A 56460-nucleotide genomic window follows, 5' to 3' on the forward strand; every position below is an offset into this window, starting at 1 on the left:
GCGCCGATGGACGGTGCGGCGTCGGGGCGGCCGGACATGAGGTCCAGCGCGTGCTGGGGGTCGGCCAGGACGCCGACGGCGCGGGCGCGGCGTACGTCCAGCGGGTCGGTGTCACCCAGGCCCTTGAGGTCGGCCGCGATCCGGGTCACGCTCTGGTCGAGGAGCTCCGCGTCGGGGGTGTCCAGGGTCATCACGACCTCGGTGGTGGCGGGGGCGGCGCCGTCGCGGTGCAGCCAGACCCCGCGCCGGGCGAGGGCCTCGTCCTCCTCGGCGACAGCGCGGTCGGGGTCGGCGTGCAGGCGGGCCTCGTGGGCCAGCCTGCGGGCGTCGACCAGCCCGATCTTGTCGGGGACGGCGCAGATGAGCCGGTCGGCGTGCAGGGCGGCGTCGAGGGACAGGTCGTGGGTCTCCCGCGAGATCTGCCGCGCCTGCCACACCCGCGGACCCACCGTCAGGGGTGCGTCGTCCAACAGGGTCCAGAGCCGCGGCAGCCGGAACGCCAGCTCGAGGGCGTCGGCCATCAGCTGCTGGGCGTGCAGGAACGGCACCCCCAGCGCCGCGGCCAGCTCGACCGGCGCCTCGGGCGCCACCAGCGGCGCGCCTTCACCGGCCAGCGGTGTGATGGGTGCGGGGTCACCGACCAGCCGGACCTCGCCCCACCCGGCGTGCTCGACCATCCCGTCGGCATCCACCGGCGCGGGGTGGAGCAGCGCCCACTGCAGCGCGACCCGGAGCTGCCGCAGCTGCGCCTCGTGCTCGTCGGCCCGCGCCTCCCAGGCAGCGTCGATCAGACGCACCTTCTGGGAACGGGGTGCCGAGGTCATGGGTTCATCGTAGCCAGTTGCGCCGACACTATCGAACACGTGTTCGACATGTGGAACTGAGGTGAGAGCCCTCTCATCGCAGGCTCACGACCACCTCACCGCCGGCGGCCAGAGTCGTCCTCGTCAACGAGACCCCACGACGAGAGGAACCACCATGAAGCTCATCCCCACCACCGTCCTGGCCCTCAGCGGCTTCACCGCGCTGGGCGTGCTCGGGCTGCAGACCGTGGACGCGACCGCCGGCGAGCGCACCGAGGCGGCGGCGTACGGCAAGCGCGACAGTGAGGTGGTCGAGCTCGCCCTCGTGGACGACGACACCGACGACGACCGCGACCCGCAGACCCGCGACACCACGCGCGACACCGTGACCCGCGACCCGCAGACGCGCGACGTCACCCGGGACACGGTCACCCGCGACCCGCAGACACGCGACACGACGCGCGACACGGTCACCCGCGACCCGCAGACCCTCGACACGACGCGCGACGCCGTGACCCGGGACCCGCAGACGCGCGACGTCACCCAGGACACGGTCACCCGCGACCCGCAGACCCGCGACACCACGCGCGACGCCGTGACCCGGGATCCGCAGACGCGCGACGTCACCCGGGACGACCAGACCCGCGACGACGACACCCGCGACTGAGCGGGCGCAGGACGAGGACCAGGACGGTGTGCGGCGATGACGCGCGACGACAGCTGGGGCTTCGAGGCGGGGGACCAGGTCACCTCCGAGCTGGGCGTGGTCCAGCGGCTGGGGGGAGGTGCCTCCTGCGAGGCCTACCTCTGCTTCGACGAGGTCACCCACGGCCCGGTGGTCGTCAAGCTGCTGCGGCCGGACCGCGTGGGCGACGCCCGCGCGGCCCGGTCGCTCGAGCGGGAGGCCGACGCGCTGCGGACGGTGAACCACCCGGTGGTGGTGCGGCTGCTCCGCGACGGCCGTCAGGACGCCCGACCGCACCTCGTGCTCGAGGCGGCCGACGGGCCGCGGCTGTCCTCGCTGCTGCGGCGGCACGGGCCGCTGCAGCCGGAGCAGTCTCTCCCGCTGGGCATCGACCTGGCGTCGGCGGCGGCGTACCTGCGCCACGTCGGGCACGTCCACCTCGACGTCAAGCCGGGCAACGTGGTGATGGGCGCGCCCGCGCGCCTGATCGACCTCTCGGCCGCCCGACCGGTGGCCGAGGCGGCGGCGCTGCGCGACGTGGTCGGCACCGACGCCTACCTGGCTCCCGAGCAGTGCCTGCCGGGACAGGTCGGCGTGCCGGGGCCGGCGAGCGACGTGTGGGGGATCGGGGTGACGCTGTTCGAGGCGGCGGCGGGCTACCGGCCCTTCGACGAGGGCGACATCGAGGCCGCGGCACCGGAGGCGGTGTGGCCGCAGCTGGTGCAGGCGCCGTACGACGTGCCGCGCGGCGTGCCGACGACGGTGGCGGACGTGCTCCTCGCCTGCCTGGAGAAGCGACCCGCCGACCGGCCGACGCCGGCGGAGCTGTCGGACGCCCTGGCCCCGGCGTACGCCGCCCTGCCGAAGGGGCGGCTCGCCGGTTTCCGGGTCAGGTGATCAACCGTCGAAGCGGTAGCCCATGCCGCGCACGGTGCTGATCGCGGTGGCGCCGAACTTGCGTCGCAGGTAGCCGACGTAGACGTCGACGACGTTGGACCCGGGGTCGAAGTCGTAGCCCCAGACGAAAGACAGCAGCTGCTCGCGCGAGAGGACCTGGCCGGGGTTGAGCAGGAAGATCTCGGCCATCTTGAACTCCCGGGCCGAGAGGTCGACGACGCGGCCGCCCACGGTGGCCTGCCGGGTGCGCAGGTCGAGGGCGACGCTGCCGACGGCGAGCCGGTCCTCGCGACCGCCGGACTGGTCGTTGGCCTGGCGCAGCCGGAGCCGTACCCGGGCCAGGAGCTCGGCGAAGCGGAAGGGCTTGGCCATGTAGTCGTCCGCCCCGCCCTCCAGCGCCGACACGGTGTCGGTGACGCTGTCGCGGGCGGTCAGCACGATGACCGGCAGCGCGCTGCCCTGCGCTCGCATCTGGCGCAGCACCTCGAAGCCGTCGATCCCCGGCAGCCCGATGTCGAGCACGACCAGGTCGAAGTCGCCGGTCAGCACGTAGTCGAGGCCGGTGTGACCGTCCGCAGCCACGGTGGTGGAGAAGCCGTCGGCGGTGAGGCCCTTGGCCAGGAACGAGGAGATGCGGTGCTCGTCCTCGACGATCAGGACACGGGCCACGAGGGGGTTCCTTCCAGGGGGAGGTCGAGGACGAAGCGGGCGCCACCGCCCGGGGCGTCCTCGACGCGGGCGGTGCCGTGGTGGGCCTCGGCGATGGCGCGCACGATGGACAGGCCGAGGCCGAACCCCTCGTCGCCCTCGGGAACCACGGCCCGGCCGAAGCGGTCGAAGACGCGGGTGCGGTCGGCGAGGTCGACACCGGGCCCGGTGTCGGACACGGCCAGCAGCAGGCGGTCGCCGACCACCTCGCCGGAGAGCGTGACGGCGTCGCCCGGACCGGTGTGCTTGACCGCGTTGTCGCACAGCTGGAGCAGCGCCTGGGTGAGCCGCTGCTCGTCGAGGGGCGCCTCGGTGGTGGCGGGCGGCAGCGGGCCGAGGCGCCAGTCGCGCCCGGCCAGGCCGGTGGCCTTGCGGTGCACCTGCTCGAGCAGCGCCGCCACGGGCGTGGGGCGCAGCCGGGCGAAGTCGGGGCGGTCGGACTTGGCCAGCAGGATCAGCTCGTCGACCAGCCGCGACATCCGGTCGAGCTCGTCGAGCAGCAGCTCCGAGGTCTGGGAGATGTCGTGCGGGTCGCGGGGGTCGAGCACCTCGAGGTGGCCGCGCAGCACCGTCAGCGGGGTGCGCAGCTCGTGGCCGGCGTCGTCGAGGAACTGCCGCTGCGAGCCGAACCCGTGCTCGAGCCGCGCCAGCATGTCGTTGAAGGTGCTGGTCAGCCGGGCGATGTCGTCGTCGCCGACCACGGGCAGCCGTCGCGAGAGGTCGGTGGCGCCGATCTCCTCGGCCGAGGCGTGCAGCGAGCGCAGCGGCCGCAGCAGCCGGCCCGCCTGCAGCCACGCGGCGACGGCGATGAGGAGCAGCAGCAGCACCGACACGGCGGCGTAGGTGCGCATCGTGCTGCGCAGCTCGTCCTCCTCGTCGCTGAGGAAGTTCACGATCACCAGCGCGTCGGGGTCCTCGCCCGCGTCGCGACCCGAGGCGGTGCTGACCGGCTGCACCGTCACGGAATAGTCGCCGATGCCGTCCTGCTCGAGGTCGGCGGTGCCGCCGCGGGGGAGCAGCCGGTCCACGGCGGGGGCAAGCGCCGGGTCGGCGACCAGCCGGGCGCCGTACGCGTGACGGGTGCGCTCCTGGGGGCGGCCCTGCCACCAGCCGACGAGCAGCTCGTCGTCGTCGGGCACGTTGCGCACCAGGTAGGTGCTCAGCAATGCCTCGGAGGAGGTGAACCCCCGCCCGGTGCCGGGGTCGACGCCCTCCTGCTGCAGGCGGACCAGCTCGGCGATCTCCTGGGCGGTGTTCTCGGCCACGATGCGCTTGACCCGCTGCGACTCCAGGGTGTGCACGAGCAGGCCCGCCGCGCCCAGCGCGAAGGCGCTCACGACGGCCACCGACAGCGCGATCCGGGTGCGGACCGACGTACGCCGCAGCAGGGTGCGCAGGCTGTGGCGCGCAGCGGGCTCAGTCGTCGTCCCCGTCGTCGTCACCGTCGTCCCCGTCGTCGTCCGCGTCGTCGTCCCCGCCTGCTCCGTCGTCGTCATCATCCACGGGGGCCGGAGCCGGGGTGACGACCCGGACGTCGTCGCGCCGCTCGGCCCGCTCGGCCCGCTCGCGTCGACGCTCCTGGGCGACCCGCTCGCGGCGGGCCTGGCGCGCCTCGGCCCGCTCGCGCTCCTGCTCCCGCGTCGTCTCCCCGCTCGTCGCCCCGGTCGTGGACCCGGTCGGGTCCGAGTCGTCGACGACGATGTCCTGGCGCGGCGCGGGCGGGTCCACCGAGGAGCCGATCCCGCCGACGGCGTACGCCCCGAGGGGCAGCAGCACCACCAGCACGGCGGCGAGGAGGAGCAGGACGGGGCGGCTCATGCCGGGGAAGCGTGCCGGAGGGAGATGGCGCTCGCGTGAGAGGCGGATGAGAGAGCTCTCATCGAACCCGCAGCCCGCCCGTCAGGACGGACGGGGCGCGCTGTCACCCCCTCTGACTAGGGTGGCGGCAACCGTCTCTCGTGAGGGGGGTCACACCCGTGATCGTGCCGTTCTCCGTCTCCGACTTCCTCGACCGCGCCCTGGCCGTCTACGCCGACCGCGTCGGCGTGGTCGACGAGCCCGACCAGCCCGCCGAGAGCCTCGGCGAGATCAGCTACGCCCGGATGGGCGAGCTGGCCCGCGCCCAGGCCGCCCGCCTCGACCAGCTCGGCATCGGCGTCGGCGAGCGGGTCGCCTACGTCTCCCACAACAGCGCTCGGCTGCTCACCTCGTTCTTCGGCGTCGCCGGCTACGGCCGGGTGCTGGTGCCGATCAACTTCCGGCTCTCGCCCGACGAGGTCTCCTACATCGTGGAGCACTCCGGCGCCCGCGTGCTCTACGTCGACCCCGAGCTCGTCGACTCCCTGGCGGGCGTGCAGTGCGAGCACACCTTCGTCATCGGCGACGACGAGGCGATGTACGCCGAGGGCGTGGAGCCCCAGCCGTGGGAGCACGACGAGGACGCCACGGCCACCATCAACTACACCTCGGGCACGACCGCCCGGCCCAAGGGCGTGCAGATCACGCACCGCAACATCTGGACCAACGCCGTCACGTTCGGCCTGCACACCGGGGTCAGCGACCGCGACGTCTACCTCCACACGCTGCCGATGTTCCACGCCAACGGCTGGGGCTGGCCGTTCGTGGCCACCGGCGCCGGTGCCCGCCACGTCGTGATCCGCAAGATCGACGGCGCCGAGATCCTGCGCCGCGTCGAGCACCACGGCGTCACCGTGATGTGCGCCGCGCCCGCCGTGGTCGCCGCCGTGCTGGAGGCCGCGGAGTCGTGGGAGGGCGAGATCCCCGGGCGCGACCGCGTCCGCATCATCGTGGCCGGCGCGCCGCCGCCGACCCGCACGGTGGCGCGGGTGGAGTCCGAGCTGGGCTGGGAGTTCATCCAGATCTACGGTCTCACCGAGACCTCGCCGCTGCTGACGGTCAACCGCACCCGCGAGGAGTGGGACGACCTGGCTCCCGAGGAGCGGGCGGCCAAGCTGGTGCGCCAGGGCCAGCCGGCGCTCGGCTGCACGCTCACCACCTCGGAGTCGGGCGAGGTCCTGGCCCGCTCCAACGTGGTGCTCGAGGGCTACTGGGAGCAGCCCGAGGAGAGCGCTGCCGCGCTCGCCGACGGCTGGTTCCACACCGGCGACGGGGGCGTCATCGGCGACGACGGCTACCTCACCATCTCGGACCGCAAGAAGGACGTCATCATCACCGGCGGCGAGAACGTCTCCTCGATCGAGGTCGAGGACGCGCTGTTCTCCCACCCCGACGTCGCCGAGGTCGCGGTGATCGGGGTGCCCGACGAGAAGTGGGGCGAGACGATCAAGGCCCTGGTGGTGCGCACGGAGGGCTCCGCGGTGACCGAGCAGGAGCTGATCGACCACGTCAAGAAGCGGGTCGCGCGCTACAAGGCGCCGTCCTCGATCGAGTTCCGCGACGTCCTCGCCCGCACCGCGACCGGCAAGCTCCAGAAGTTCAAGCTGCGCCAGCCCTACTGGGAGGGCCGGGAGCGACAGGTGAACTAGACGCCCGTGGCCACCTACCCACGCATCGAGGTCTCCGTCGACGTCGTGGCCCTCACCGCGGTCGAGCAGGTCCCGCACGTGCTGCTCGTGCGCCGCGGCCGGCCGCCCTTCGAGGGTCGCTGGGCGCTCCCCGGAGGCTTTCTCGAGGTCGACGAGGACCTCGCGCCCGCGGCCGCCCGTGAGCTGCACGTCGAGACCGGCATCGCGCTGCACCCCGACGAGCTCCGCCAGGTCGGCACCTATGGCGACCCGCACCGCGACCCCCGTCGCCGCATCGTCAGCATCGCCCACCTCGCCGAGGTCGCGAGCTTCGTCCACCCCGAGGCCGGCGACGGCGCGGTCCACGCCGCGTGGGTGCCGGTCGCCGAGATGCTGCGCGACGACGCCGAGCCGATGGCCTTCGACCACGCCGAGATCGTGCGCGACGGCGTGCTCTCCAGCCGCTGGTCCCACCTCGCCCGGGAGGTCGCGGCCCCGGGGCCCGCCGAGGACGAGTGGCGGGCCCCCGAGTCCTGGGGCGAGCGCGGGTAGCCTCCGGCGCATGCCGACCCTGGGTGAGCTCACCGCGCTGCTGGACCGCTGGTACCCGCCGCACCACGCCGACTCCTGGGACGCCGTCGGCCTGGTCTGCGGCGACCCGGTCGACGACGTACGACGGGTGCTGCTGGCCGTCGACCCGGTGCTCGCCGTCGCCGACGAGGCGGTCGCGCTGGGCGCACAGCTGGTCGTGACGCACCACCCGCTGCTGCTGAAGGGCGTCCACGGCGTCGCGGCCACCGACCCCAAGGGAGCCGTCGTCCACCGGCTGGTGCGGGCGGGGTGCGGGCTGCTCGCCGCCCACACCAACGCCGACAGCCCGGCCCTCGGGGTCTCGGAGTCCCTGGCCCTGGCGCTCGGGCTGGTCGACGTACGCCCACTCGAGGCCGACGCCGCGCCGCCGCTGGACAAGCTCGTCGTCTTCGCGCCGGTCGCCGACGCCGAGCGGCTGCGGGCGGCGCTGGCGGACGCGGGCGCGGGGCGGATCGGCGACTACGAGGCGGCCAGCTTCACCTCGGTCGGCGAGGGAAGGTTCCGCCCGACCGAGGGCGCGGCGCCGGCCATCGGCGCGGTGGGGCGCGACGAGGTGGTCGCGGAGGTGCGGGTCGAGGTGGTGCTGCCCCGGCACGCGCGGGACGCGGTGGTCGCCGCGATGGTGGCGGCCCACCCCTACGAGGAGCCCGCGTGGGACCTGGTCGAGCTGGCCCCGCGCGACGAGCCCGACCGCGGCTCGGGCCGGGTCGGTCGGCTGCCGGAGCCGGTGTCGCTGCGCGAGTTCGCCGCGCTGGTCGCCCGGGTGCTCCCCGAGACCGCCCACGGGGTCCGGGTGGCCGGTGACCCCGACCAGCAGGTCGAGCACGTCGGGCTGTGCGGCGGCGCGGGGGACTTCCTGCTCGACCGGGCCCGGGCCGAGGGCGTCGACGTCTACCTGACCTCCGACCTGCGTCACCACCCCGCCTCGGAGCTGCGCGAGCACGCGGCCCACGGCACCGGCGCGCCCGCCCTGGTCGACGTCGCGCACTGGGCGGCCGAGAGCACGTGGCTGCCGGTGCTCCGGCAGCGGCTGGTCGACGCGCTGGGCGATACGGTGGAGGTCCACCTCAGCTCGGTCCGCACCGACCCGTGGACGTTCCGGGCCTGAGGCCCACGACCCCGTAGGAGACCCACCGGTGAAGGCCGACCCGTCCGTCCAGCTCCACCTCCTCGACGTGCAGGAGCTCGACTCCCGGGCCGACACGTTGCGGCACCGCCTCGGCTCCATCCCCGAGGCCCGCCAGCTCCAGGAGCTGGGCGTGCGCCGCAAGGAGGTCGACGACGCGGCCCGCGACCTGCGCATCGAGGTCGCCGACCTGACCGCGGAGCAGAAGCGCGCCGACGCCGACGTCGAGCAGGTCAAGGCGCGTCGCACCCGGGACCAGGGCATGGTCGACGGCGGCGGCATCAGCGACCCCAAGGCGCTGGAGCGGATGCTCGGCGAGCTGCAGTCGCTGGAGCGCCGGATCACCTCGCTCGAGGACACCGAGATCGAGGTCATGGAGCGGCTCGAGACGGCCGAGAACGCCCTCGCCGAGCGCGAGGCCGAGCTGGCCGAGATCGACGCCCGCGCCGCCGAGCTGAAGTCGGCGCTCGAGTCGTCCGCCGGCTCGCTGCAGCACGACCTCGAGCAGGTCGAGGCCGAGCGGTACGCCGTCGCGCTCGACGTCCCCGACGACCTGCGCGCCCTCTACGAGAAGCTGCGCGCCAACAAGGGCGGCACCGGCGCGGCGGCGCTGCGTCGCCGCGAGTGCGGCGGCTGCCGGCTGACCCTCAACGCCTCCGACCTCGCGATCATCGCGCGCAAGCCGGCCGACGAGGTCGTGCGGTGCGAGGAGTGCGACCGGATCCTGGTGCGGACCGAGGAGTCCGGCCTGTGAGCAGCGGCGCGCCCTCCCGTGGGTGGGGTCCGCCGTCCGAGCCGACCACCCTGGTGCTGGTCCGTCACGGCGTCACCGACCACACCCTCGGCAAGCGCTTCTCCGGCGGCCTGGCCAGCGCGAACCCGCCGCTCAACGAGGAGGGCCGCGCCCAGGCGCTGGCCACCGGCGAGTGGCTGGCCCCGCTGGCGGACGACTTCGACGTGGTCGTCAGCTCCCCGGTCCGGCGTACGCGTGAGACGGCCGAGATCGTCGCCGAGCAGCTGCGGCTGGAGATCGAGGTCGAGCACGGCATCGCCGAGATGGAGTTCGGCTCGTGGGACGGGCTGTCCTTCGCCGAGGTCCAGGAACGCTTCCCCGACGACCTGAGCGCCTGGCTCGGCGACCTCGACGCCGCGCCCCACGGCGGCGAGTCGATGCGCACGGTGCAGCAGCGGGTGCTCGAGGGCCGCGACCGCATCCTGGAGAAGTACGCCGGCCGCACCGTCGTCGCCGTCAGCCACGTCACCCCGATCAAGGTGATCGTCGCCGAGGCCATGGGCGCCTCGCTGGAGGGCGTCTACCGCATGGAGCTCGGCCCCGCCTCGGTCACGGTCGTCTCCTACGCCACCACCCCCGACGGCGAGGTCCGTCCCTACCTGCGGCTCTTCAACGGCCGGCCCACGCACGTCTTCGGCTGAGGGCCGGGCTCCCCTCAGACCTCCCGGACCACCACGTCGAGGCGGGTGCCGGTGGCCGAGGGCTGGTCGGTCTCGACGTGCCAGCCGAGGTCGCGGAGCGCGTCGGCGAGGCGGGCGGGGGTGGTGGGGTTGGCGCCGGCGGTGAGCAGGGCGGCGACGAGGCGGCCCTTGGTGGCCTTGTTGAAGTGGCTGACGACGCTGCGGCGGCCGTCCTGCTCGTGCAGCACCCGGACGGTGGCGACGCGGGGTGCGAGGTCGGGGGTGGGACGCCAGAACGCGGCGTACGTGCTGGAGCGCAGGTCGACGACCAGGCCGCGGCCGGCGGCCTCGAGGACCGCCTCGCCCAGCACCGGACGCCACAGCGACGCGACGGGACCGAGCGGGGGCAGGCGTACGCCGCCGGCGAGCCGGTAGGACGGCAGCCGGTCGCCGGGCCGGACGAGCCCGAACAGCGAGGAGGTGACCGCCACCTGGCGGGTGGCGCGGCGGCGGGCGGCGGCGTCGAGACCGGCGAGGTCGAGGTGGTCGTAGAGGACGCCGGTGTAGAGCGCGTCGGCGCGGGTCGTCGGGGCCGCGCGGAGGTCGGCGTCGCGGCGTACGTCGTCGAGCTGGGTCGGCCCGAGGCCGAGGACGTCGGCGGCGTGGAGGGGGTCGCCCGCGCACAGGTCGACGAGGGCGTCCAGGACGCGCTCGCGGGTCGGGGTCAGGCCGGGGAAGGAGAGCGTGCTTAGGTCGAGGGGCTTGCCGCGCCGCGGCACCGACTTGCCCTCCGAGGGCGGCAGCAGGATCAGCACCGCGCCAGGGTAGGGGGAGCCCCGAGGCAGCGCGTACGGTGCCCGAGCAGGGTCGTGGACGTCGAGGAGGGGAGCGCCGGTGGGCACTCGGGTGCTGCGGGTCGAGCGGGTCGACGGGGTCGAGGACGAGGAGCTGCGGCGCGGGCTGGAGGCGATCCGGGTCGAGCAGGAGCTTCCGGCGGAGTTCCCCGAGGAGGTGCGGCGCGCGGCCGAGGCGGCCGCCCGGGCCCCGCGGCTGCCCGACCTCGACCGCACCGACCTCGAGCTGATCACGATCGACCCGCCGGGGGCGCGCGACCTCGACCAGGCGATGCACCTCGAGCGCGACGGCGACGGCTACGTCGTGCACTACGCCATCGCCGACGTGATGGCGTTCCTGTCGCCCGGTGACCCCGTCGACCTCGAGGCGCGCCGCCGCGGCGAGTCGCTCTACGGCGCCGACACCAAGGTGCCGCTGCACCCGCCCGTGCTCAGCGAGGGGGCGGCCTCGCTGCTGCCCGACCAGGTGACGCCGGCGTTCGTCTGGACCCTCGCGCTCGACGCCGCCGGCGCGGTGACCTCCGCCGAGGTCGTCCGGGCCCGCGTGCGCTCGCGCGCCCAGCTCGACTACGCCGCCGTGCAGCGGCAGCTGGACGGGGCCGACCCCGGGGGCACGCCCGGCCTGCTCCGGACGGTGGGCGAGCTGCGGCTGGCGCAGGAGGCGGCGCGCGGCGGCATCTCGCTGCCGAGGCCCTCGCAGGAGCTCGAGCGGCGCCGGGACGGCTGGCACCTGGAGTTCCGGCAGATGCTGCCGGTGGAGAGCTGGAACGCGCAGGTCTCGCTGATGACCGGCTTCGCGGCCGCCGAGATGATGATCGCCGCCCGGGTGGGGGTGCTGCGCACGCTGCCCCCGGCACCCGACGAGGCGGTCCAGCGGCTGCGGCGTACGGCGAGGGCGCTGGGCGTCGACTGGCCGGCCGACCTGCCCCACCCCGACCTGATCCGCACCCTCGACCCCGCCCGGCCCGAGCACGCGGCGCTGGTGGTGGCGGCCACCTCGCTGCTCCGCGGCGCGGGGTACGCCGTGATGGACGGCTCGCTGCCGGAGCAGACCGAGCACGCGGCGCTGGCCTCGCCGTACGCCCACGTGACCGCCCCGCTGCGGCGGCTCGTCGACCGCTTCGGCCTCGAGGTGTGCGCCGCGCTGACCGCCGGGACGCCCGTGCCCGACTGGGTGCGCGAGGCGCTGCCGCAGCTGCCCGATGCGATGGCCGACTCGGGGCGTCGCGCCGGTGCCTACGAGCGGTCGGTGCTCGACCTGGTCGAGGCCTTGGCCCTGGAGGGTCGGGTCGGGGCGGAGTTCGCCGGCGTGGTGCTGGAGGCCGAGAAGGACGGACGCAAGGGCACCGTGATGCTGCGCGACCCGGCCGTCGAGGCCCCGCTGCGGGCGGCCGAGGGCAGCACGCTGCCGGTGGGCGAGGAGGTCACCGCGACGCTGACCGAGGCCGACCCCGTGACGAGGCGGGTGCGCTTCAGCTGCTGAGCGCGCTCCGGTGCGCCGGGAGCGTGATCGTGAAGCTGCTGCCCTGCCCGAGCGCCGACCGCACGGCGACGTCGCCGCCGTGACGCTGCACGATGCGCTGCACGATGGCCAAGCCCAGGCCGGTGCCGGGCTGGGCGACGGCCTCGGGGTTGGTGGAGCGGAAGAACTCCGAGAACAGCTGCTCCTGGTCGGCCTCGGAGATGCCGATGCCCTCGTCGTGGACGGCGAGCACGACCTGGTCCTCCCGCTCCCCGGGCGCGACGACGACGCGGACGCCGCGGCCCTCGGGGGTGTACTTCACGGCGTTGCTGACCACGTTGATCACCACCTTGTCGAGCTCGTCGGCCTCGCCCCAGGCGTGGACCGGCTCCGCGGGGAGGTCGAGGTCGACGCGCAGCTGCTTGGCCTGGGCCGACAGCGCGGTCATCGCCAGCGCGTCGTGCACCAGCTCGACCAGGTCGACGGGCGTGGGGGCCAGCGGCTTGGCCGTCTCGCCGACCTTGCGCAGCAGCAGCAGGTCCTCGATGACGCGGCTCATCCGGCGCGAGGCGCGGGCGATGGCGTCGAGGGAGAGGCGCGCCTCGGGCGCGATCGGCAGCGTCTCGGACTCGAGCATCTCCAGGTGGCCCCACACCGTGGTCAGCGGGCTCTTCAGCTCGTGGGAGACGGTGGCGATGAGCTGGCTCTTGTAGGTGTCGAGCGCCTGCAGCTCGGTGACCAGCTCGTGCTCGTGCTCGAAGGTGCGGGCGTTGAGCGCGGCCCGCCCCAGGTCGTGGCCGATGTCGAGCAGGGCGGCGGTCTCGACGTCGCTCCAGGGACGCGACGGGTCGCTGCGCATCAGCACGATGCTGCCCAGGCACTCGGGTCCGGCGCCGAGCGGCACGAACACCAGGGAGGCCATGCCGATGCCGCGGAGCAGCTCCACCACGTGGTCGAAGTGCTGGGTCGACATCGGGCCGGGGACGGCGTAGGTCTCACCGACCGTCATCACCTCCTGCTGGTGCCAGCAGAAGTGCGCCGCCTGCTCGGCGAACTCCACGATCGCCTCGGGCAGCGAGTCGCGCAGCTCCTCGGGCAGGAACTCCGCGCCCGAGCGGCCCTCGGCGGTGACGGTCTTGATCCAGACCTGCTGGGCCGAGAAGCCGTCGAGCAGGGTGCGGCGGCTCTCGTCGAGCAGGCCGTCGAGGCTGAGCTGGGCGCTCGTGGTGCGCACGATCTCCTTGACCGTGTCGGCCATGGCGACCTGCTCGAGGAACGACTCGCGCTCCACGGCCGAGAGGACCGCGCGGCTGGCCAGCCCGGCGAAGCGCTCCAGGACGCGGCGGCGCTCGGCGTCAGGGCGGCGGCCGTCGATCGGCTCGTCGATGGCGAGGGTGCCGCGGAGCTCGCCCTGCGCGTCGTACAGGGGGGCGACCAGCATGTCGAGCGGGTGCCACGCGTCGGGGTCGTCGCTGACCTCGACGTCGGGCACGACCCAGCCCCCGCCCGCGTGGTCGCCGCGCTCGTGGGGCACGAACTGCAGGCGACCCCAGTCGTCGGCCAGCTCCAGCTCGTCGAGCATCGCCTTGGCCGGGATGCGGGTGCCGATCTCCTCGGGCATGCCGGTGTCGATGACCAGCTCGAGGTCGTCGCCGCGGCGGATCCGGATGGCGGCCACCGAGAAGCCGGCGACCGCGACGACCCCGTCGGCGATCAGCTGCAGGTTCTCCAGCAGCGTGTCGGGCACGCGGAGGTCGAGCGACCGCGCACCCACGTGCGTCTGTGACTCGTCCATGGGACCCCCCTCCCTCGGACCAGGGTAGGCCGCTGTCGACAGGTTGTTGAACATTTGCGGATAATCGTGATGAAAGCGGTGGAACTGCCCGCTCCGTCGTACGACGCGCCGGGGTGGCCTATCCTGTCCCGGCGGACGGGCTGGCCGGGCGACCGCGTCGTGCCGGGAGACCGGTCACGTCGAGGAAGGTCCGGGCTCCACAGGACGAGGTGGTGGGCAACACCCACCCGGGGCGACCCGCGGGACAGTGCCACAGAGAACAGACCGCCACCGCCGGCTCGCCGGCGGCGGCAAGGGTGAAACGGTGGTGCAAGAGACCACCAGCGCGGCGGGTGACCGTCGTGGCTCGGCAAACCCCACCTGGAGCAAGACCGAACAGCGAGTGCCCGAGGGCGGTCCGCCCGAGCTCGCGGGTAGGTCGCTGGAGGCGGTCGGCAACGGCCGCCCGAGATGGATGGTCGCCAACCGTGGGCGTCGCGAGGCCCCACGGCGAACAGAACCCGGCCTATGAGCCAGCCCGTCCGCACCCCGGTGGCGCTAGCCGATCTGGATCTCCAGCGGGTCCCCGCGGCGCAACGTCTCCACGGCCTCCTGGGCCCACGCGCGGTCGAACTCCAGCCCGGGGATGGTGTTCAGGGCGAGGTGCAGCGTGGTGACGGCCGTCTCGAGGTCCTCGCCCGCGGTGTGCGCGACCACGTCGTCGACGGTGGTCTTCACTCGGGTGCCGATGTGGTCGAGGAACGACTTCATGCCGTCCTCGCTGGGGTCGAACTGGGTCACGTCGCCTCCTGGTGCGCCTGGTGCTCTCGGGGCGGTGAGGCTAGCCAACCCCGGTGCAGCCCCTCCTGGGTGGTCCGCGCTCAGTCCTCGCTGGCGGACCAGCCGGTGGTCCGGGTGATCCGGCAGACCAGGACCCGGTGGAACGGGCGGTCGGCGTACTGCGGGACGGTCTCGGCGAGCCGGGCGCCGAGCTCCTCGAGCAGCTCCTCGGACGGCTCCACGACGTGCTCGAGGTCGGCGCGCACCCACCACAGCCGCGACCAGTCCTCGGCTTCCCAGTGCTCGACGAGCAGCGCGCCGCGCGGGTCGGCGTCGAGGTTCTTCTCGCGCTGCAGCCGCGAGGACGCCTTGGGCTTCACCTTGTCGATCGGCACCCCGACGTGGCCGTCGTCGCTGACGGCGTACACCACGGGCTGCGGGTCGGGGCCGCGCTCGGGGTGCAGGGTGCTCAGCACCCCGTGGACGTGGGCGGCCAGACGTGAGCGGGACTCGTCGGCGTCGAGCTTCATGGCAGTGCTCCCGGATCGGCGGGACGGGTCGTCCCGGATCACGGGACGGTCTCACGTGTGGCCCTCGTCACACCAGGCCCTGTCCGTCTAGCCTGCTCGCGGCCCCCGTCGGAGCGGGGCCGGGAGAGGCGGTTCGTGGCGATGAACCTGGCGTCGTGGGTGGAGCGCAACGGACGCCGGCTGCGCGAGCGTCCGGCGGTCGCCGAGGGGGAGCGGCTGGTCCACACCTGGGGCGACCTGGCCGGCCGGGTCGCCGCCCTGGCCGGCGGGCTGCGCGGCGAGCTGGGGCTGGCGGAGGGCACCCGGGTCGCGATCGTGATGCGCAACCGGCCGGAGTACCTCGTGGCCCAGTACGCCGCGTGGCACGCCGGGCTGGTCGCGGTGCCCGTCAACGCCCGGCTGCACCGTGACGAGATCGCCTTCGTGCTCGCCGACAGCGGCACCGAGGTGGTCGTCACCGACGAGGAGCACCTCGACGACGTCGGCTCCCTTATGGGGGAGGTGGGGTCGCTGCGCACCGTGCTGCTCGCCCTCGGGGAGGACTGGGACCGGCTGCTGGCCTCCGAGCCGCTGGACCTGGTCGACCGGGCGCCCGACGACCCGGCCTGGCTCTTCTACACCAGCGGCACCACGGGGCGGCCCAAGGGCGCGACGCTCACCCACCGCAACCTGCTGATGGCCTCGCTGAGCTACTTCGCCGACATCGACCCGGTGCAGCCGAGCGACAGCATCGTCCACGCCGCGCCGCTCTCGCACGGCGCCGGTCTCTACGGCCTGCCGCACGTCGCGCGCGGGGCGGTGAGCGTGATGCCCGAGCCGGGCGGCTTCGGCGGGGCCGAGCTCCTCGCGCTGTCCGAGCGGTGGCCGGGGATGTCGTTCTTCGCCGCGCCGATCATGGTCAAGCGGCTGGCGGCCGACCCGGTGCTGGCCGGCGCCGAGCTCCCGGGCCTGAAGACGATCGTCTACGGCGGGGCGCCGATGTACCTCGCCGACCTCGAGCGGGCCCTCGAGGCGTTCGGGCCGCGGCTGGCCCAGATCTACGGCCAGGGCGAGACCCCGATGACGATCACCGCGCTGTCCAAGGCCGACCACGCCGACCGCGACCACCCGCGCTGGCGCGAGCGGGTCTCGGGGGTGGGCTCGCCGCGGACCGACGTCGAGGTGCGGGTGGTCGACGTGGACGGCCGGGCGCTGCCCGCGGGCGAGGTCGGCGAGGTCGTGGTGCGCGGCGACGTGGTGATGACCGGCTACTGGGAGCGGCCCGAGGCCACCGCGGACACGCTGCGCGGCGGCTGGCTGTCCACCGGCGACGTCGGCAGCTTCGACGACGACGGCTACCTCACGCTGCGCGACCGCTCCAAGGACCTGATCATCAGCGGCGGGATGAACATCTACCCCCGCGAGGTCGAGGAGGTGCTGCTGACCCACGCCGACGTGACGGCGGCCGCGGTCGTGGGCCGCCACGACGACGAGTGGGGCGAGGCGGTGGTGGCGTTCGTGGTGCTCGCCGAGGGAGCAGGGCTCGACCGCGAGGCGCTCGACCGCACCTGCACCGAGCGGATCGCGCGCTACAAGCGGCCCAAGGAGTACGTCGTCCTCGACGCGCTGCCCACCAACAACTACGGCAAGGTGCTCAAGCGCGAGCTGCGGGAGCGGTTCGCCGACGACGAGAGGTAGCGCCACGGGTCGGTCGGACTATTGAAATCGGTCGCACCACGTTGTTAGGTACGTCACACCCGCAGGGGTGGCTCCGACGGCTCGCCCCGACACCTGGAGGCGTCCGATGAAGCTCGCGCTCTACCTGCCCACGTTCCGCGAACACGTCACGATCCAGGAGCTCGCGGACCTGACCGACCTGGCCGAGGAGCTCGAGTTCGACTCCGTGTGGACGTTGGACCGGATCATCGTCCCGGAGGCCTCGGACCGCGGCGAGCTGCAGTACCCGTTCGGGATGATGGACCAGTTCCCGCTGCAGATGCCGGTGTCGTCGAAGGGCAGGTGGTTCCAGGGCTGGCCGCTGCTGCCGTGGCTGGCGGCCCGCACCGAGAAGGTCCGGATCGGGATGAGCATCACCGACACGCCGTACCGCTCGCCGGGCGTGTTCGCCGCCGAGTGCGCCACCATCGACCACCTCTCCGAGGGCCGGCTCAACGTGGGCCTCGGCGCCGGCTGGATGCCCGAGGAGTTCGCCGCCTCCAGCGCCACCCACCTGTTCCCGCGCCGCCACGGCCACGTGCGCGAGACCATCGAGATCTGCCAGGGCATCTGGGAGAACGAGACCTTCGAGTACCACGGCGAGTTCGCCGACTTCGGCCCCTCCGGCTTCGGCCACAACCCGGTCCAAAAGCCGGGCCCGCCGATCTACTTCAGCGGCCTCAAGGACCCGCGCCGCTCCGCGCGCCGGATCTCCAAGTACGGCCTCAAGGGCTGGATCGGCATCCAGGACACCCCGACCGAGCTGGCCAACTGGCGCAAGGCGATCGGCGACGAGCTCGAGCCGCTCGGCGGCGACATCGCCGACGTCGAGATGTGCTCGATGATCTGGTTCACGATCACCGACACCGAGGTCGACCAGACCGACAACCACAAGCTGACCAACCTGCTGGTCGGCACCGAGCAGCAGATCACCGACCGGCTCAAGAGCTACGCCGAGGCCGGCATGCACATGCCGCTGATCTGGCCGCCCTTCGCCGACGTGCCGGTCTCCAAGACGCTCGACGACCTGAAGCGGCTCAAGAACGACATCATGCCGAAGGTCGACGCGATCTAGTCGCCGGCGGCCGGGGCCAGCGCGTCCAGCACGCGCTCGGCCCCGGCCGCAGTCGTGCCCCGGGCGAAGTTGAGGTCGACGAAGGCCTCCGTCACGCCGTACGCCGCGAGACCCTGCAGGTCGTCCCGCACCTGCGCGAGGTCGTCGTCGGGCTGCACGACCACGCGCAGCAGCACCTCCACGGCGTCGGGGTCGCGCCCCGCCTCGGCGGCGCCCTCGCGCACGATCCTGGCGCCCTCGGCGACCTCGTCGAGGGACTGCCGGGTGCTCGGGATCCAGCCGTCGGCCAGCCGTCCCGCCCGACGCAGCGCGGCCGGCGCCGTGCCGCCGACCAGCACCGGCGGCCGCGGCGACTGGACCGGTCGCGGCCCGGTCTGCGAGGGCGGCACGGTGTAGAACTCCCCGGCGAACTCGACCGGGTCCTGGGTCAGCAGCGCGTCGAGGCAGCGGAGGTACTCCTCCATCCGGGGCCCGCGGCGCTCGCGGGGCACGCCCGCGGCGGCGTACTCGTGGGGCATCCAGCCGATGCCGACCCCGAGTGTGAAACGGCCCCCGCTGAGGTGGTCCATCGTCACCACCGACTTGGCCAGCAGCGCCGGGGGAGTGAAGGGCGCGCAGATCGTCGCGGTGCCGAGCCGGATGCGCTCGGTGTGCGAGGCGACGTGCGCCAGCGACAGCAGCGGGTCGTGCACCTGCTGGTAGGACGCGTCGCGCGCGCTCCGCTTGGCCGGGTTGTGGGCGTCGTCCCACGCCGGGTCGAGGCTGCCCTCGGCGGGGTAGAGCACCCGTTGGAAGCTCCACAGCGAGCTGTAGCCGAGCTCCTCGGCCCGCCGGGCGACGTGGACCATCGACCCCGGGGTGGCCCAGGCACCCGAGACGGGGAGCCCGAAGCCGAGCGGCAGCGCGGACCCCATCTCAGTCCCCGTGCCGCGCGGTCCAACGACGGAACGGCTCGGTCGGGTCGTCGACCTCGACCTGGACGGACGGCAGCCGCTGCTGGTCCGCCGGCGCCGCCACCTCGTCGTAGAAGGTCGCCAGCGTCATGCAGCGCCCGCCGTCCTCGTAGTGCTCGCCCTCCTGCTCGCGCGTCGCGGCGTACAGCACCTGCTCGGGCGCGGCGTAGTAGAGCGCGCCCAGGCACATCGGGCAGGGGTACGCCGTGACATCGCCGGTCTGCGCGACCTGGTTGGTGGCCTCGTGGAGCACCTCGCCGGTGGCGTGGTCGACGACCAGGCAGCCGAACGGCTTGCCCCCGTCCTCGACGTTGGCCAGGGCGAGCTCGACCGCGCGGCGGACGTGGTCGGCCGCGGTGGGGGCGTCGCTCACCCGCGCGTCAGGCGATGCGTCGGACGCGGTTGACGGTCAGGCCGTCGGCGTCGAGGAGCTCACCGATCCGGCCGGCGAACTCGACCAGGTGGGGGGCCGCGAGGTGGGCGTCGAGGTGCTCCCCGGACTGCCAGTTCTCGTAGAAGGTGAAGAAGCTCGGGTCCTCGACGCCCTGGTGGAGGTCGTAGTTGACGTAGCCGTCCTCCTGGCTGGTGGGCTCGATCAGCGACTCCAGCGCGGCCTTGAGCTCCTCGGTCTTCCCCTCGGCGGCGCGCATGTAGGCGATCACGGTCAGCAGGTCGCGGTTGTCGTCGGTGGGTGTGCTCACGGGGTCCTCCTGTGGACGTCTATGGGGTCGTCGGCGAGGCTAGCCCGCATGGATGCGCGTCACCAGATCGCTCTCGACATGGCCGAGGCGGCGACCGCCTGGCTCGGCTCCCTCACCGACGACCAGCGGGCCGTCGCGCACGGCTCCGGCCCGGCGTACGACGAGGGGGCGTACGCCGAGCGACGCCGCTGGTTCTACACCCCGACCGACCACGGCGGCCTCACCGTGCACGAGCAGCGGCCCGCCCAGCAGCGCGCCGCGATGCGGCTGGTCGCGACCGGGCTGTCGATGGCGGGCTACGTCACGATCGCCACCACGATGGGGCTGGAGAACGTGCTCGACCGCGTCGAGGGGTTCGTGACCCGCTTCGACCGCGAGCGCGGCCGCGACCCGGGGATGTACTACCTCCGCGTCTTCGGCGAGCCCGGCGGCGAGGCGCCGTGGGGCTGGCGCTTCGGCGGCCACCACGTCTCGCTCAACAATCTCGTGGTCGGCGGCGAGCTGGTCTCCACGACGCCGTGCTTCATGGGGGCCGACCCGGCGTCCTCGCCGCTGCTCGGCGGTGCGCTGAACCGTCCGCTGGCGCGCGTGGAGGACCTCGCGCGCGAGCTGGTCCGGTCGCTGCCGCCCGAGCTCGCGGCGCGGGCGGTGCTGCTCGACAAGGCGCCCTCGGACTTCGTCACCGCCAACCGGTCGAGCGTCTCCGAGGGCGACCAGGTGATCCCGCTGGCCGGCATCTGGCGCGACGAGCGGTTCCCCGACGACACCGAGCAGGCCAAGCTGCAGAAGCTGAGCGACGACATCGACGCGGCGGCGGCGTACACCCCCGAGGACCACCGGACGGTGGAGTACACCCACGCCCCCAAGGGGGTGGCCGGCCACCTGCTCGACAGGTCGCAGCGCGAGCTGCTGCACGCGTTGCTCGGCACCTACTTCGACCGGGTGCCCGAGGGCGTCTCGCCGCTCCCGTCGTACGACGCGGCGGCGCTCGACGACGTGCACTTCGCCTGGGCCGGACCGACCGAGCCGGGGGAGCCGCACTACTACCGGTTGCAGGGTCCGCGGCTGCTCGTGGAGTGGGACAACACCCAGCGCGGCGCCAACCACGCCCACTCGGTGTGGCGCGACCCGGAGGCCGACTTCGGGCTCGACGTGCTGGCGCGCCACCGGGCGCAGCACCACTGAGGACGGCCGCCGGTCGTGTGTGGGCTGCCTCACGTCGGCGTGAGGGTCGGGGCGCCCGACCCGTCTGACGGGGGAAGCGCCACGGGACACGACCCGGGCGCCCGGACGACAGGAGCCCGTCGTGACCCGACGCCACCCCACCCGACCCCTCGCCACGCCCCGCCTCTCCCGACGCCTCGCGGCCGAGGCGTTCGGCACCTTCGTCCTGGTCCTCGGCGGCTGCGGTGCGGCCGTGCTCGCCGGCGACGCGATCGGCAACGCGGGCATCGCGGCGGCGTTCGGGCTCAGCGTGCTCACGGCCGCCTTCGCGGTCGGCCACGTCTCCGGCGGCCACTTCAACCCGGCCGTGTCGCTCGGTGCCGCGGTCGCGGGCCGGCTGCCGTGGCGCAGCGTCCCGGCGTACGTCGTGACGCAGGTGGTCGCGGCGATCGCCGCCGCCGGTATCCTGCTCGGCGTCGCCACGGGGCGTCCCGGCTTCGACCTGGCCGAGGGGTTCGCCACCAACGGCTACGGCGACGCCTCCCCGGCGGGCTACGCCTGGTGGGCCGCCGTGCTGGCCGAGGTGGTCCTGACCGCGCTGTTCGTCTGGACGATCCTCGGCGTCACCGACGCCCGGGCGCCGCAGGCCTTCGCGCCCCTGGCGATCGGGCTCAGCCTGACCCTGATCCACCTCGTGTCGATCCCCGTCGACAACACCTCGGTCAACCCGGCGCGCTCGATCGGGCCGGCCCTGGTGGCCGGGGGCACGGCCGTGGAGCAGCTGTGGTTGTTCGTGCTGGCGCCGCTCGTCGGCGCCGTGCTGGCCGGGCTGACCTACGCCCCGGTCTTCGGGCGGCAGCCGCGTGAGGAGCCGACGGCCGCGGCCGCCACCGCCTGATGCGCGAGACCCCGGCCCACCCGTGTCGCGCACGGGTCGGGCCGAGGTCCGTAACGGGTGCTACTTCTTCTTGCCCTTGGTCTTCTTCGACGTCTTGGACTTCTTGCCGCTCTTCGCGCCCTTGGCGTCCTTGGTGTCCTTCGCGTTCTTGGTCGAGGCGGCGTCCGCCTTCTTCTTCGACGAGCGCGCGATCCGACGCGGGTCGATCGCGGAGGCGACCGAACCCGCGGTGTCGGCGGCCTTGGCGGCGGCCTTGCGGGCGCGGGTGGTCTCCTTCTCCAGCAGCGAGAGGGTCTTGGTGATCTGACCGGTCAGCTCCCTGGTCACCCGCTCGGCGGTCTCGCGGGCGATGTGCTCGATGGCCGCGGGGGTGAGCTCGAAACGGCCCGAGGGGTCCGAGGAGTCCGAGGCGGCAGGCGCCTGACCGACCGCGGACTTCTTGGCCAGCGCCTTCTGGGCGTCGACCTGGCGGCCCCCGGCGGTCGCCGAGCCGGCGGCCGAGGAGGTGGCGGAGGAGGTGGTGGGGGACTTCGTGGCCGGGGCCTTCTTCGTCGTGGTCTTCTTCGCGGTCGACTTCGTGGCGGGCGAGGAGGTGGATGCCTTCTTCGCGGGGGACTTCGTGGCCGGGGACTTCTTCGCCGTGGACTTCTTCGCCGCGGACGTGGACGACTTCGTGGCCGGCGTCTTCTTGGCGGCGCTCTTGGTGGTCGCGCTCTTCTTCGCGGGGGTCTTCCTCGCTGGGGTCTTCTTCGCGGGGGTGGCCGTGGCGGGCGTCGCGGAGGTGCTCGAGGAGGATCCGCCGGACGTCGTACGACCGCTGGCGTGCCCGGACTCCGACTCGCCGGACGTGGCCGGAGCGCTCGCTGCCTTCGCCGCGTCGGCGGTGCTGGGCGCAGCGGTGCCGGAGGTGGCGGTGCCGCTGGAGGTGGACGAGCTCTCGGGGGTGGTGCTGCTGTCGCTGGCGTCGGTCACGGTGAGGGTCCTCCCCTAAGGCGCGGCTCGGACGCCACGCGCAGTCACTGCAGCATGCCCCATGCACGACGGCAGCGCAGGGGTCCCGACGACGGTCACTCGAGGAGGGACTCGGGAGAGGGTGGCAGCTGCCACGGTCTCCCGAGCCCTCCGAGGTCCTGGTGCGGAGGCGTTCGGTGCAGTCGGCCAGGGGCCGGTCTCGCACCGGCCACGTGGTGGCCGTCCCCGCCCGGGGCGCACCCGGACGACGACGAGACCGAGCCCCGGGGGATCAGACCAGGCGGGTGACCTGGACGTCGACGAACATCCGCGAGGTGCCGGAGCCGGAGAAGATGCCGGACAGCGGCTTGACGTCGCCGTAGTCGCGCCCGGCTGCGGTCACCACGTGGCGGTCGCCGGGCTCGGCGGCGTTGGTCGGGTCGAAGCCGCGCCAGCCGTCGTCCCACCACTCCACCCAGGCGTGCGACTCGCCCTTGGCGGGCACGCCGACCTCGGGCTGCACCTTGGGGTGGAGGTAGCCCGAGACGTAGCGGGCGGGGATCCCGACCGCGCGCAGCGCGCCGATGGCGATGTGGGCCATGTCCTGGCACACCCCCGTGCGGCGTTCCCAGGAGTGAGCGGCGGCGGCGTCGACGGTGGTCGAGCCGGAGACGTACTTGACCTCGTCGTGGACCAGCATGCAGAGGGCGCGGGCGGCCTCCGACGGGCTGGCCGTGCGGCGTACGACGTCCTGGGCGGTCGCCACCAGGTCGGCCGAGGGCGCGACCCGGTCGGGCAGGGTGAGGTAGTCGGTGTGGGCGTCGACCAGCCGCGGCTCGCGCAGCTGCTCCCACGACAGCACCGGGTCGCCCGCGGGCGTCCGGTCGGTCTGCACCGTCGCGGCCGCGGTGACGGTGAGCGACGTGTGGGGGTCGAGGACCTCGAACGCGGTCACCTGGGAGCCCCAGTAGTCGCGGTAGGTGTAGGTCCAGGGCGTCGGCGAGACCTCGACCCGCGAGTGCACGACGATCTGGCCGGGCAGGGTCACCGGGGTCAGCCGGGCCTCGTTGAACGAGGTGTTGGCCTTGCCGTCGTACTCGAAGCCGGTGGTGTGGACGATGCGCAGCTGCAGGCTCATCGGTCTCCCTCTTCGCAGGTGGGGGCGTACGTCGGGACGCAGCGGGTGCTCATGCCCGCACCCCGTGCCACTCGGTCGCCTCCGCGCCGGCGAAGTAGCGCCGGGTGATCGCGTCGGTCGCCAGCGCGCAGGTGCGCTGGAGGCGCTCCATCTCGCTGGGCAGCTCGGTGACGAAGTCGGACAGCGAGCGGTACTCCAGCTCGGCGCGGGTGCGCCCGAGCAGCCGCTGCGCCTCGTTCTGCACGCCCACGCGGGTGCCGGCGGACTCCAGGCTCTCCAGCGCCCGCTCGGCCTGGGTGAGGCCGAAGACGACCGAGCGGGGGAAGAGCCGGTCGAGCAGCAGGAACTCCGCCGCGCCGCGCTCGGTCTCCAGGCCCTTGTAGGTGCGCAGGAACGCCTCGTAGGCACCGCAGGCGCGCAACGAGGTGCCCCAGGCGGAGCCCGAGGTGAGCGCCGCCGTCGCGACGAGCCGCGAGGTCATGTCGGCGCGCTCGATGGAGCGGCCGAGCACGAGGAACTGGTAGCCCTCGTCGCGGGTCATGGTGGCCTCGCCGATGCCGTTGATCTGCGCGGCGCGGTCGCGCACCCAGCGGAAGGCGACCGGCGGGCGCATCGAGCGGAAGTGGCCCGAGGGGATGGCGCGGTAGGTGGTGTTCATCGCCTCCCACATCGAGGTCGACAGCGTCTCGCGCGCGCGCCGGGCGCTCTCGCGGGCCGCGGCGAGGGTGGCGGCGATGGACGCGCTCGAGGAGGTGTCGTAGGCCAGGACGCGCAGCACCTCGGCCGTGTCGATCGTGGTCGCGGTGTCCTCGGGGTCGACCTCCACGCCCATGATCGAGAGCAGGCTGCGGCAGGTCGTCCCCTCGTCGACGCCCGGGTCCTCGAGGATCAGCTGGGTCTGCACGTCGAGGATGCGGGCGGTGTCCTCGGCCCGCTCGACGTAGCGGCCGATCCAGAACAGGGACTCCGCGATCCGGCTCAGCACGGCTGCTCCTCGGTGGTCTCGTCGGCCCCGTCGGTCGAGCCCGTCGAGACCTGCTGCTGCTGCTGGTCCTGCTGGCTGGAGAACGACTCCAGGGCCGGGCCGACGTCCTGCGGGGTGGCGTGGGGCAGCACGCGCTCGGGCTCGACCCGGATCACCGGGCGGCTCTTTCCGGCCAGCACCCAGGTGTCCTTGGAGCCGCCACCGCGCGAGGAGTTCACGATCAGCTCGCCCTCGCCCAGCGCGACCCGGGTCAGCCCGCCCGGCAGCACCCACACCCGGTGGCCGTCGTTGACGGCGAAGGGGCGCAGGTCGACGTGGCGGGGACGCATCACGCCGTTGACGTAGGTCGGCACGGTGCTGAGCTGGATGACCGGCTGCGCGATCCACGACCGGGGATCGGCCAGCACCTTCTCGCGCAGCTCGTCGAGCTCGGCGCGGGTCGCGTGCGGGCCGATCACGATGCCCTTGCCGCCCGAACCGTCGACGGGCTTGAGGACCAGCTCGTCGAGGCGGTCCATGACCTCCTCGCGGTGGTCGGCGTCACCGAGCCGCCAGGTGTCGACGTTGTTGAGGATCGGCTCCTCGCCCAAGTAGTAGCGCACCAGGTCGGGCAGGTAGGTGTAGACGAGCTTGTCGTCGGCCACGCCGTTGCCGACCGCGTTGGCGATGGTGACGTTGCCGGCCCGGGCGGCGTTGAGCAGCCCCGAGCAGCCGAGCAGCGAGGTGCTGCGGAAGTGCACCGGGTCGAGGAACTCGTCGTCGACGCGGCGGTAGATCACGTGCACCGGCTCCAGGCCCTGGGTGGTGCGCATCATCACGCGGCCGCGGCGGCACTCCAGGTCGCGGCCCTCGACCAGCTCGACGCCCATGGTGCGGGCGAGCAGCGCGTGCTCGAAGTAGGCGCCGTTGAAGACGCCGGGCGTGAGCACCACGACGTTGGGGTCGGTGACACCGGCGGGCGCCGCGGCGCGCAGCGCGGTGAGCAGCTTCTGGGGGTAGCCCGCGACCGGGCGGATGCGGTGCTCGGCGAAGACCTCGGGCAGCGCGGCCGCGATCGCGCGACGGTTGGTCATCACGTAGGAGACGCCGGAGGGCACCCGGACGTTGTCCTCCAGGACGCGGAACTCGCCATCGTCGTCGCGGATCAGGTCGATGCCGCTCACGTGGACGCGCACGCCGTTGGGCGGCTCGATCCCGGCGGCGGCACGGTGGAAGTGCGAGGAGGTGGTGATGACGCGGCGGGGGACCACCCCGTCGTTGAGCACCTCGCCGGCGTCGTAGACGTCGGCGAGGAACTTCTCGAGCGTGGCCACCCGCTGCTGGACGCCGGCCTCGACCTTGGCCCACTGGTCCATCTCGATCACGCGCGGCAGCACGTCGAGCGGGAAGGCCCGTTCCTCGCCGCCGATGTCGAAGGTCACGCCCTGGTCGAGGTAGCTCGACTGCAGCGCCTCCACCCGGGTCTGCAGCTCGGCCGGTCCCATCTCCTGCAGGGACGGCTGGAGCTGGCGGTAGGGGGTGCGCAGGTCGGTGGCGTCGTACATCTCGTCGTACGCCGCCCCCATCCCGCTGGCGTAGTCCTCGAACATCCCGGTCACGGGGGCGACCCTAGCGGCGACGTGTGTCGGCCGTGTGGCGCGTCCGCACTCGCGGGCTCAGGGCTCGGTGAGGACCTCGGCGCCCGTCTCGGTGACGAGCAGGGTGTGCTCGAACTGCGCCGAGGGACGACGGTCACGGGTCACGACGGTCCAGCCGTCGTCCCACATCTCCCACTCGTGGGTGCCGAGGTTGAGCATCGGCTCGATCGTGAACGTCATGCCGGGGCGGATCAGGTCGTCGTAGTAGGAGTCGTCGTAGTGCGGTACCACCAGCCCGCTGTGGAAGTGGGTGCCGATGCCGTGACCGGTGAACTCCCGGACCACGCCGTAGCCGTGGCGCCGGGCGTAGGACTCGATCACCCGACCGACGACGTTGATCCGGCGGCCCGGCCGGACCGCCCGGATCGCCCGCGACAGTGCCTCGCGGGTGTGGTCGACGAGGTCGCGCACCTCCTGGGTCACGCCCGGGGTGAGGAAGGTGGCGTTGGTGTCGCCGTGGACGCCGTCGAGGTATGCCGTGACGTCGATGTTCACGATGTCGCCGTCCTGCACCTCGTAGCTGTCCGGGATGCCGTGGCAGATCACCTCGTTGACGCTCGAGCACAGCGACTTGGGGAACCCCTTGTAGCCGAGCGTGGAGGGGTAGGCGCCGTGGTCGCAGAGGAACTCGTGGCCGATCCGGTCGAGCTCGTCGGTGGTGACACCGGGGGCGACGTGCGACCCCACGAGCTCGCGCGCCTGCGCCGCCAGGCGGGAGGCGGCGCGCATCCGCTCGATGGTGTCCGCGTCCTTGACCTCGTTGCCGGTGAACGGTCGCGGCTCGGGCCGGTCGACGTACTCCGGACGGACGATGGAGTCCGGGACGGGCCGGCGGGGCGAGACGCGTCCGGGGGCTATGGCAGTCACGGCGACGAGTGTAGTTTCGCTGCTCATGAGCCAGTTCTGGTACTGCCTGAACCACCACGCCGTCGAGGGCGCCGACGGCTGCAAGGCCAAGGACCGCCTCGGCCCCTACGACTCCGAGGCCGAGGCCTCGCGGGCGCTGGACAAGGTCGAGGAGCGCAACGAGGCCTGGGAGGGCTCCGAGGAGGACGCGGACGCCGCCGAGGGCGACGCCCGCGCCTGAGGCTCAGCCGACGAAGCTGCCGGCCACCGTGACGGTGGCGGTGCGACCGTCGACGTGCTGGCTGTCACCCGTGCCGTAGGTCCAGCGGAAGCCGTGCGCCCGCCAGATCCGGACCACCGGGTGCGAGGCCGACCGCCAGGCGACCCGGGGGTGGCTGCGGGTCGACCACCAGGAGTTGGGCACCCAGCCCGTGGCGGAGCGGTAGGGGTTCTCCCACGTGTTGAGGTCGATGGCGCGGCCACGGGCGTGGGGCGACATCACGCCGGGCTTGTTGACCACCCAGCGGCAGTTGAAGGCCGAGGTGTTGTCGGCCCGCATCGAGGCGTGGTCGTCGGCGCCGCGCACCCGTGAGCTCCAGCCGAACCGGTCCACGCGGTACATGCTGCGGATCGGCAGCTGCTGGGCGTACATGTCCCGGAGCGCCGCGGCGGCGCGTCCGGCGACGGCGGTGGCGAGCACCATCTCGCCGCGGTAGCGGTAGCCGTCGAAGCCCCAGTAGTTGACGCGCAGCAGCCGCAGGCTGGAGCGGCCGATCGGGCAGCCGCGGTGCCAGCTGCGGCCGACCATGGAGCGCCACACCGCGGCGGGCACCGTCGTGACGACCGCGTTGGCGCCGGCCCCGGTGGCGCGGGCCTGGGCCGGCAGCGCCGTGGGTCGCGGCGCGGCGGCCGGCAGCACGACGGGGGTGCCGGCGGGTCGGTTGTCGACGGTGTGCGCGGCGGACGTGGCGCCCCGCCACCACGAGCCGGCGGCGCCGGTGACGCGCCAGGTGGTGTCGGTGCGCGGCGTCACGGCCAGCGACCAGCGGCCGGTGGCGCTGGTCCGCAGGGTGCGCCGCGTCGTCCAGGTGCTGCCGGTGCGCTGCTGCACCGCGACGGCGGCACCGGTGACGGGCGAGGAGTCGGAGGCCAGCCAGCGACCGGTCAGCGTGACCGACCGCTCGTCGACCACCGAGGTCGGGCCGTCGAGGGTCAGGGTCGAGGCGAGGACCTGACCGGTGGCCGTGGCGGTGGGGGAGGTCGAGCCGGCGTACGACGCGTCGCCCGCCCACACCGCGCGCCAGGTGGTCGCGCCGGCCGGGAGCACGACCGAGAAGGTCGCGGTGCCGTCGGCGCCGGTCCTCACCGTGGCGACCGTCGACCAGGACGAGGAAGAGGACCGCTGCAGGGTGAGCGCGCGGCCGCCCAGGGCCGCGGCGTCGTCGCCGCGCAACGTGGCCCGGAACGGCGCGGCCAGGCCGGCCTTGCCGGTGGGCGCGACCAGGGCGGTGGTGGTGCCCACCGCCGGGGCGGCGGCCACGGCGGGCGAGGACCCGAGCCCGAGCGCGGCGCTGAGCAGCGCGACGAGGACGAGCAGGGCGGGGGTGGGGCGGGGGTGGTGCACGGCAGCCTCCGAGCGCGGCGGTGGAGCGAGGGACGCACGCACGGGTGGTGCGCGTGTGACGCGTGAGCACACGCTAGGTCAGGACGACGGGCTGCGTAAGGTGATCGCCGTGGTGAGGCAGCAGCCGCCCCCGTGGGGCTTCGTCGGCATGGGGGCGATGGCGTGCCTGCTGTTCCTCGACCTGGGCACCGCCAACGTCGCTCCCTGGTGGGTCACGACGCTGTTCGTGCTGCTGTGGCTGCTGCTGTTCGCGATCGCGCTGCGGTGGTTCGACCCGCACCCGCGCCGGGTGCTGTGGCTGCCGGCGATCGGCTTCGCGCTGTGGCTGCCGACCATCGTGCTCGGCACCCGCCAGCTCGGCTGGGCCGGCTGACGCCCGCGGGTCGGTGCGGCTAGGCCGGCGAGACCCGGAGCACCCGGTCGTCGCTGCCGTTGGCGGTGGTGACCAGCAGGTCGCCGCCCGGCAGCGGCGTCACCGAACGGAGCCGGCCATAGCCGCGCAACGCGGCCGGGGTCGTGGAGCGGGTCAGCCGGCCGTTGCGGTCGAAGGTCAGGAAGAGCATCCGCTGGCCCTTGAGCGCGGCGACGGCGAGCGTGCCGTTCAACGACCCCCAGCGGGAGCCCGAGACCCAGGCGGCGCCGGAGGTGGCGATGGTCGAGGACCCGGAGCGCCACCGGGCTCCCTGCTGCGTGCCCCGCAGCGCGTGGTCGGTCATCGGCCGGCTCTCGTCGTAGCCCGGCGTCGGCTGCCAGCCGTAGTCGCCGCGACGCACCAGCCGGTTGACCTCGTCGTCACGGGCGGGTCCGTGCTCGACCGACCACAGGCTGCCGTCGCTGCGCTGGGCGAGGCCCTGCACGTTGCGGTGGCCGTAGGTCAGGACGTAGCGCTTGGTGCGCGAGGCGCTGCGCACGAACGGGTTGGAGGGCCAGGGGGCGCCCGAGAGGCGCAGGCGCAGGACCTTGCCGCCCAGGCTGCGCAGGTTGCGGGGGTTGGTCCCGACCGCGGCGTCGCCGGTGCCGACCAGGAGGGCGCCGCCGCGGGTGATCAGGAGGCGGCAGCCGCCGTGGCGCCCGCTGGTGGCGGGCAGGCCGGTCAGCAGGGCGCCCGCGTACGCGGCGCTGCGACCGTCCGGCGACAGCCGCCAGGCCATGACGCGGACGTCGTGGCCGGTGCCGCGGTAGCCGCCCTGGCAGGTGTAGAAGCGCCGGTTGGAGGAGAAGCCGGGGTCGACCTCGAGCCCCATCAGCCCGGTCTCGCCGCTGCTCCACACCGAGCGGGAGTCGTAGCTCACCGGCCGCACGGCGCCGCCGTCGACCAGCAGCAGCCGCTTGCTGGCGCGCTCGGTGACCAGCAGCCGCCCGTCGGGGAGGGGCTGGACGTCCCAGGGCAGGGCCAGGCCCGAGGCGACGGTGGTGACCCGGAGCGCCGGGTCGGCGGCCGAGGCCGGAGGGCTCGTCGCGAACCGCGCCGGCAGCAGGGACACGGTGAGTGCGGCGGCCACCAGCAGGGCCACGAGGATCGGTCGGCGCATGCGACGACGGTAACCGCGGTCACCGACAGCCGCGTGGGACTCAGGCCATGAATCCCAAGGTGGCGGGCGTCACGCCGGGGAAGACGGTCGGCAGCGACCGGTCCGGGAAGCGCTTGGCGAGCACCTCGCCCAGGACCTGGCGGTAGTCGGTGGTGACCTTGAGGTCGCCCTCGGCGAGCTCGGCGGCACCGAGCCCGGGCCAGCGGCCGAAGTAGCGCCCGCCCCTCACCCCGGCGCCGGCGACCAGCATCATGTTGCCCCAGCCGTGGTCGAAGCCCTGGCTGCCGTTCTCCTGCACCCGGCGGCCGAACTCCGAGATGGTCACGACGGTGACGCGGCTGCGCAGCGGGCCCAGGTCGGTCAGGAAGGCCGCGAGCGACTGCGCCAGCCCGTCGATCCCCGACTGCATGCTGCCCCAGCCGGTGGTGCCGTAGCCGGTGTGGAAGTCCCAGGAGCCGGCGTCGATCGCGATCACGTCGGTGCCGACGTCGGCCCGGATCAGCCGGGCCGCGCTCTTCAGCGGCGCGGCGAACGGATCGGCGTTCCAGACCGTGGGGTACGGCGTGCTGCCGGCTGCCACGCCCGCGATCGTCGAGCCGGCGGTCTTGGAGACCGTGACGGCGTCGGCGGCGCTGCGGGCCAGGGGGCCGGTCGCACCGGACCAGGCGGCGGCGAGGCTGCCGTAGCGGCGCTCGGGGACCGAGGTGTCGAGCCCGGGCAGCGCGAGCCGCGAGAGGTCGTTGGTCGCCATCACCGAGCGGTCGCCGGACAGCGCGGTGGTCGGGTAGTTCAGGCCCAGCTGCACGGCGTCCAGGACGCCCCCGGTGGCCGAGCTGGGGCCCATGCCGATCATCCGGTTGACCCAGCCCGAGCGCGCCTCGGATCCCGGGGCGGCGTCCTCGATCTCCTCGATGGCCGAGAAGTGCGAGCGGTTGGGAGCGGGCAGCCCGACGGCCTGGATCGCGGCCAGCTCGCCGGAGGTCCAGAACGGCTTCAGCGGCGCCATCTTGGGGTGCAGCCCGAACATCGCGTCGGCGCAGACCAGCTGGTCCTTGGGCACCGCGGTCGTCGGCCGCACCTTGTAGTAGCCGGCGTCGCCGTGGGGGACCACCACCCCGAGGCCGTCGATGCCCCCGCGCAGCGACAGCACCACCAGCACGTTGCCGCCCGGCGTGCCGGCGTAGCTGGTCTGCATCACCGACTCGCCGAACAGCTGGGTCACCGCCATCGCGCCGCCGAGGCCGAGGGCGCCCTGCAGGACGCGACGGCGCGACGCGCCGACGCGCGCGAGCTCGGCGCAGCAGCCGTCGGTGCCGGTGACGGGGCTGGCGACGGGGCCGGCGACGGGGGTGCCGGACGGGCCGACGGGGGAGTGCGGGGGGTGGCTCATCGGGGTGTCCTCGGTGCTCGGGTGCGGGTGGGCGCCGGTCAGGGGGCCATGTGGTCGGGGGTGTCCAGCAGCGCCGAGGCGAGCGCCGGAGCGAGCCAGCGGGCGACCGCGTGGTCCTTGGTGACGGTGGTGGTCACGGTGGTGGAGAGCCCCACGGACCGCAGGGCCACCTGCTGGAGGCGGGCGTCCGCCGGTCGGCCGAGCCAGCGCCGGCACAGGTGGTCGACGTACTCCGGGAAGGGCAGCGAGGCCCGCGGCAGCCAGGCGTCGTACGCCGCGTAGGTCGCCCCCTTGGGCCACCAGCCGCCGGCCTGGCTGCGGTGCATCTCGTAGGAGTTGAAGACGCGGGAGGTGGAGGACCAGGCCTCGTTGCGCAGCGGCGCCCCGTCCGGGCGGGGCCAGGAGTAGAGGGCGGCGCCGCCGTGGTGCCAGTTGGCGTGGGCCGACCACGCCCCGTCGACCGAGGGAGCCGCGTTGACGTCCACCTGGAGGACCCGCGCGGTGGCGACCAGGTCGTCGATGGGGGGCCGCACCTTGGCGCCGGTCGAGGCGGCGAACTCGGGGTGGGTCGACAGTGCGGTCAGCACGGCCGCGATGGAGGTGTCGTTGTCCAGGTAGGCCTGGGCGAGCGTCTCGACGAGGCCGGCCGAGGGCGCGTCGGAGACGAGGTACGTCGCCAGCTTGGTGGCCAGGTTGCGGGCGGTCGCGGGGTGCCGGGCGAGGTGGCGCAGGTAGGCCTCGGTCACGGCCTGCCCGTCGGTGGCGGTGTTGGGGTGGGTGAACCCCAGGACGCTGACGGTGCCGGTGCTGTGCGCGGCGGTCTTGTAGTAGGGGTCGAAGGTCTCGCCCCAGTCCACCGTGTAGCCGGACAGGATGCGCGCGGAGTCCTTGACCATCGCCTCGGTGTAGCCGGCGCCGCGCCCGACCGTGTGGAGCTCGAGCAGCTCGCGGCCCTGGTTCTCGTTGGGCTTGTCGCGGACGTTCTTCCAGTTGTCCAGGTAGAGGCGCATCGCCGGGTGCAGGGCGGTGGCGAGGAGCAGGTCCTCGAAGCGGCCCAGGGCGTGGCGGCGCACGGTGGTGTCGTAGTCGACGCGGTAGATCCAGGCGCGGTCGTGGTTGGCCGGGATGTGCAGCGCGTTGCCCCAGAAGTCGACCATCTTCTCCAGCACGGTGCGCTCGGAGTAGACCCGGCGCAGCATCGACCAGTTGCCGAGCTCGTTGGCGTAGACCCACCCGCCCTTGACCTGGTCGATCTGCTTCTGCCACCGCGCGGCGGGCGCGTCGGTGAGCAGCGAGGAGAACCAGCCGTCGACGACGGCGACCTTCGGGTGCTCCTGGATGCGGGTGGGCTCCAGCTGGGCGGCCAGCCAGGCCTCCGGGGTGCCCACCGCGCGGAGCTGGGCGAGCGAGCGCTGGGAGAAGCCGGTGCCGAAGCGGTTGAGGAACAGGCGCTCCCGCGCGCTCGCCGACAGGGTGCCGCTCATCGGCGGCGTCTGCACCAGGGGCACCGGCGCGCCGGGCGCCACCGACGGCGTCGTGGGGGTCGTGCTGGGCGAGGGGGTCGAGGTGGGTGCCGGCGCGGTGCTCGGGACCGGTGCCGTGCTCGGCGCCGTGGTCGGCGGCGCCGGGGCGGGGGTCGGCGCCGGGGCGGTGCTCGGGGCGGGTGTCGGACGCGGGGTGGGCGTCGGGGTCGGCCGGGGTGTCGGCGCCGGCGTCGACCTGACGACGACCGGCTTGGTGACGACCTTGCGACGACGCTTGCGGCGTCGCTTGCGGGTGGAGATGAGCGCCATGGGCCGATTCCTCGAGCTCGAGCGGGACCGTCGACGGCGGGAGCCGTCGAGGTCGCCAGTCTCACCCGGGAATCGGATCTAAGTCTCGAAAACCCCGAAACGCACTAAATCGGACACGGCACGGACGTCGGGAAGTCCGCCCCGGGCTCAGAAGGTGTGGTCCTCCGTCGGGAAGGCGCCGCTGCGCACCTCGTCGGCGTAGGTGCGGGCGGCGTCGGCCAGGACGCCGCGCAGGTCGGCGTACTGCTTGACGAAGCGCGCCATCCGGCCGCCGCGCAGCCCGAAGGCGTCCTGCCAGACCAGCACCTGGCCGTCGCAGCCGGCGCCGGCGCCGATGCCGATGGTGGGGATGGCCAGCTCCCGGGTGACCTGGGCCGCGACGTCGCCGGGCACCATCTCCATCACCACGGCGAAGGCGCCCGCCGCCTCGACCGCACGGGCGTCGGCGAGGACCCGCTCGGCGGTCTCGCCGCGGCCCTGGACGCGGTAGCCGCCGAGGGCGTGCTCGCTCTGCGGGGTGAAGCCGATGTGGGCCATCACCGGGACGCCGCCGCGGGTCAGCAGCTCGATCTGGGGGGCCATCTCGACGCCGCCCTCGAGCTTGACGGCGTGGGCGCCGCCCTCCTTCATGAACCGCACGGCGGTGTCGTAGGCCTGCTCCGCCGAACGCTGGTAGGAGCCGAAGGGCAGGTCGCCGACGACCAGGGAGCGGCGGGTCGAGCGAGACACCGCCCGGGTCAGCGGGAGCAGCTCCTCGACGGTGATCGGGAGCGAGGTCTCGTTGCCGAGCACGTTGTTGGACGCGCTGTCGCCCACGAGGAGGACCTCGATGCCGGCCTCGTCGAAGACCTCCGCGGTGTACATGTCGTAGGCCGTCAGCATCGCGAACCGCTCGCCGCGCTGCTTGAGCTCGCGCAGGTGCTGGGTGCGGACCCGGCGTACGGGCGCGGCGTCGGAGGGGGCGCCGGCGGAGCCGGTCGAGGAGGCGGCTGCGGCCCCGGAGCCGTACGGCGGTGCGGTCTCGTCGCTCATGGAGATCACGCTAGTCCCCGGGCCACCCCGACGGTCCTGCCCCGGGCGGGTGTTCTGCGACACTGCCGACGTGGACTTCGACTCCGCCTACGCCCACGGCTTCGCCCGCCTCGCCGCCTGCACCGTCCCGGTCGCGCTGGCCGACCCGGCCCGCAACGCCGCCACGGTGGTGGCCCAGGCGCGGGAGTGCCACGACGAGGGCGTGGCGGTGGCGCTGTTCCCCGAGCTGTGCCTGACCGGCTACTCCCTCGACGACCTCGTGCTGCAGGACCCGCTGCTGGACGCCGTCCACGCGGCGCTGGCCGAGGTGGTGGCCGCCAGCCGCGAGCTGCGCCCGCTGCTCGTGGTCGGTGCGCCGCTGCTCGACGGCAACCGCCTGCACAACTGCGCCGTGGTGGTCCACCGGGGCGAGGTGCTGGGCGTGGTGCCGAAGTCCTACCTGCCGACCTACCGCGAGTTCTACGAGGCCCGCCACTACGCCGCGGGGGCCGACGTCGTGGGGCGCACGATCGTCGTCGACGGGACCGAGGTGCCGTTCGGCTCCGACCTGCTGTTCCGGGCCACCGACGTGCCGGGCCTCACCGTCTTCGTCGAGGTCTGCGAGGACCTGTGGGTGCCGGTGCCCCCGAGCTCCCGGGCCGCACTGGCCGGCGCGACGGTGCTGCTCAACCTCTCCGGCTCGCCGATCACGGTCGCCCGCGCCGAGGACCGGCACCTGCTGGCCCGCTCGGCCAGCGCGCGCTGCCTCGCGGCGTACGCCTATGCCGCGGCCGGCGAGGGCGAGTCGACCACCGACCTGTCGTGGGACGGGCAGACGATGGTCTACGAGTGCGGCGACCTGCTGGGGGAGACCGAGCGGTTCCCCGACGGTCCGCGGCGCACGGTGGTCGACGTCGACCTCGACCGGCTCCGCCAGGACCGGCTGCGCCAGGGCAGCTTCGACGACAACCGCCGTGGCCTGGGCATCGAGCGGGCCGACTGGACCGAGGTCGAGTTCGCCGTCGACCCGCCCACGGGCGACCTCGGGCTGCGCCGCAAGGTCGACCGGTTCCCCTTCGTGCCCGACGACCCGGCGCGGCTGGCGCAGGACTGCTACGAGGCCTACAACATCCAGGTCTCCGGCCTCGAGCAGCGGCTGCGCGCCATCGGGCAGCCGCAGGTCGTCATCGGCGTCTCGGGCGGCCTCGACTCCACCCACGCGCTGATCGTGGCGGCCAAGGCGATGGACCGGCTCGGGCGTCCGCGCAGCGACATCCTGGCCTTCACGCTGCCCGGCTTCGCCACGGGCGACACGACCAAGGACTTCGCGACCCGGCTCTCGGCGGCGCTGGGGGTGACGTTCGAGGAGATCGACATCCGCCCGGCGGCACGCCAGCTGCTCGCCGACCTGGGCCACCCGTACGCCGCGGGCGAGGAGGTCTACGACATCACCTTCGAGAACGTCCAGGCCGGGCTGCGCACCGACTACCTCTTCCGGGCCGCCAACCAGCGGCGCGGCATCGTGCTCGGCACCGGCGACCTCTCCGAGCTGGCCCTGGGCTGGTGCACCTACGGCGTCGGCGACCAGATGTCGCACTACACCGTCAACGCCGGCGTGCCCAAGACGCTGGTGCAGCACCTGATCCGGTGGGTCGTCTCCAGCGAGCAGCTCGGTGCCGCCGACGCCGAGGTCAACGAGCTGCTGCGCGCCATCGTCGAGCAGGAGATCACCCCCGAGCTGGTGCCCACCCGCGAGGGCGAGCAGCCGCAGAGCACCGAGTCCAGCGTCGGGCCCTACGCGCTGCAGGACTTCACCCTCTTCCACGTGCTGCGCCACGGGGCGCGGCCCAGCAAGGTCGCGTTCCTGGCCCGGCACGCCTGGCAGGACACCTCGCACGGCGACTGGCCGCCCAACTTCCCCGACGAGCGCCGGGTCGCCTACGACCTGCCGGAGATCAAGCACTGGCTCGGGGTGTTCGTGCGCCGCTTCTTCTCCAGCCAGTTCAAGCGCTCGGCGCTGCCCAACGGCCCCAAGGTCGTCGGTGGCGGCACCATGTCGCCCCGTGGCGACTGGCGGATGCCCAGCGACGCCGCCGGCACCGCCTGGCTGGCCGAGCTCGACCGCGTGCCCGACGCGTGAGCGGGTCGGAGCCCGGGCGGCCGCGCGTGCTGGTCGTCGAGCACGAGGCCGGGGCGCCCGCGGCGCTGCTGGGGGAGTGGCTGGTCGAGGCCGGTGCCGACCTCGACGTCCGCCGCCCGTACGCCGGGGACGCGCTGCCCGACGACCTGGCCGGCCATGACGCGCTGCTCGTCCTGGGCGGGTCGATGGGCGCCCACGACGACGCCGAGCACGCCTGGCTGACGCCGACCAAGCGGCTGGTCCGCGAGGCGGCGGACCGGGCCGTGCCGGGGGTGGGCGTGTGCCTGGGTCACCAGCTCGCCGCCGCCGCGCTGGGCGGGCGGTCGGCGCCCAACCCGGCCGGGCAGCAGCTCGGCCTGCTCCCCGTCGGCTGGACCGACGCGGCCGCGGCTGACCCGTTGCTCTCCGCGGTGGCGGTCGGGCCCGCCCGCGGGCTGCACTTCAACGACGACGTCGTGGTCGAGCAGCCCGACGGCGTCGTGGTGCTGGCGACCGCGCCGGGGGGCGAGCTGCAGGCGGCCCGGCTCGCCCCGACCGTGTGGGGCGTGCAGCTCCACCCCGAGGTCGACGCCGCGATCGTGGCGCAGTGGGCCGCCGAGGACCCCGACCGGCACGCCGAGGGCGACGTCGCCCGGCTGCTCGGCGACCTCGACGCCGCCCGCGAGGAGCTGGACCGCACCTGGCGCCCGCTGGCGCAGCGCCTCGTGCAGCTGGCGCGCGCGACGCCGGGCCCGTCGGACCACCCCGCGACCCCGGAGCACTAGGCTCGCGCCATGGGCAAGCAGGAAGACTTCGTGCTCCGGGCACTCGAGGAGCGCGACGTCCGCTTCGTGCGGCTGTGGTTCACCGACGTGCTGGGCTACCTCAAGTCGGTGTCGGTCGCGCCGGCCGAGCTCGAGGGCGCCTTCGACGAGGGCATCGGCTTCGACGGCTCCGCCATCGAGGGCTTCACGCGGGTGACCGAGGCCGACATGCTGGCCCACCCCGACCCGACGACCTTCCAGCTGCTGCCGTGGCGCGGCGAGGGGCCCTCGACCGCCCGGATGTTCTGCGACATCGGGATGCCGGACGGCTCCCCGTCGTACGCCGACCCGCGGTTCGTGCTCAAGCGCACCCTGCAGCAGGCGGCCGACAAGGGCTTCACCTTCTACACCCACCCCGAGATCGAGTTCTACCTCTTCTCCGGCCGTCCCGGCCTGGGCGAGGAGCCGGTGCCGGTCGACCGCAGCGGCTACTTCGACCACACCGCGCAGTCGCGCGGGGCCGACTTCCGCCGCGAGGCGATCTCGATGCTCGAGTCGATGGGGATCTCGGTGGAGTTCAGCCACCACGAGGGCGGCCCCGGCCAGCAGGAGATCGACCTGCGGTACGCCGACGCGCTCTCGACCGCCGACAACATCATGACCTTCCGCACCGTGGTGCGGGAGGTAGCGCTGAGCCAGGGCATCTGGGCCAGCTTCATGCCCAAGCCGTTCACGACCCACCCCGGCTCGGGGATGCACACCCACGTGTCGCTGTTCGAGGGCGACACCAACGCGTTTTTCGAGGCCGGCGCGGAGTACCAGCTCTCGCGCACGGCCCGGCACTTCATCGCCGGCCTGCTCAAGCACGCCAGCGAGATCACCGTGCTGACCAACCAGTGGGTCAACTCCTACAAGCGGCTGATCGGCGGCAGCGAGGCCCCGTCCTACATCTCGTGGGGGCACAACAACCGCTCCGCGATGGTGCGGGTGCCGATGTACAAGCCCAACAAGGCGCAGTCGACCCGCATCGAGCTGCGCAGCATCGACGCGGCCTGCAACCCCTACCTGGCGTTCGCGGTCATCCTCGCGGCCGGCATGAAGGGCATCGAGGAGGAGTACGAGCTCCCCCGCGAGGCCGAGGACAACGTCTGGTCGCTCAACGACCGCGAGCGCAAGGCGCTCGGGCTCGAGCAGCTGCCCAAGAACCTCCACGACGCGATCAAGATCGCCGAGGACTCCGAGCTGCTCGCCGAGACGCTGGGCGAGCACGTCTACGAGTTCTTCCTCCGCAACAAGCGTGCGGAGTGGGAGGAGTACCGCGGCCAGGTCTCCGCCTTCGAGCGCGACCGGATGCTGCCGGTCATCTGACCGCGTCGGCAACCCGCCAGCGGATCGGCGTACCTGAGTAGGAGTACGCATGCGGGGGAGCGGCGCCCGACGCGAGGGTGGGCCCATGACCACGCGAGAGACCCACGTCACTGACCACGCCGCCGTCAGCAGCCTCGACCTGCCCGACGGCGCCCAAGCCGACCTCCGGCTCGCGGGCGAGGCGGTGACCGTGACGGTGCGTGGCGAGCTCGACCTGCACACCGCGTCCTGCCTGCGCCAGACGCTCGAGGCCGCGGTCTGCGAGGAGGCCGACCTGGTGCTGGTGCACCTCGACGAGGTCACCTTCATGGACTCCACCGCGCTGGGGGTGCTGGTCGGCGCCTGGAAGGCGCAGACCGCGCGCGGTCGCCGGCTCGAGGTGGTCTGCAGCCGGCCCGAGCCGCTGAAGCTGCTGCGGCTCACCGGCCTGGACGGCGTGCTGGACGTGCACCCCGGCGCCCCGGTGGCCCCGTCGTGAGCGGGCGCGACCCGCGTCCGTTGCTCGCCGTGGCGGGCTGGGTCGGGGCGGTGGCCGGGGCCGTCTGCGTGCTGGCCGGGGTGGTGGTGCTGACGGAGGGCGGCGAGGACGTCGCCGGGCTGGGGCCGGCGGTGTTCCTCGTGCTCGCGGTCATGGGGGGCGTGGGCATCGCGCTCGCCGTCACCGTGCTCCGGCTGCGGTCGACGCGCACCCGGGCCGCGGCGGTGGTCGGCCTCGTCCTGGGCCTGGCCGTGATCCCGATCTGGAACGCCGGGATGGGCGTCCTCTCGGCCCCGCTGCCCGCGTGGGTCGGCGTGCTGCAGCTCCCGGTGCCCCTGGTCGTGATCGGCCTGTCGGTCGTGGCGCTGGTGTGGTCGCGCCGGGAGCCGGTGTGACTCCCCGGCGGGCCCGGCAGCTGCTCCTCGTCGCCGCCGCCGGGACCACCGCGACCGGCTTCGTGATGCTGATGGTGATGCTCTGGGCCGGGGAGAGGTCCAGCGAGGTGGGCGGCATGGACGGCGCGGGCTACGGCTGGACGGCCGTGCTCCTGCTGCTCGCCGGGCTGCCGACGCTGGTGCTCGGGAGCGTGGCGTGGCTGCTGCTGCGGCGCCCCGCCACGGCCGGCACCCTGTGCTCGCTGGGGGGCGTCGTGGTGCTCTTCGGCGGGTCCGCCGCCTTCGGGATGCTGGCGGGGGTGCTGGGCGTCCTCGCCGGCGCGGTCGGGATCGCCCTCATCGGTCTGGGTGTCGTGGGCGGGCACGACTGGACTCCCGCGCGGTAGGTTCGGCGGGTGCCCAGCCGAGCCCAGCCCTCCGCGGGCGACCTCGCCCGCCTCGGCTTCCGCGACACCTCGGCGGCCGGGCCGCTGCTGGCCTCGCTGGGCGGCGCCGCCGGTCCGCTGCTGCCCCTGATCGGCCGCAGCGCCGACCCCGACCAGGCGCTGGCCGCGCTGGTCGACCTCGCCGACGCGGTCGACGACCGCGACCGGCTGCTGCGTGAGGTCTCCGACGACGAGGGCACCTCGATGCGCCTGCTCAGCGTGCTCGGGGCGAGCCAGGCGCTGGCCGAGCACCTGCGCCGCCACCCCGAGCACTGGTCCGACCTGTGCGACCCCAGCCTCGGCTCGACCCGGCCGACCGCCGGCAGCCTGCGCGGCTCGCTGCTCGAGGCGGTGGGCGCCGACGCCGGCGACACCGAACCGGTCGCCACGCTGCCGTACGCCGAGGCGCTGGACGCGCTGCGCGTGGAGTACCGCCGCCTGCTGCTCGGCCTCGCCGCCCGCGACCTCGCCCACCACGTCGGTGTCGACGACGTCGCGGCCGAGCTCAGCGACCTCGCCGCCGGCACCCTCGAGGCGGGGCTGGCCGTGGCCCGCGCCAAGGTCGGCGAGGCCGCCTCGGGCGCCCGGCTGGCGGTCGTGGCCATGGGCAAGTGCGGGGGCCACGAGCTCAACTACGTCTCCGACGTCGACGTCGTCTTCGTGGCCGAGGCGGCCGAGGGCGTGGCCGAGACGGTCGCGCTGCGCACCGCCACCCAGCTGGCCTCGACGCTGATGCAGGTCTGCGGCGACCACACCCGCGAGGGCACGATCTGGCCGGTCGACGCCAACCTGCGTCCCGAGGGCAAGTCGGGCCCGCTCGTGCGCACCCTGGCCAGCCACGAGGGCTACTACGGCCGGTGGGCCAAGACCTGGGAGTTCCAGGCGCTGCTCAAGGCCCGGCCCGTGGCCGGCGACGCGGCGCTCGGGGCGGCGTACGTCGAGATGATCAGCCCGCTGGTGTGGTCGGCCGCGGAGCGCGACGGCTTCGTCGAGGAGGTGCAGGCGATGCGGCGCCGCGTCGTCGCCCACATCCCCGCCGACCAGACCGAGCGCCAGCTCAAGCTGGGGTCGGGCGGGCTGCGCGACGTCGAGTTCGCGGTGCAGCTGCTGCAGCTGGTGCACGGTCGCACCGACGAGGAGGTCCGGCCGCCGACGACCCTCTCGGCGCTCGCCCGCCTCACCGAGCGGGGCTACGTCGGCCGCGAGGACGGCGCCGAGCTGCACGAGGCCTACGCCTTCCTGCGCACCCTGGAGCACCGGATCCAGCTCTACCAGCTGCGCCGCACCCACGTGGTGCCCGCCGACGAGGACGCCCGCCGGCGGCTCGGCCGCTCGCTGGGCTTCACCAAGGACCCGGTGCGGGAGCTCGACAAGCTCTGGAACTTCCACCGCCGCGAGGTGCGCCGGCTGCACGAGAAGCTGTTCTACCGGCCGCTGCTCGCCGCCGTGGCGCGGATGAGCAGCGACGAGGCCCGGCTCAGCCCGGAGGCCGCGACCGAGCGGCTGGCGGCCCTGGGCTACCTCGACCCCAAGGCGGCGCTGCGGCACCTCGAGGCGCTGACCTCCGGCGTACGCCGCAGCGCGGCCATCCAGCGCACCCTGCTGCCGGCGATGCTGCAGTGGTTCGCCGACGCCCCCGACCCCGACGCCGGCCTGTTCGGCTTCCGCCGCATCTCCGAGGCGCTGGGCTCGACGCCGTGGTACCTCCGGCTGCTGCGCGACGAGGGCGAGGCGGCGCAGCGGATGGCGCAGGTGCTGGCCACCAGCCGCTACGCCACCGGGCTGCTGCAGCGCGAGCCGCAGGCGGTGGCGCTGCTGGGCGAGGACGAGCGGCTCGAGCCGCTGGGCCGGGCCGCGGTGCAGGCCGAGATGGCCGCCGCCGGCCGCCGCCGCGACGATCCTCGCGAGGCGGTGCTGGCGATCCGGGCGATCCGCCGGCGCGAGCTGCTGCGCATCAGCGTCGCCGACCTGTGCGTGCCGTTCGGGGTCGAGCAGGTCGGCTACGCGCTGACCGACGTCACCAGCGCGACCCTCGAGGCCGCGCTGGCCGCGGTGGTGCGCGGGGTCGAGGCCTCCCGGGGCGTGGCGATGCCGACCCGGCTGGCGGTCGTGGCGATGGGTCGCTACGGCGGCTTCGAGCTGGGCTACGGCAGCGACGCCGACGTGATGTTCGTGCACGACCCGCTGCCCGGGGCCGACCCCGCGCAGGCGGCCTCGATGGCGCAGGCGGCGGTCAACGACCTGCGGCGGCTGCTGGGGGAGCAGGGCAAGGACCCGACGCTGGAGGTCGACGCCGACCTGCGCCCCGAGGGGCGGCAGGGGCCGCTGGTGCGGACGCTGGGGTCCTACGCCGCCTACTACGCCAAGTGGTCGGCCGTCTGGGAGGCGCAGGCGCTGCTGCGGGCGGCCCCGGTGGTGGGCGACGCCGACGTGCAGGAGCGGTTCACGGCGCTCGTCGACCCGCTGCGCTTCCCCGCCGACGGGCTCAGCCAGGACGACGTCGTCGAGATCCGCCGCATCAAGGCCCGCGTCGACGCCGAGCGGCTGCCCCGGGGCGCCGACCCCGCGACGCACTTCAAGCTGGGACGCGGCGGGCTCTCCGACGTCGAGTGGACGGTGCAGCTGCTGCAGATGCAGCACGCCGGCCGCGTGCCCGAGCTGCGCACCACCAAGACGCTCGAGGCGCTGCGTGTCGCCGTCGAGCACGAGCTGCTCGACGAGGCCGACGCGGAGGGCCTGGTGGAGGCCTGGCGGTTCGCCAGCCGGGCACGCAACGCCACCGTCCAGGTGCGGGGCAAGCCCGCCGACCAGCTGCCCCGCGACGCCCGGGAGCGAGCCGCCGTGGCCGCGATCTTGCAGTACGATCCGGGGGAGTCCGAGGCCATGGTCAACGACTACCTGCGCTCCGCCCGACGTGCCCGTGGCATCGTCGACCGGGTGTTCTGGGGCTAGTCGTTGACGAGGTCCCCACCCGCGGCTAGATGAAGCTATCATCTTCAGATGTCCTCGATGAAGCCCGTTGCTTCAGGCTCGGTCGCGGCGGTCGTCATCGGTGACGTGGTCGGGTCCCGGGCGGCGGCCGACCGGACCGACCTGCACGCGCGGCTCGCAGCCGCCGTCGCGGAGTCCAACGAGGTGAGCGGACCGCTCACCCCCTGGCGGATCACGGTCGGCGACGAGTTCCAGGGCGCCTTCGCGGGCGTGGGTGAGGCGCTGCACGCCGTGCTCCTGCTGCGCACCGCGCTGGCCGGCGCGCCGGTCGGCGAGGGCCCCGAGCCGGAGCCGGTCGACGTGCGCTTCGGGGTGGGCTGGGGCCCGGTCGCGACGCTGGCCGACGAGCCCCGTGTCGAGGACGGCCCCGGCTGGTGGGCCGCCCGCGAGGCGGTCGAGGAGGTCAAGCGGTCGGCGCGCCGGGCCGGGTTGCGGCACCGCCGCACGTCGTACCGGCGGAGCGAGGGCGTGGCCGGCCCCGACCCCGACCTGGTCAACGCCGCGCTGCTCTGTCAGGACGAGGTGGTGGGATCAGCCTCGCCCCGGTCGCTGCGGCTGCTGGGGGGACTGCTGCAGGGCCGGCCCCAGGCCGACCTCGCCGCGGCCGAGGGCGTCTCCGCCTCGGCGGTCTCCCAGCGGGTGCGGCACGACGGGCTGGCCGTCGTGGTGGCGGCCGACGCGTTGCTGAGGAGGGTCACGTGAGCTGGATCGCGCTGCTGCTGGTGGGGCTGGGCGTCACCGACCTGGTGCGCTCGTGCCGTCCGCTGGGCGGCCTGGAGGGCTGCGTCGGCGGCTCGCTCGCCGTGCTGCTCGGGCTGCTGGCCGGGCTCACCTCGGTCACCGACGTCGTCGCCCTGCTGGGGATCGCGGCCGCGGGCGTCGCCTGGGGGCTGACGGTCGACCGCCACCTGCGGGGCGGGAGCGCGGTGCCGCCGCTCGGGGTCGTGGTCGTCGCGGTGGTGCTGGCGCTGCTGCTCTCCGGCACGGCCGGCGAGGGCGGGGGTGTGGTCGGGTCGTGGGTGGACGGGTCGGGCTTCCCCGGCGTACGCCACCTCAGCGTGGAGCGGCTGCTGCTGCTCGTCGGGGTGCTGCTGGCCCAGCTCAGCACCGGCAACGTGGTGGTCCGGCTGGTGCTCGCCGTCACCGGCACGGTCGAGCCCGCCGTCCACGACACGGTCGACGACCCCGAGCAGCAGCTCAAGGGCGGCCGGCTGCTCGGCCCGATGGAGCGGCTGTTCATCGTCGGCCTGGGCCTGGCCGGCGAGCTCACCGCGGCCAGCATCGTGATCGCGGCCAAGGGGCTGCTGCGCTGGCCCGAGCTGCAGTCGCGGGTGGAGCAGGCGCGGATCCACCGGCTCACGGAGTACTTCCTGGTCGGCAGCTTCGTCAGCTGGTTGTTCGCGCTGTCCTGCCTCGCGCTGGCCCGGCTCTAGCCGTCGAGGCCGCTGAGGTCGCCGGGCACGTCCACGGCGTGGGTCCGCAGCACCTCGAGGGGGAGCAGCGCCAGCACGGCCGCGTTGGTGGAGGCCAGCACCACGGGCGCCGCCACGCCGTCGGCGTGGGCCACGCCCCAGTTGCGCGCGGTCACGCACCACCGGTCGCCGGGGACCAGGCCGGGGAAGGCGTAATGCGGGACCGGCGTCGACAGGTCGTTGCCGATGGCGCGCTGGTGGGCCAGGAACTCCACCGTCATCACCGCGCAGACGGTGTGGCTGCCGCGGTCCTCGGCGCCGGTGCTGCAGCAGCCGTCGCGGTAGAAGCCGGTCATCGGCTCGGTGCCGCACGGCTCGAGCGGCCCCCCGACGACGTTGCGCTCCTCGGGGACGGGAGCGGGGTCGTCCGCGGGGTCGTCAGGGCTCATGGGGACAGCATGCGCGCCCGGCGCGGGGGTGGCGTACGCCGCGCCGGGTCGGGCTGGCCTCAGGAGGCGCCGGGCTCCTCGCCGCTCTCTATGTTGAACATCCAGGCCACGCCCCACGGGTCGGTCACCTGGCCGAAGGAGGCACCCCACATCTGCTTCTCCAGCGGCACGTCGACCGTGCCCTTCGCGGCGAACGCGTCCCACCAGCCCTTGAGCACGGCCTCGTCGGCGGCGTCGCCGCTCAGCGCGACCCCGAAGTCGTTGCCGTTGCGGATCTGCTCGCCGGGAGGGCCGTCGGAGGCCATCAGCCGGAAGCCGTCGTCGGTGACGAGCAGCGCGTGCATCACGCCCTCGGGCGGCGGCGTCGGGCCGGTCGCGCCCATGTCGCCGAAGGTCATCACCTCGAGCTTCCCGCCGAGCACGGACTGGTAGAACTCCATCGCCTCGCGGGCCGTGGTGTCGAAGATCAGGTAGGTGGTCAGGTAGCGGGACATCGGGTCTCCTCGGGGTGCGGGTGCCTCGGCCGGTTGCCGTCGTGGAACCGACCGGGGTGGGTGCTCGGAATCATCGCCCGGGGTGCCGAGGGACACGAGCACGAAACAACCCCGTGACCTGGCCCGCCTAGGTTCGGCGGGACACGAGCCATCTCGGGCCCCACTCACCCAGGAGTTCCCCATGACCGCCAACCAGGTCCGGCTGCAGGCCATCAAGGGCGTCGAGTCCACGGTGCCCCCGGCGTACAGCTTCGACCCGGGCGAGGAGCCCGGCCAGATCTTCGGCGAGAACGTCTTCAGCCTCAACGTGATGCAGAAGCGGCTGCCCAAGGGCGTCTACAAGTCGGTGGTCTCCACCATCGAGAAGTCGACGCCGCTGGACCCCGACGTGGCCGACGCCGTCGCCTCGGCGATGAAGGACTGGGCGATGGAGAAGGGCGCGACCCACTACGCGCACGTCTTCTACCCGCTGACCGGCCTGACCGCGGAGAAGCACGACAGCTTCCTGGACCCGGTGGGCGACGGCACGGCGTTCGCGTCGTTCTCGGGCAAGACCCTGGTGCAGGGCGAGCCCGACGCGTCGTCGTTCCCCAACGGCGGGCTGCGCAACACCTTCGAGGCGCGCGGCTACACCGGCTGGGACGTGATGAGCCCGGCGTACGTGCTGGAGAACCCCAACGGCAACACGCTGTGCATCCCCACCATCTTCATCTCGATGACCGGTGAGGCGCTCGACCACAAGACGCCCGTGCTGCGCTCGCAGCAGGCGATGTCGGCGCAGGCCAAGCGGGTGCTGCGGCTCTTCGGCCACGACGACCCCGACAACGTGGTGGCCTACTGCGGCCCCGAGCAGGAGTACTTCCTGGTCGACAGCCACTTCTTCACCGCCCGGCCCGACCTGCTCAACGCCGGCCGCACGCTCTTCGGGGCCAAGCCGCCCAAGGGCCAGGAGTTCGACGACCACTACTTCGGTGCCATCCCCGAGCGCGTGCTCGGCTTCATGATGGACACCGAGCGGGAGCTGTTCAAGCTCGGCATCCCCGCCAAGACGCGGCACAACGAGGTCGCCCCGGGCCAGTTCGAGGTGGCCCCGATGTTCGAGCGCGCCAACGAGGCCAGCGACCACCAGCAGCTGCTGATGACGACCTTCAAGTCGGTCGCGCGCAAGCACGGCATGGAGTGCCTGTTCCACGAGAAGCCCTTCGACGGCGTCAACGGCTCGGGCAAGCACGTCAACTTCTCGCTCGGCAACGCCGAGCTCGGCAGCCTGCTCGTGCCCGGCGACAACCCCCACGACAACGCGCAGTTCCTCGTCTTCTGCGCCGCCGTGGTCCGCGCGGTCCACCAGTACGGCGGGCTGCTGCGCAGCTCGGTCGCCTCGGCCGGCAACGACCACCGCCTCGGCGCCAACGAGGCGCCGCCGGCGATCATCTCGATCTTCCTGGGCGACCAGCTCGCCGACGTCTTCGACCAGATCGCCAAGGGCGGTGCGACCCACTCCAAGGAGAAGGGCACGCTGACCATCGGCGTGGACACGCTGCCCAACCTGAGCAAGGACCCGGGCGACCGCAACCGCACCAGCCCGTTCGCCTTCACCGGCAACCGGTTCGAGTTCCGCGCGCCGGGCTCCAACCAGACGGTGGCCGGCCCGATGGTCGTGCTCAACACGATCATGGCCGAGGCGCTCGACCACGCGGCGACCTACCTCGAGGACGCCGTGGCCGCCGGCACCGACTTCAACGAGGCCGTCCAGTCGCTCTTGACCGAGATCGTCACCGAGCACGGCAAGGTCATCTTCAACGGCAACGGCTACTCCGACGAGTGGCCGGTCGAGGCCGAGCAGCGGGGCCTGAAGAACCTCCGCACCACCGTCGACGCCCTGCCCGAGCTGATCACGCCCGAGGCGCTGGCGTTGTTCGCCAAGTACGACGTCTTCAACGACCGCGAGATGCACAGCCGCTACGAGATCGGGCTGGAGCAGTACGTCCTGTCGATCTCGGTGGAGGCCAACCTGACCCTCGAGATGGGCACCACCATCGTGCTGCCCGCGGCGGTGCGCTACCAGACCGAGCTCGCCACCAACGTCTCCGCGCTCAAGGCCGCCGGGGTGGACGCCGACCTCGCCGACCTCGAGGCCGTCTCGGTGCCGCTGGCCGCGCTCCGCGCCGGGCTCAAGGAGCTCGCCGCAGCGGTCGCCCACGAGCACCCCGAGGACGCGATGGAGGCGGCGACCTACTGCCGCGACACCGTGATCCCGGCGATGGCCGCGGTCCGCGAGGCCGCCGACACCCTCGAGGGCGTCGTGGCCGACGACCTGTGGTCGCTGCCGACCTACCAGGAGATGCTCTACCTGCTCTGATCCTCGACGTGCGCTAGACGGACAGGCCGGTGCGGCGGCGGGATATCGAGCCGCACCGGTCCTGGACGAGGCTCGACCTCAGGTCCTCGGCGTCGAGGGCGACGAGAGGAGCAGTCATGAGCGCACAGGTGCCGGAGCCCATCTCGAGGGCGGTGGACGACGCCGACGCGGCACTGGGGCGGCTCGACGCCGCGCTGGAGCAGCTGTCGGACGGCGACCTGCACCGGGCCCACCGCGACGGCGGCTGGTCGGTGGCGCAGGTCATCTCGCACATCAACATGTGCTCGATCCTGTGGCTCGGCGACATCAAGCGGCTCGAGAACGACCCCGACCTCGACTTCGTGTTCCGCGAGGAGGTCGGCCACGACATGCTCGGCTACCCGCCGCCGACGATCGAGCTGGCCCGCCAGCAGCTGGCCAGCACCCGTCGTACGATCACCACGGCCGGGGCCGCGGTCTCGACCGAGGTGCTCGCCCGCACCGTGACCATCCCCGACCTCGGCACCATGACGGTCGAGGAGTGGACCCCGCTGATCATCGGCCACGCCTCGAGCCACACCGAGCAGGCCTTCGAGATCATGCGCGACCGCGAGTTCGCCCCCGAGGGCGTCTGATGCGCGCGGCAGTGCTCACCGGCCTCGAGCAGGTCGTGCTGGAGGAGCGTCCCGAGCCCGAGGCGGGCCCGGGCTGGGTCGTCGTGCAGGTCGAGTCGGCGTCGCTGTGCGGCACCGACGTCCACCAGTACGACGGCCGCATCGACACCCCCTTCCCGCGGGTCCCCGGCCACGACTTCGCCGGCCGCGTGGACAGCGTCGGCGAGGGCGTCGACGAGTCGTGGGTCGGCAGGGCGGTCGCCGTGAAGCCGTCGCTGCCGTGCGGCCAGTGCCCGGAGTGCATCTCCGACAAGCCCTTCGACTGCAAGAAGAAGAAGCTGATCGGGCTGTGGTCCGACGGCTGCCTGACCGAGCGGATCGCCGTACCCGTCGTCAACCTGATCCCGCGTCCCGACGGCGTGGAGGCCTGGCAGGCCTCGCTGCTGGAGCCGCTGGCCGTCGGCCTCAACACGGTCGACCGGTTGCGGATCGTGCTGGGGGAGAGCGTCGTCGTGCTCGGCCAGGGCCCGATCGGCCTGGCGCTGACGCGGCTGTGCGCGCTGTCGGGGGCCGGCAAGCTGATCGTCACCGACGCCCGCGAGGCGCCGTTCGCGGTCTCCCGGCCCTACGGCGCGACCGACTGCATCGACGTCACGCAGACCGACGCCACCCAGGCGATCCTCGACCTGACCGACGGCGTCGGCGCCGACATCGTGATCGAGACCAGCGGCTTCCCGTCGTCCTCGGCGATGGTGCTCGACGCCGTCCGCAAGGAGGGCAAGGTCGCCCACATCGGCTGGGCCAACGACCTGCCACCGCTGCCGGTCATCCCGATCATGGCCAAGACGCTCACCGTCTACGGCGTGGGCGGCAACGGCGGGCGCGGCCAGTACGAGCGCAGCCTCGAGCTGGTCCGCAGCGGCCGCATCGACCTCGACCCGGTGGTCACCCACCGGTTCTCCCTCGACGACGTCGCGGAGGCCTTCGCCGTCGCCTCGTCGAAGACCGACGGCGCCATCAAGGTGATCGTCAGCCCGTAGTCCTCGGGGTGGTCGAGGAAGGACTCCTCCGGGCGGTCGACGAGGGACTCCTTCGGGTGGTCGAGGAAGGACGAAGTCCTGTCACGAGACCCCCCGGCGGGCCTCGTGACGGTCGCTGCGCGACCTCCTCGACCAGCCGGGGGCACGACTGGTCCCCTCAGGGACTCGGTCCGCCGTCAGCCGGCCGCGCGCTTGTAGGGGTCGGGCGGGAACCAGCCGCGGTCGACCACCTGCTGGGCCCAGGCGTCGAGCCGCGCGACGACGCGGTCGAGGTCGTCGCCGATCGCGGCGACGGCGGCCGCGACGGTGAGGTCGGTGGTGGCCTCGAGGTCCTCGCGGAAGGCGCGGCCGGCGTCGGTGAGGCGGCCGTCGGCGACCCAGCCGCGCTCGGCGAGGGTGCCGGTGCCGGCGTCCATCGCCTCGGGGCTCCAGGCCCGCGAGCCGGTGTAGCTCAGCGCGTCCCAGCCCACCCACAGCTCGGTGAGCTGGTTGGCCTGCACGCCGTCGACGCCCGAGGCGACCAGGGTCGCGAGGTGGCCGTCGCCGCGGTGCTCGCGCAGGATCGTGCAGGCGTGCCACAGCTGACCGAGGAGGTCCTCGGGCCAGGCCAGCCCGGTGAGGCCGGCGTGCAGCGCCCGGCCGGTCGGGTCGGCGGCCTCGCACGCGCGGCGCAGCACCGCCACGACCTCGGCCAGCTCCTCGGGCTCGCCGAGGCACTCGCGCAGCGCCGTGACGGCGCCCCGCTCCTTGGCCGCGCGCACGTCGTCCACGCTCGCCGTCGACCGGGCCGAGGCGAACAGGTCGGCGACCAGCCCCGGCTCGAAGACGCCGAACGCGGCGGAGGCCACGCGGGGCTCGACGTCGCCCAGCACGCTGGCCCGGCTGTAGACGTAGCCCTGCAGGAAGTCCAGCCCGAGGGCGGCGTACTCGTCGTAGGCCGGCTCGCTCCAGAAGCAGATCGTCGCCAACGGCTCGATCGCGTCACGCAGCCGGCGCGCCGGCGTCGTCCAGTCCAGGGACCGCACGTCCCCGTCGCGGCCGCCGAAGAACGCGGCCCGTGCCTCGCTGTAGTCCATGGCGCGATCATGGTGTGACCCGGACCACAGGCGCCATGCCGCGGCTGCGATCGTGCGGGTATCGGACACCGCGGTGCGGGCAACGGCTGCCCCAGGCCACCGGGCGTCGGACAAGGTGGACGCCATGGTGGTCGAGCTGGTCGAGGTCGGTCCTCGCGACGGACTGCAGAACGAGTCGCGCACGCTCCCCGTCGAGACCAGGATCGCGCTCATCGAGCGCCTGGTCGCGGCCGGCGTACGCCGCCTGGAGGCGGTGAGCTTCGTGCGGGGCGACCGCGTCCCGCAGATGGCCCACGCCGAGGAGGTGCTGGCCGGGCTGACGGTCCGCGACGACGTCGACCTGATCGGGCTGGTGCTCAACCGACGCGGTGCCGAGCGGGCCGCCGAGACGGTCTGCGACGAGCTCAACGTCGTGCTGCCGGTGACCGACGACTTCGCCACCCGCAACCAGGGCGTCACCGTCGAGCAGGGCCTCGAGCACGCGGCCGCCGCGGTGCGAGTCGCGCGCGACGCCGGCAAGCGCGCGAGCGTGACCCTGGCCGTCGCCTTCGGCTGCCCGTTCCAGGGAGAGGTGCCGGTCTCCCAGGTCGCGCGCGTCGTGGAGCGGGTCGCCGACCTCGGCATCGACGAGCTGGCCTTCGCCGACACCATCGGCGTCGGGGTGCCCGCCCAGGTGCACGCGCTCGCGGCCCTGGTGGCGGGCGACAGCCGGGTGCCGCGGCTGCGGTTCCACTTCCACAACACCCGCAACACCGGCTACGCCAACGCGTGGGCCGCGACCACGCTCGATCTCGCGGGCCACGGCGACCGGGTCTCGCTGGACGCCTCGGTGGGTGGCTTCGGCGGCTGCCCGTTCGCGCCGGCGGCGACCGGCAACATCGCCACCGAGGACCTGCTCCACCTGCTGCGCCGCTCGGGCGTGGAGGTCGCGGGCGCCGAGGTGCAGGACCTCGCGCCCCTGGTCGACACCGCGTCCTGGCTGTCCGAGGAGCTCGCCAGCCCGGTGCAGGCCCTGCTCGGCCGCGCCGGCGACCTGCTGCCCGGGGCCGCGTCGTGACCCACGACCCCCAGCAGCCCCTCGCCGGCGTCCGCGTCGTCGAGCTCGGCAACTACATCGCCGCCCCGACCGCCGGCCGGCTGCTGGCCGACTTCGGCGCCGAGGTGATCAAGGTGGAGCGCCCGGGCACCGGCGACGAGCTGCGCACCTGGCGGCTCTACGGCGGCGACACCTCGCTGCTCTACCGCACCATCAACCGCAACAAGCGCTCGGTCGAGATCGACCTGCGCACCGACGAGGGCCGCGAGACGGTGCTCGCGCTGCTGGCCCGCTCCGACGCGCTCATCGAGAACTTCCGCCCCGGCACGCTGGACAGGTGGGGCCTGGGCGCGGACGTCCTGGCCGAGGCCAACCCCGACCTCGTCGTCGCCCGCGTCTCCGCCTTCGGCCAGACCGGACCGATGGCCGGACGCCCCGGCTTCGCGGCCGTCGCCGAGGCGTTCGGCGGGATGCGCGACCTCGTCGGCGACCCCGACCGGCCCCCGGCCCGGGTCGGCGTCTCGATCGGCGACTCCATCGCGGGCCTGTACGCCGCGTTCGGCGTGGTGATGTCGCTGCTGGACCGAGAGAAGCGCCGGGCCGACGGCGTGCCGCCGGTGACGGCGGCCGAGCGTCACGTCGACGTCGCGCTGCACGAGGCGGTGTTCTCGATGATGGAGTCGCTGGTGCCCGACTACTCGGCGTACGACGTGCTGCGCCGGCGTACCGGCGGGCGGATGGAGGGCATCGCCCCGTCCAACGCCTACGTCTGCCGCGACGGCGCCTCGGTGGTGATCGCGGGCAACGGCGACTCGATCTTCGGCCGGCTGATGCGCACCATCGGCCGCGACGACCTGGCCGAGGACCCCTCGGTGGCGGGCAACGCCGGCCGCTGGGCGCGACGCGACGAGCTCGACGAGGCGATCGAGGCCTGGACGCGGCAGCACGACCGCGAGGACGTGCTGCGCGTGCTCGACGAGGCGGGCGTGCCGGCGGGCCCGATCTACAAGGCCGAGGACATCGTCGACGACGAGCAGTACCGCAGCCGCGACATGGTGCAGGAGCACCTCGTCGACGTCGAGGGCACGCAGCGGCCGGTGGCGTTCCCCGGGATCGTGCCGGTGCTGGGGGAGGCCTCGCTGCCGGTCCGCCACCTCGGCCCCGACCTGGGCGCGGACACGCAGTGGCTCCACGAGGAGGTCCTCGGCCGGAGCACCCCCGCCCCGACCCACGAGGAGAGCCCATGACCGCCGACCTGGCCGCGCTGCGCGAGGTCTCGCAGCGGGTGCTGTGGCTCTCCGCGGCGATCGTGGACGCGGCCAACCGGGGGCGGCCCGACGACAGCGGCATCAAGGTCGGCGGCCACCAGGCCTCGTCGGCCTCGATGGTCGACATCGTGGTGGCGCTGTGGTTCGACCAGCTGACCTCGCTCGACCGGGTCTCGGTCAAGCCGCACGCCTCCCCGGTGCTGCACGCCGTGAACTACCTGCTGGGCGACCTCGACGCCTCCTACCTGCCGACGCTGCGCGCCAAGGGCGGGCTGCAGTCCTACCCCTCGCGGTCCAAGGACCCCGACACCGTGGACTTCTCGACCGGGTCGGTCGGCATCGGCGCGACGGCGGCGCTGTGGGCGGCGATGGCGCACCGCTACGTGCGCTCGCAGCGGCCCGACGTGCCCGAGGCGGGTCGCTTCGTCAGCCTGCTCGGCGACGCCGAGCTCGACGAGGGCGCGATCTGGGAGGCGGTCGCCGACCCGCAGGTCGCCAGCCTCGGCGAGCTGCTGTGGGTGGTCGACATGAACCGCCAGTCGCTGGACCGGGTGGTGCCCGACATCGCGATCGCGCGCCTGCAGGCGATGTTCGAGGCCGCCGGGTGGCAGGTCGTGACGCTCAAGTGGGGACGCCTGGTCTCGGAGCTGTTCGACCGGCCCGGGGGAGACCTGCTGCGGGCGCGGATGGAGGCGATGCCCAACGAGGAGTACCAGCGGATGCTGCGGGTCGACCCCGACGAGGTCGCCGACCGGCTGCTCGGCAGCGACAGCCCCGACGCCCTGCGCGAGCTGGTCGGGTCGGTGCCCACCGACCACCTCGTCGCCGCGGTCCGCGACCTCGGCGGCCACGACCTCGGGTTGCTGGTCGACACCTTCGCCACCGTCGACGACCACCGCCCCACCGTGGTCTTCGCCTACACCGTCAAGGGCCGCGGGCTCCCGACGGAGGGGCACCCCAACAACCACTCGGTGCTGCTGACCGAGCAGCAGATGCGCGCGCTGGCCGAGGCGACCGGGTGCGACCTCGACGACCCCTGGGCGGGCCTGCCCGACGGCTCGCCGGCGGCGCGGCTCGCGACCAGGCGCCGCGAGGAGCTGGCCCGGCCGGTCGTCGAGCCCGGGGACGACCTCCGGGTCCCGGCGTCGCTGGGCCACGCCTACCGCAAGCAGGTCTCCACGCAGGCCGCGCTCGGCCGGCTGCTGGCCGACCTGGTCCGCGACGCTCCCGACGTGGCCGCACGGGTGGTGACGTGCAGTCCCGACGTCGCCTCCTCGACCAACCTGGGCGGCTGGATCAACAAGACCGGCGTGTGGTCGGTCGCCGAGCGGCGCGACTGGTTCGCCGACGACGACCAGCGGGTGCTGCGGTGGGCGGAGTCCCAGCAGGGCCAGCACCTCGAGCTCGGGATCGCCGAGGTCAACCTCGTCGGGCTGCTGGGCGAGCTCGGCGCGACGTGGTCGCGCTGGGGCGAGCGGCTGATCCCGGTCGCCACCCTCTACGACCCGTTCCTGAGCCGGGCCCTGGAGCCCTGGTCCTTCGGCCTGTACGCCGGGGGCCAGTCGATCCTCGTCGGCACCCCCAGCGGCGTCACCCTCGCGGCCGAGGGCGGCGCCCACCAGTCGATCTCGACCCCCTCGATCGGGCTCGAGCAGCCCGGCTGCGTCGCGTGGGAGCCCGCCTTCGCCCAGGACCTCGAGTGGTGCTTCCTGCACGCGATGGACCAGGTCGGGGTGCCGGGCGGCACCTCGGCGTACTTCCGGCTCTCGACGCGGCCGGTCGACCCGACGCTGGCGCGGGTGCCAGACGACGAGGTGCTGCGGGAGCGGCGCCGTCGCCAGGCCGTCAGCGGCGGCTACCGCATCACCGACCACCCCGCCCAGGACGAGGACGTCACCCTGGTCGGCACCGGCGCGGTGATGCCCGAGGTGCTCGCCGCGGCCGAGCAGCTGCGGCAGCGCGGCCTGGTGGTCGGCGTGGTCTGCCTGACCAGCGCCGACCTGGTGTTCCGGTCGTTCCAGCAGCGCGGCTCGCGGCACGGCGGGGTCGGGTCGGGCGTGCTCGACCTGCTGCTGCCCCCGGCCCACCCGGCGCCGCTGGTCACGGTCATCGACGGCCACCCCCACACGCTGGCCTTCCTCGCCGGCGCGCGCGGCGACCGCACCCGCTGCCTCGGGGTCAGCGAGTTCGGCCAGTCCTCCGACCTCGCCGATGCCCAGGCGCTGCACGGGATCGACGCCGTCTCGATCGTCGAGGCGGGCCTGGACCTCCTCGGACGCTGAGGGCGAGGCTTGCCGTGGCGGCTACTGTGACGGTCGCCACCAGGTCGAGACGTGGGGAGTGCCGCAGTGCCGAGAGAGTTCCTGGCCGGGGACGCGGTGATCGCCACCCGGAGCCTCGAGGAGGCGCGTGACGCCGTCACGCGGGTCTACCTCCCGCACGAGCTGGTCGGCCCGCAGGACGCGATGGACATGCGGCTCAACGCCACCAGCGACCGCTTCCTGACGCTGGGCTACCTCACCTACCAGGCCGAGACCGAGCTGCGGATGCCCGCGGCCGAGCAGTGGTACCACATCAACCTCCAGCTCACCGGGGCCACGTGGGCCTCCCGCACCGACGGCACCACCGAGACCACGCCGGCCCAGGAGCGCGGGCTCGTGCTCAACCCCCACCAGGCCAACACGGTGCGGTGGTCGCCGGACGCCGAGCAGCTGATCCTCAAGGTCTCCCGCAGCAGCCTGGAGTCCCACCTCGCCGACCTCCTCGGCCGGCCCGTGACCGAGGTCGTCGACTTCGACTTCGGGCTCGACCTGACCACCGCCCCCGGCCAGGCGCTGCTGCGCTCGGTGCGCTTCCTGGCCACCGAGCTCGAGCGGCCGGGCGGCGTACGAGACCTGCCGATGGCGCGCTCCCAGCTCGAGGCCTACGTGCTGACCAACCTGCTCACCGCCGGCCGCCACCAGTACTCCGACGCCCTCGCCGGCCGCGACGACGCCACCCGGCTGGGTCGGCTGGCGCCGGTGCTGCGCCACATCGAGGAGCATGCCGACACCGAGCTCACCCCCGAGTCGCTGGCCCGCGTCGCGTGCGTGAGCGTGCGGTCGCTGCACGCCGGCTTCCAGGAGCAGCTGGGCGAGCCGCCCATGGCCTACGTACGCCGGATCCGGCTCGGCAAGGTGCGCGCCGACCTGCTCCGCGCCGACCCACGGACCACCCGGGTCACCGACGTCGCGATGCGGTGGGGGTTCTTCCACCAGTCGCGCTTCGCCCAGCAGTACCGCGAGCAGTTCCAGGAGCTGCCGAGCGCGACGCTGCACGGCTGAGCCGTTCCGGCGGGGGCTGAGCCGTCCCGGCGGGGCCTGCCGTCAGCGGTCCTCGGTGCGCGGTGAGGGGATAGTGCTGCCTCGCGCGCGCTCGTAGCGTCGGCAGCCCCGCCGTCCCACGTCCCGAGGAGTGCCCGTGTCCGAGACCGCAGCCCAGACCGGATCGCTGGAGTCCTTCGGCCTGTTCATCGACGGCCAGCGGGTCGACGCCGCCTCCGGGAAGACCTTCGAGTCGACCAACCCCTACACCGGCCGGCCGTGGGCGGTGCTCGCCGACGGTGGGCCGGAGGACGTCGACCGCGCCGTGGCGTCGGCACGCGCCGCCTTCGAGGGCGAGTGGGGACAGATGTCGGGCTTCGGTCGGGCGGC

General features: G+C 73.7%; 55 protein-coding genes, 1 other RNA gene and 1 pseudogene (1 of these 57 only partly in view). 33 read left to right on the plus strand and 24 right to left on the minus strand.

The features are described 5' to 3' along the window. Positions 1–824 (minus strand): annotated as a pseudogene (locus ASG49_RS18875) (hypothetical protein); the annotation flags it as partial. Positions 825–978: 154 nt separating this feature from the next. Between ASG49_RS18875 and ASG49_RS05395 the strand changes: the two are divergent. Both ASG49_RS05395 and ASG49_RS05400 read left to right on the plus strand, forming a co-directional pair. Beyond that, complete coding sequence (locus tag ASG49_RS05395) at positions 979–1470, plus strand: hypothetical protein (protein ID WP_056538044.1); 492 nt, start codon at positions 979–981, stop codon at positions 1468–1470. A gap of 36 nt (positions 1471–1506) precedes the next feature. Then, entirely contained in the window at positions 1507–2385 is an 879-nt protein-coding gene (locus ASG49_RS05400; protein ID WP_056538045.1) for a serine/threonine-protein kinase, read from the plus strand. Here ASG49_RS05400 and ASG49_RS05405 read toward each other — a convergent pair whose 3' ends face one another. Genes ASG49_RS05405 through ASG49_RS05415 form a run of 3 tightly spaced genes read right to left on the minus strand, consistent with a single transcriptional unit; the run spans position 2386 to position 4911 of the window. Further along, entirely contained in the window at positions 2386–3054 is a 669-nt protein-coding gene (locus tag ASG49_RS05405) for a response regulator transcription factor (protein WP_056538047.1), read from the minus strand. It abuts the gene before it with no gap. After that, entirely contained in the window at positions 3039–4535 is a 1497-nt protein-coding gene (locus ASG49_RS05410; RefSeq protein ID WP_156384194.1) for a HAMP domain-containing sensor histidine kinase, read from the minus strand. The genes ASG49_RS05405 and ASG49_RS05410 overlap by 16 nt, the downstream gene beginning before the upstream one ends. Further along, entirely contained in the window at positions 4510–4911 is a 402-nt protein-coding gene (locus ASG49_RS05415; RefSeq protein WP_056538054.1) for a hypothetical protein, read from the minus strand. Before ASG49_RS05415 ends, ASG49_RS05410 begins: the two co-directional genes overlap by 26 nt. Before the next feature lie 164 nt (positions 4912–5075). On the opposite strand from ASG49_RS05415, the gene ASG49_RS05420 reads away from it, so the two are divergent. The 5 genes from ASG49_RS05420 to ASG49_RS05440 are packed head-to-tail and all read left to right on the plus strand — an operon-like array spanning position 5076 to position 9729. Further along, entirely contained in the window at positions 5076–6599 is a 1524-nt protein-coding gene (locus ASG49_RS05420) for an AMP-binding protein (protein ID WP_235561912.1), read from the plus strand. Between the two features lie 6 nt (positions 6600–6605). Then, positions 6606–7130 (plus strand): NUDIX hydrolase, encoded by a 525-nt coding sequence (locus tag ASG49_RS05425; RefSeq protein ID WP_056538059.1) that lies wholly within the window; start codon positions 6606–6608, stop codon positions 7128–7130. A 10-nt stretch (positions 7131–7140) separates the two neighbouring features. Continuing rightward, positions 7141–8277, plus strand: a complete 1137-nt coding sequence (locus tag ASG49_RS05430; protein WP_056538063.1) for a Nif3-like dinuclear metal center hexameric protein — start codon at positions 7141–7143, stop codon at positions 8275–8277. A gap of 28 nt (positions 8278–8305) precedes the next feature. Next, positions 8306–9049, plus strand: a complete 744-nt coding sequence (locus ASG49_RS19265) for a zinc ribbon domain-containing protein (protein ID WP_235561913.1) — start codon at positions 8306–8308, stop codon at positions 9047–9049. Next, positions 9046–9729, plus strand: a complete 684-nt coding sequence (locus ASG49_RS05440; protein WP_056538067.1) for a histidine phosphatase family protein — start codon at positions 9046–9048, stop codon at positions 9727–9729. Before ASG49_RS19265 ends, ASG49_RS05440 begins: the two co-directional genes overlap by 4 nt. A gap of 14 nt (positions 9730–9743) precedes the next feature. On the opposite strand, the gene yaaA is transcribed toward ASG49_RS05440, so the two are convergent. Next, on the minus strand, positions 9744–10523 hold the full coding sequence (gene yaaA / locus ASG49_RS05445) for a peroxide stress protein YaaA (RefSeq protein WP_056538069.1): 780 nt from the start codon (positions 10521–10523) through the stop codon (positions 9744–9746). A gap of 79 nt (positions 10524–10602) precedes the next feature. Here yaaA and ASG49_RS05450 point away from each other — a divergent pair, with 79 nt between their 5' ends. Beyond that, positions 10603–12045, plus strand: a complete 1443-nt coding sequence (locus ASG49_RS05450; protein ID WP_235561914.1) for an RNB domain-containing ribonuclease — start codon at positions 10603–10605, stop codon at positions 12043–12045. Here ASG49_RS05450 and ASG49_RS05455 read toward each other — a convergent pair. Beyond that, positions 12035–13819, minus strand: a complete 1785-nt coding sequence (locus ASG49_RS05455) for a GAF domain-containing sensor histidine kinase (protein WP_056538074.1) — start codon at positions 13817–13819, stop codon at positions 12035–12037. The two genes, ASG49_RS05450 and ASG49_RS05455, sit on opposite strands and share 11 nt — an antisense overlap. Before the next feature lie 136 nt (positions 13820–13955). Between ASG49_RS05455 and rnpB the strand changes: the two genes are divergently transcribed. Next, positions 13956–14343: RNase P RNA component class A (gene rnpB, locus ASG49_RS08130), an RNA gene on the plus strand. A gap of 13 nt (positions 14344–14356) precedes the next feature. Here the strand turns inward: rnpB and ASG49_RS05460 are convergent. After that, a complete protein-coding gene (locus ASG49_RS05460; RefSeq protein WP_056538077.1) occupies positions 14357–14599 on the minus strand; it encodes a hypothetical protein in 243 nt (80 codons plus the stop codon). 80 nt (positions 14600–14679) lie between these two features. Continuing rightward, positions 14680–15108 carry a pyridoxamine 5'-phosphate oxidase family protein gene (locus tag ASG49_RS05465; RefSeq protein ID WP_056538079.1) on the minus strand — a complete coding sequence of 143 codons (429 nt, stop codon included), beginning with the start codon at positions 15106–15108 and terminating at the stop codon, positions 14680–14682. Between the two features lie 141 nt (positions 15109–15249). On the opposite strand from ASG49_RS05465, the gene ASG49_RS05470 reads away from it, so the two are divergent. Together ASG49_RS05470 and ASG49_RS05475 are read left to right on the plus strand one after the other, a co-directional pair. Further along, entirely contained in the window at positions 15250–16785 is a 1536-nt protein-coding gene (locus ASG49_RS05470; RefSeq protein ID WP_056538082.1) for an AMP-binding protein, read from the plus strand. Between the two features lie 106 nt (positions 16786–16891). Next, positions 16892–17878, plus strand: a complete 987-nt coding sequence (locus ASG49_RS05475) for an LLM class flavin-dependent oxidoreductase (RefSeq protein ID WP_056538085.1) — start codon at positions 16892–16894, stop codon at positions 17876–17878. Here the strand turns inward: ASG49_RS05475 and ASG49_RS05480 are convergent. The 3 genes from ASG49_RS05480 to ASG49_RS05490 are packed head-to-tail and all read right to left on the minus strand — an operon-like array spanning position 17875 to position 19532. Continuing rightward, complete coding sequence (locus tag ASG49_RS05480) at positions 17875–18792, minus strand: LLM class F420-dependent oxidoreductase (protein ID WP_056538088.1); 918 nt, start codon at positions 18790–18792, stop codon at positions 17875–17877. The genes ASG49_RS05475 and ASG49_RS05480 overlap by 4 nt on opposite strands. Before the next feature lies 1 nt (position 18793). Continuing rightward, positions 18794–19204: a nucleoside deaminase gene (locus ASG49_RS05485; protein ID WP_056538091.1), complete on the minus strand. Its 411-nt coding sequence runs from the start codon at positions 19202–19204 to the stop codon at positions 18794–18796. Between the two features lie 7 nt (positions 19205–19211). Then, positions 19212–19532, minus strand: a complete 321-nt coding sequence (locus tag ASG49_RS05490; protein WP_056538095.1) for a putative quinol monooxygenase — start codon at positions 19530–19532, stop codon at positions 19212–19214. Positions 19533–19580: 48 nt separating this feature from the next. Between ASG49_RS05490 and ASG49_RS05495 the strand changes: the two genes are divergently transcribed. Further along, positions 19581–20717 (plus strand): DUF3500 domain-containing protein, encoded by a 1137-nt coding sequence (locus ASG49_RS05495; protein WP_056538097.1) that lies wholly within the window; start codon positions 19581–19583, stop codon positions 20715–20717. Positions 20718–20838: 121 nt separating this feature from the next. Then, entirely contained in the window at positions 20839–21594 is a 756-nt protein-coding gene (gene aqpZ, locus ASG49_RS05500; protein ID WP_056538100.1) for an aquaporin Z, read from the plus strand. Between the two features lie 60 nt (positions 21595–21654). On the opposite strand, the gene ASG49_RS05505 is transcribed toward aqpZ, so the two are convergent. Beyond that, positions 21655–21921, minus strand: coding sequence for a hypothetical protein (locus tag ASG49_RS05505; RefSeq protein WP_056538103.1), 267 nt, complete (start codon positions 21919–21921; stop codon positions 21655–21657). Between the two features lie 112 nt (positions 21922–22033). On the opposite strand from ASG49_RS05505, the gene ASG49_RS19040 reads away from it, so the two are divergent. Continuing rightward, positions 22034–22585 carry a hypothetical protein gene (locus ASG49_RS19040; RefSeq protein ID WP_056538104.1) on the plus strand — a complete coding sequence of 184 codons (552 nt, stop codon included), beginning with the start codon at positions 22034–22036 and terminating at the stop codon, positions 22583–22585. Between the two features lie 252 nt (positions 22586–22837). Here the strand turns inward: ASG49_RS19040 and ASG49_RS05515 are convergent, their stop codons facing one another. The 4 genes from ASG49_RS05515 to map form a co-directional block, all read right to left on the minus strand. Then, positions 22838–23683 carry a transglutaminase family protein gene (locus ASG49_RS05515; RefSeq protein WP_082533798.1) on the minus strand — a complete coding sequence of 282 codons (846 nt, stop codon included), beginning with the start codon at positions 23681–23683 and terminating at the stop codon, positions 22838–22840. Between the two features lie 49 nt (positions 23684–23732). After that, positions 23733–24668, minus strand: coding sequence for an alpha-E domain-containing protein (locus ASG49_RS05520; RefSeq protein WP_056538107.1), 936 nt, complete (start codon positions 24666–24668; stop codon positions 23733–23735). Further along, a complete protein-coding gene (locus ASG49_RS05525; protein WP_056539839.1) occupies positions 24662–26257 on the minus strand; it encodes a circularly permuted type 2 ATP-grasp protein in 1596 nt (531 codons plus the stop codon). The genes ASG49_RS05520 and ASG49_RS05525 overlap by 7 nt, the downstream gene beginning before the upstream one ends. A gap of 66 nt (positions 26258–26323) precedes the next feature. Then, complete coding sequence (map, locus tag ASG49_RS05530) at positions 26324–27199, minus strand: type I methionyl aminopeptidase (RefSeq protein WP_056538109.1); 876 nt, start codon at positions 27197–27199, stop codon at positions 26324–26326. On the opposite strand from map, the gene ASG49_RS05535 reads away from it, so the two are divergent. Beyond that, entirely contained in the window at positions 27198–27392 is a 195-nt protein-coding gene (locus ASG49_RS05535; RefSeq protein ID WP_056538111.1) for a hypothetical protein, read from the plus strand. The genes map and ASG49_RS05535 overlap by 2 nt on opposite strands. Before the next feature lie 3 nt (positions 27393–27395). On the opposite strand, the gene ASG49_RS05540 is transcribed toward ASG49_RS05535, so the two are convergent. Next, complete coding sequence (locus tag ASG49_RS05540; RefSeq protein ID WP_056538114.1) at positions 27396–28775, minus strand: M15 family metallopeptidase; 1380 nt, start codon at positions 28773–28775, stop codon at positions 27396–27398. Between the two features lie 109 nt (positions 28776–28884). Between ASG49_RS05540 and ASG49_RS05545 the strand changes: the two genes are divergently transcribed. Continuing rightward, complete coding sequence (locus tag ASG49_RS05545; RefSeq protein WP_156384196.1) at positions 28885–29148, plus strand: hypothetical protein; 264 nt, start codon at positions 28885–28887, stop codon at positions 29146–29148. 19 nt (positions 29149–29167) lie between these two features. Here the strand turns inward: ASG49_RS05545 and ASG49_RS05550 are convergent, their stop codons facing one another. The 4 genes from ASG49_RS05550 to panB form a co-directional block, all read right to left on the minus strand. Beyond that, positions 29168–30307, minus strand: coding sequence for a sorbosone dehydrogenase family protein (locus tag ASG49_RS05550; RefSeq protein WP_082533799.1), 1140 nt, complete (start codon positions 30305–30307; stop codon positions 29168–29170). Positions 30308–30347: 40 nt separating this feature from the next. Beyond that, positions 30348–31697: a DUF1501 domain-containing protein gene (locus ASG49_RS05555; protein ID WP_082533800.1), complete on the minus strand. Its 1350-nt coding sequence runs from the start codon at positions 31695–31697 to the stop codon at positions 30348–30350. A gap of 38 nt (positions 31698–31735) precedes the next feature. Continuing rightward, positions 31736–33490, minus strand: coding sequence for a DUF1800 domain-containing protein (locus ASG49_RS05560; protein ID WP_156384197.1), 1755 nt, complete (start codon positions 33488–33490; stop codon positions 31736–31738). 147 nt (positions 33491–33637) lie between these two features. Continuing rightward, positions 33638–34522 (minus strand): 3-methyl-2-oxobutanoate hydroxymethyltransferase, encoded by an 885-nt coding sequence (panB, locus tag ASG49_RS05570; RefSeq protein WP_056538122.1) that lies wholly within the window; start codon positions 34520–34522, stop codon positions 33638–33640. Positions 34523–34592: 70 nt separating this feature from the next. On the opposite strand from panB, the gene ASG49_RS05575 reads away from it, so the two are divergent. The 9 genes from ASG49_RS05575 (at position 34593) to ASG49_RS05615 (ending at position 44474) form a co-directional block, all read left to right on the plus strand. Then, positions 34593–36641, plus strand: a complete 2049-nt coding sequence (locus ASG49_RS05575; protein WP_056539847.1) for an NAD(+) synthase — start codon at positions 34593–34595, stop codon at positions 36639–36641. Further along, positions 36638–37405: a type 1 glutamine amidotransferase gene (locus tag ASG49_RS05580; protein ID WP_056538125.1), complete on the plus strand. Its 768-nt coding sequence runs from the start codon at positions 36638–36640 to the stop codon at positions 37403–37405. The genes ASG49_RS05575 and ASG49_RS05580 overlap by 4 nt, the downstream gene beginning before the upstream one ends. A gap of 9 nt (positions 37406–37414) precedes the next feature. Continuing rightward, positions 37415–38752 (plus strand): glutamine synthetase family protein, encoded by a 1338-nt coding sequence (locus ASG49_RS05585; protein ID WP_056538128.1) that lies wholly within the window; start codon positions 37415–37417, stop codon positions 38750–38752. A gap of 85 nt (positions 38753–38837) precedes the next feature. Beyond that, the gene (locus ASG49_RS05590; RefSeq protein ID WP_162244497.1) at positions 38838–39230 is read left to right on the plus strand and encodes an STAS domain-containing protein; all 393 of its coding nucleotides are present in this window, start codon (positions 38838–38840) and stop codon (positions 39228–39230) included. Continuing rightward, positions 39227–39625 (plus strand): hypothetical protein, encoded by a 399-nt coding sequence (locus ASG49_RS05595; protein WP_056538131.1) that lies wholly within the window; start codon positions 39227–39229, stop codon positions 39623–39625. The genes ASG49_RS05590 and ASG49_RS05595 overlap by 4 nt, the downstream gene beginning before the upstream one ends. Then, positions 39622–40011: a hypothetical protein gene (locus ASG49_RS05600; protein ID WP_056538135.1), complete on the plus strand. Its 390-nt coding sequence runs from the start codon at positions 39622–39624 to the stop codon at positions 40009–40011. Before ASG49_RS05595 ends, ASG49_RS05600 begins: the two co-directional genes overlap by 4 nt. Positions 40012–40020: 9 nt before the next feature. After that, positions 40021–43002 (plus strand): bifunctional [glutamine synthetase] adenylyltransferase/[glutamine synthetase]-adenylyl-L-tyrosine phosphorylase, encoded by a 2982-nt coding sequence (locus ASG49_RS05605; protein ID WP_056538139.1) that lies wholly within the window; start codon positions 40021–40023, stop codon positions 43000–43002. Positions 43003–43050: 48 nt separating this feature from the next. Continuing rightward, positions 43051–43743: a SatD family protein gene (locus tag ASG49_RS05610; RefSeq protein ID WP_082533802.1), complete on the plus strand. Its 693-nt coding sequence runs from the start codon at positions 43051–43053 to the stop codon at positions 43741–43743. Further along, a complete protein-coding gene (locus ASG49_RS05615; RefSeq protein ID WP_056538141.1) occupies positions 43740–44474 on the plus strand; it encodes a hypothetical protein in 735 nt (244 codons plus the stop codon). Before ASG49_RS05610 ends, ASG49_RS05615 begins: the two co-directional genes overlap by 4 nt. Here ASG49_RS05615 and ASG49_RS05620 read toward each other — a convergent pair. Further along, positions 44471–44902, minus strand: coding sequence for a DUF2237 family protein (locus ASG49_RS05620; RefSeq protein ID WP_056538145.1), 432 nt, complete (start codon positions 44900–44902; stop codon positions 44471–44473). The two genes, ASG49_RS05615 and ASG49_RS05620, sit on opposite strands and share 4 nt — an antisense overlap. A gap of 59 nt (positions 44903–44961) precedes the next feature. Next, a complete protein-coding gene (locus tag ASG49_RS05625) occupies positions 44962–45396 on the minus strand; it encodes a VOC family protein (RefSeq protein ID WP_056538149.1) in 435 nt (144 codons plus the stop codon). 181 nt (positions 45397–45577) lie between these two features. Between ASG49_RS05625 and ASG49_RS05630 the strand changes: the two genes are divergently transcribed. The 3 genes from ASG49_RS05630 to ASG49_RS05640 all read left to right on the plus strand — a co-directional run bounded on the left by ASG49_RS05630 (position 45578) and on the right by ASG49_RS05640 (position 49388). After that, on the plus strand, positions 45578–47755 hold the full coding sequence (locus ASG49_RS05630) for a glutamine synthetase III (protein WP_056538152.1): 2178 nt from the start codon (positions 45578–45580) through the stop codon (positions 47753–47755). A gap of 116 nt (positions 47756–47871) precedes the next feature. Beyond that, positions 47872–48369, plus strand: a complete 498-nt coding sequence (locus ASG49_RS05635; protein WP_082533803.1) for a DinB family protein — start codon at positions 47872–47874, stop codon at positions 48367–48369. Continuing rightward, positions 48369–49388 (plus strand): zinc-binding dehydrogenase, encoded by a 1020-nt coding sequence (locus ASG49_RS05640; RefSeq protein WP_082533804.1) that lies wholly within the window; start codon positions 48369–48371, stop codon positions 49386–49388. Before ASG49_RS05635 ends, ASG49_RS05640 begins: the two co-directional genes overlap by 1 nt. 176 nt (positions 49389–49564) lie before the next feature. Here the strand turns inward: ASG49_RS05640 and ASG49_RS05645 are convergent, their stop codons facing one another. Next, positions 49565–50464 (minus strand): hypothetical protein, encoded by a 900-nt coding sequence (locus ASG49_RS05645; protein WP_056538159.1) that lies wholly within the window; start codon positions 50462–50464, stop codon positions 49565–49567. Positions 50465–50588: 124 nt separating this feature from the next. Here ASG49_RS05645 and ASG49_RS05650 point away from each other — a divergent pair, with 124 nt between their 5' ends. The 5 genes from ASG49_RS05650 to ASG49_RS05670 form a co-directional block, all read left to right on the plus strand. Next, positions 50589–51521: a hydroxymethylglutaryl-CoA lyase gene (locus tag ASG49_RS05650; RefSeq protein ID WP_056538161.1), complete on the plus strand. Its 933-nt coding sequence runs from the start codon at positions 50589–50591 to the stop codon at positions 51519–51521. Beyond that, on the plus strand, positions 51518–52747 hold the full coding sequence (locus ASG49_RS05655) for a CaiB/BaiF CoA-transferase family protein (protein WP_056538164.1): 1230 nt from the start codon (positions 51518–51520) through the stop codon (positions 52745–52747). Before ASG49_RS05650 ends, ASG49_RS05655 begins: the two co-directional genes overlap by 4 nt. After that, positions 52744–55050 (plus strand): pyruvate dehydrogenase, encoded by a 2307-nt coding sequence (locus ASG49_RS05660; protein WP_056538167.1) that lies wholly within the window; start codon positions 52744–52746, stop codon positions 55048–55050. Before ASG49_RS05655 ends, ASG49_RS05660 begins: the two co-directional genes overlap by 4 nt. Before the next feature lie 66 nt (positions 55051–55116). Further along, the gene (locus ASG49_RS05665) at positions 55117–56091 is read left to right on the plus strand and encodes an AraC family transcriptional regulator (RefSeq protein WP_200936203.1); all 975 of its coding nucleotides are present in this window, start codon (positions 55117–55119) and stop codon (positions 56089–56091) included. 136 nt (positions 56092–56227) lie between these two features. Next, positions 56228–56460, plus strand: the 5' end (the start) of a protein-coding gene (locus ASG49_RS05670) for an aldehyde dehydrogenase (protein ID WP_056539853.1). It continues 1264 nt past the right edge of the window; the window shows 233 of its 1497 coding nt (coding positions 1–233); it begins with the start codon at positions 56228–56230; the stop codon falls past the right edge of the window.

The organism is Marmoricola sp. Leaf446, assembly GCF_001424755.1.
Taxonomy (GTDB): domain Bacteria; phylum Actinomycetota; class Actinomycetes; order Propionibacteriales; family Nocardioidaceae; genus Marmoricola.

Coding starts and splice junctions, on each gene's coding strand:
- ASG49_RS05395 (WP_056538044.1), top strand. CDS start 979: ATGAAGCTCATCCCCACCACCGTCCTGGCCCTCAGCGGCTTCACCGCG.
- ASG49_RS05400 (WP_056538045.1), top strand. CDS start 1,507: ATGACGCGCGACGACAGCTGGGGCTTCGAGGCGGGGGACCAGGTCACC.
- ASG49_RS05415 (WP_056538054.1), bottom strand. CDS start 4,911: ATGAGCCGCCCCGTCCTGCTCCTCCTCGCCGCCGTGCTGGTGGTGCTG.
- ASG49_RS05430 (WP_056538063.1), top strand. CDS start 7,141: ATGCCGACCCTGGGTGAGCTCACCGCGCTGCTGGACCGCTGGTACCCG.
- ASG49_RS05455 (WP_056538074.1), bottom strand. CDS start 13,819: ATGGACGAGTCACAGACGCACGTGGGTGCGCGGTCGCTCGACCTCCGC.
- ASG49_RS05465 (WP_056538079.1), bottom strand. CDS start 15,108: ATGAAGCTCGACGCCGACGAGTCCCGCTCACGTCTGGCCGCCCACGTC.
- ASG49_RS05470 (WP_056538082.1), top strand. CDS start 15,250: ATGAACCTGGCGTCGTGGGTGGAGCGCAACGGACGCCGGCTGCGCGAG.
- ASG49_RS05475 (WP_056538085.1), top strand. CDS start 16,892: ATGAAGCTCGCGCTCTACCTGCCCACGTTCCGCGAACACGTCACGATC.
- ASG49_RS05480 (WP_056538088.1), bottom strand. CDS start 18,792: ATGGGGTCCGCGCTGCCGCTCGGCTTCGGGCTCCCCGTCTCGGGTGCC.
- ASG49_RS05495 (WP_056538097.1), top strand. CDS start 19,581: ATGGATGCGCGTCACCAGATCGCTCTCGACATGGCCGAGGCGGCGACC.
- ASG49_RS05515 (WP_082533798.1), bottom strand. CDS start 23,683: ATGAGCCTGCAGCTGCGCATCGTCCACACCACCGGCTTCGAGTACGAC.
- ASG49_RS05525 (WP_056539839.1), bottom strand. CDS start 26,257: ATGTTCGAGGACTACGCCAGCGGGATGGGGGCGGCGTACGACGAGATG.
- ASG49_RS05535 (WP_056538111.1), top strand. CDS start 27,198: ATGAGCCAGTTCTGGTACTGCCTGAACCACCACGCCGTCGAGGGCGCC.
- map (WP_056538109.1), bottom strand. CDS start 27,199: ATGAGCAGCGAAACTACACTCGTCGCCGTGACTGCCATAGCCCCCGGA.
- ASG49_RS05550 (WP_082533799.1), bottom strand. CDS start 30,307: ATGCGCCGACCGATCCTCGTGGCCCTGCTGGTGGCCGCCGCACTCACC.
- ASG49_RS05555 (WP_082533800.1), bottom strand. CDS start 31,697: ATGAGCCACCCCCCGCACTCCCCCGTCGGCCCGTCCGGCACCCCCGTC.
- ASG49_RS05560 (WP_156384197.1), bottom strand. CDS start 33,490: ATGGCGCTCATCTCCACCCGCAAGCGACGCCGCAAGCGTCGTCGCAAG.
- panB (WP_056538122.1), bottom strand. CDS start 34,522: ATGAGCGACGAGACCGCACCGCCGTACGGCTCCGGGGCCGCAGCCGCC.
- ASG49_RS05585 (WP_056538128.1), top strand. CDS start 37,415: ATGGGCAAGCAGGAAGACTTCGTGCTCCGGGCACTCGAGGAGCGCGAC.
- ASG49_RS05590 (WP_162244497.1), top strand. CDS start 38,838: ATGACCACGCGAGAGACCCACGTCACTGACCACGCCGCCGTCAGCAGC.
- ASG49_RS05610 (WP_082533802.1), top strand. CDS start 43,051: ATGTCCTCGATGAAGCCCGTTGCTTCAGGCTCGGTCGCGGCGGTCGTC.
- ASG49_RS05620 (WP_056538145.1), bottom strand. CDS start 44,902: ATGAGCCCTGACGACCCCGCGGACGACCCCGCTCCCGTCCCCGAGGAG.
- ASG49_RS05625 (WP_056538149.1), bottom strand. CDS start 45,396: ATGTCCCGCTACCTGACCACCTACCTGATCTTCGACACCACGGCCCGC.
- ASG49_RS05630 (WP_056538152.1), top strand. CDS start 45,578: ATGACCGCCAACCAGGTCCGGCTGCAGGCCATCAAGGGCGTCGAGTCC.
- ASG49_RS05635 (WP_082533803.1), top strand. CDS start 47,872: ATGAGCGCACAGGTGCCGGAGCCCATCTCGAGGGCGGTGGACGACGCC.
- ASG49_RS05640 (WP_082533804.1), top strand. CDS start 48,369: ATGCGCGCGGCAGTGCTCACCGGCCTCGAGCAGGTCGTGCTGGAGGAG.
- ASG49_RS05645 (WP_056538159.1), bottom strand. CDS start 50,464: ATGGACTACAGCGAGGCACGGGCCGCGTTCTTCGGCGGCCGCGACGGG.
- ASG49_RS05650 (WP_056538161.1), top strand. CDS start 50,589: ATGGTGGTCGAGCTGGTCGAGGTCGGTCCTCGCGACGGACTGCAGAAC.
- ASG49_RS05660 (WP_056538167.1), top strand. CDS start 52,744: ATGACCGCCGACCTGGCCGCGCTGCGCGAGGTCTCGCAGCGGGTGCTG.